This is a genomic window from uncultured Helicobacter sp., assembly GCF_937906905.1.
Lineage (GTDB): Bacteria > Campylobacterota > Campylobacteria > Campylobacterales > Helicobacteraceae > Helicobacter_B.
The window spans coordinates 1-56,798 of sequence record NZ_CALERY010000027.1 but is presented as its reverse complement, the minus strand read 5'-3'; the positions used below and the strand labels follow the sequence as shown (position 1 = coordinate 56,798).

Here is a 56,798-nt window from a genome sequence, read left to right as displayed (position 1 = left end):
GCTCCAGCCCACTCCTATCGATATGGTAGCGCCCATCAGCATGTGCGATAGGTAGCGAGATTATTTCATCTTTTTTATATGGCTGCAAAAAGATATTGTCAGTGTTTGCAATGTGAAGTGGGATTGTTTTAGAGATGAAATGCAGCCCTTGATTGCGCAGCAAGGCGCCAGGCAGGAGTTTAGCCTCGGTGAGAATCTGGAATCCATTGCAGATGCCTAGAATCCGACCGCCCCGCTCGCCAAATTCTTTAACTGCGCGCATGATAGGCGCAAAGCGCGCAATCGCTCCACTTCGCAGATAGTCCCCATAGCTAAACCCACCTGCTAGCACGACAAGCTTCGTCCCGCTTGGCAGGGCTTTGTCTTTATGCCAGATGATGGTGCTTGGGATATGCAGTAGCTTTTCATATACATACTGCATGTCAAACTCGCAATTTGTCCCTGCAAAGCGCACGATACTTACCATGGTTATGCCTTTATCTGCACTTCATAGTTTTCGATGACGGGGTTTGCAAGCAGATCGTGGGCAATTTGCTCTGCGATTTGCTGGGCGTGCTCTTGCGAGCTGGACTCAAGCTCAAGCGTGATTTGCTTTTGCATGACAACTTGGCTCACCTGCGAGAATCCTAGCGACTCTATGGCATGGTGTATAGCCTTTGCTTGTGGGTCTAGGACACCATTTCGTAGGCTGATTGTGATTTGTGCTTGCATTAGGCTTCCTTTGTCTTTAGTTATACTTGTTGGAATTATATGTTGTGTCTTCTTATCTGCTTGAGACTCTGGGCTTAGATTCTAGTGCAATTTAGGGTGTTTGTATGCGCTGGAGCACTTCGGCATACGCACTTTTGAGATCGCCTAGATCTTGGCGGAATCTATCTTTATCAAGCTTTTTATTTGTCTGCTTATCCCAGAATCTGCAGCTATCTGGCGAAATCTCATCAGCTAGGATAATTTCTCCCTGTGCATTCCTACCAAACTCTAGCTTGAAATCCACAAGCTTTAATCCCCGATCGTCGAAAAATGCGCGCAAGATATCGTTGATTTTCCTTGCTTCTTGGCGGAGATGTTCAAGATCTCGCTCATCATTGATGATCCCTAGAATCTTGCAATGTTCATCATTGATGATAGGATCGCCCAATGCATCATCTTTGTAGTAAAACTCTACGAGCGTAAATGGCAGCACAACGCCATCTTCAATCCCTAGTCGCTTGCTAAGCGAGCCTGTGGCGATGTTGCGCACGACAACCTCGATAGGGATAATCTGCACTTTCTGGCAGAGCATGTTGTTTTCATCAAGCATTTTTATATAGTGGCTTTTGATTCCGTGTTTGCCAAGTAGCTCAAAAAGCAGACTGCTAATCACGCAGTTTAGCGCGCCTTTACCCGATTCACTGCTGCGTTTTTGGGCGTTGAATGCGGTTAAGTCGTCTTTAAACTCGGCGATAACTTGACCTTCATCTGTGGTGGCAAAAAGCTTTTTCCCTTTGCCCTCATAGAGCAGAGATTGCTTTTGTGGTGATTGGTTCATTGGATCTCCTTAAAAGTGGTATGGCGAGATTCTACGCTTAGATTTATTGAAGCGTGATAATTCCCCTTATTTTTTGGGCTTGATGCTCTCTTGGGTGTTTCTAGCAGAATCTAAAATCTCCCAAGTCTTTAGTGAGTCAATGGCGAATTTCAGCTGGATATCGTTAGATACATCTGCATGTGTGATGCGCTTTTGCTCCTCGAGAGAATCTTTTTGCAAGGATTTGCTTTCATCTTTTTTCGCTTCTTGGTCATCAAGTTTATTAAGCTCGTTTTGCAAGTGATTGCGCAAATCTGCTTCTTTTATCTCAAACCCGCCGCTCTCCTGGGGGACTTTGCCAGGATGCACGACGACATCGGGTTTCACGCCCACAGCCTGTATGGTGCGTCCGCTTGGGAGATAGTATTTGGCTGTGGTGAGTTTGATTGCTTCGGTATTGTTGATGGGGATTACCACTTGCACGCTACCCTTGCCAAATGTGTCTTCGCCAACGACAATCGCACGATGGTGGTCCTGGAGTGCGCCAGAGACAATCTCGCTCGCACTCGCTGTCCCGCTATTGACAAGCACGACAATTGGGATTTTGCTATATGGGGCTTTACCATTGGCTTTGTAGGCGATGTTTTCCTCTTTTATCTTGCCTTTTTGTGAGACGATGATCCCGCTCTTTATGAAGAGATTTGAAAGCTCTACGGCTTGATCAAGCAGCCCGCCAGGGTTATTGCGCAAGTCAAGCACAATACCTTGGGCTTTGGCATGCTCTTTAAGCGCTTGTTTGACGCTTTGTGTAACATTCTCGTCAAAAGAATTGATGCGAATATATACATAAGGCGTGTCATCAATGCTTTTGGCATAGACGGATTTGATCTTAATAATATCGCGCGTCAAGGTAAAAACTAGCGGCTTGCTTTCGCCTTTTCGCACGATTGTGATTGTGATTTGGGTTTTGGGTTTGCCGCGCATGAGATTTACTGCATCATCGATGCTCATACCAATGGTGCTTTGATTCTCGATTTTTAAGATGACATCGCCACTTTGGAGACCAGCTTTTTGCGCTGGGGTGCCCTCAAGTGGCGCAATGATTGTGAGCGCTCCGTCCTTTAGCCCCACGGTGATCCCAAGCCCACCAAACTCGCCTTTGGTTTGTGTTTTTAGCTCTTTATATTTCTTCTCATCGAGAAACTCGGAGTGTGCGTCAAGATTAGAAATGAGACCATTGATGGCTTTATCAATAAGATCATCGATAGGGACTTCATCGACATAGTAGGACTCTATGGTCGCGATTGTCTGTGCAAGCCTGTCGTATGCCTGCGCACGCTGCTTTTTGGTGTCGGGTTTTTGTTCTTTTGCTTGCTCTTGTGGTGCAGCCTGCGTGAGTGTAGTGAGGTTTCCAAACGCGAGAAACACTCCAACAACTGCGACTGCCATGCCTATGAAAAAATTTCTGCTCATGCTATGCCTTTTGTGTATATTTGTCTATATTCCACTCGCTAGAATTAGCAAGAATTGATTGTAGATTCTGTCTATGCCGGATTGTAGTGTGGCTCCTGACCTGCTATTGTGCTCTTTAACTCTTGATAATACCTGCGTGGATTCTAGCATTTTACACTAAAAAGCCTAAAAAATTATGAAATCTTTCCCCTAAGCGCCTTGTAAAGAGCTATGAATTTTACCTGCCTTAAGCTCATAAAATTTAACTTGCCTGATCAAAGATTCTACGCGAAATTCCATTATCCAAAAAACACAGAATCTAAAAATAATTTAAGTTTTTTTCCCAAAAATATAGACTATAATTTGCCCATTGCCCCAGAATTTGGGCTAATCACATTAAGGAGATTCAATGCAAGAAGACAAGATCATTGAGAGTTACACAGGTGTAACAAAGGAGAGAAAAAAGAGCAAGATGCCTGCTCGGCTAGACTTCTGGCAGAGTGCTACGGGGCTTTTTCTAGCGTTGTTTATGCTCGCGCATTTGCTGTTTGTATCAAGCATTTTGATTAGCCAAGAAGCGATGTTTGCAGTAACGACATTTTTTGAAGGCAGCTTTATTTTCGGCGATGAGGGGCAGCCATTTTTGGTATCAATCGTAGCGGCAGTGGTGATTGTAGCTTTCGTGGCGCACGCATTTTTGGCATTGCGCAAGTTTCCGGTCAATTACCGCCAATTTATCGCGCTAAAAACGCATAAAAAGCTTATGCAGCACGGGGATACAAGCTTATGGGTGATCCAAGCTGCCACAGGCTTTGCGATGTTTTTCCTAGCGATGCCCCATCTTTTTACCAACCTTACTCAGCCTGAACACATAGGACCGCTTGCTTCATCATTCCGCTTTGTGCATCAAAACTATTGGCTTTTATACATATTCTTACTTTTTGCAGTAGAGCTGCACGGCTCCATTGGACTCTATCGACTCTGTATCAAATGGGGCTGGTTTGAGAAGCTTGGCATACAAAATCTCCGCCGCGTGAAATGGGCGTTATCGGTGTTTTGTATCGTGCTTGGGCTTTGCTCCTATGCTGCGTATATGAAAATCGGTCAAGGGCTGGATTCTAGCAAGGGCATAGAGCATTATCGTGCAGTTGATGTCGCTACAAAAGGAAAAGGAGAGTAAATGAAAGTAGTATATGCAGACGCGCTAATTATCGGTGGTGGTTTGGCGGGGCTTCGCGCCTCTATCGCAGCAAAGCAAAAGGGTTTAAGCACAATCGTGCTTTCACTCGTGCCTGTCAAGCGCAGCCACTCTGCCGCAGCACAAGGCGGTATGCAAGCAAGCCTTGGTAATTCAAAAATGAGCGATGGCGATAATGAAGACCTACACTTCGCCGACACGGTTAAGGGGAGCGATTGGGGCTGTGATCAAAAGGTGGCGAGAATGTTTGTTACCACTGCGCCTAAGGCGATTAGAGAACTTGCTGCTTGGGGTGTAGCTTGGACTAGAATCCAAAAGGGCGATCGCACCGCTGTCATCAACGCGCAGAAAACCACCATCACAGAAGAAGACTTCCGCCACGGCTATATCCACTCTCGCGACTTTGGTGGGACGAAAAAGTGGCGCACTTGCTACACTGCCGATGCGACAGGGCACTCTATGCTCTATGCAGTAGCAAATGAAGCCTACAAACACGGCGTAGATATACAAGACCGCAAAGAAGCCCTGCGCCTAATCCATAAAGATGGCATTTGCTATGGCGCAGTCGTGCGCGATCTCATCACAGGCGAGCTTATCGCCTATGTGGCTAAAGGCACGCTTATCGCCACAGGCGGCTATGGCAGAATCTACAAAAACACCACAAATGCTGTGATTTGCGAGGGTATTGGGCTAGCAATCGCAATGGAGACAGGAGTAGCAAAGCTTGGCAATATGGAGGCAGTGCAGTTCCACCCCACCCCACTCTTCCCTAGTGGGATCTTGCTCACAGAGGGCTGCCGTGGTGATGGCGGGATCTTGCGCGATGTCGATGGCTATCGCTTTATGCCAGACTATGAGCCGGAGAAAAAGGAGCTTGCAAGCCGCGATGTCGTCTCTCGCAGAATGATTCAAAGGATTCGAGAGGGCAAGGGCGTGAAGTCCGCGTATGGAGAGCATTTGTGGCTTGATATTTCAATCCTTGGGCGAGAGCATATCGAGCGAAACTTGCGCGATGTGCAAGAAATCTGCCAAGTGTTTGCAGGGATTGACCCAGCAGAGAAATGGGCACCGGTGAAGCCTATGCAGCACTACTCTATGGGCGGTATCCGCACAAACTATCAAGGACACACTGCACTTGCAGGGCTTTTTGCCGCGGGTGAAGCAGCGTGCTGGGATATGCACGGATTTAACCGCTTAGGTGGGAACTCTGTGAGCGAGGCGGCTGTTAGCGGAATGATTATTGGAGATTATTTCGCGCAGCATTGTGAGCAAGCAAAGATGGATATACAAACTTCCGTGATTGAAAGCTTTGTCGCCAAAGAGCAAGCCTACCTAGAATCGCTTGTCAATAATAGCGGACACGAAAATGTCTATGAGCTTAAAAACGCGATGAAAGACATTATGGAAGAAGATGTGGGGATTTTCCGCGATGGCAAGGGGCTAGAAGATGCCGTTGCTCGCTTGGAAGAAATCTACAAACGCAGCAAAAACATCGGTATCAAAAATAAAAAGCTCCACAACAACCCCGAGCTAGAAGATGCCTACCGCGTGCCTAAGATGATTAAGCTAGCACTTTGTGTGGCTCTTGGCGCGCTTAATCGCACAGAATCTAGGGGCGCGCATACGCGTGAAGACTACCCCAAACGCGATGATGAGAAGTGGCTTAAGCGCACGCTTGCTTCGTGGGAGAGCGACACACAAACACTGCCCACACTCTCTTATGAAGACCTAGATATTATGTCTATGGAAATTGCCCCCGGATTCCGCGGCTATGGGGCTAAGGGTATGATTATTGAAAATCCGCTCTCTGCTAAACGCCAAGTCGAGATTGACAAAATCACCCAAGAAGTGCAAGCGCGTGGCGGCGATCGCTACGAGTTGCAACAGGCTCTTATGGACTTTGACTTGCAGCCCAAGTATAAAGAGAAAAATCAACGACTAGGAGATAAATAATGCAAACACAACACACTCAACAAAAGGGTAGAACACTCACTATCCGCGCCTTGAAGTTTGACCCCCATAGCGCGGTATCTAAGCCACATTTCGCGGAATACAAGCTTGAAGAAACAGATTCTATGACAATTTTTATCGCGCTTAATCTTATCCGCGAGAAGCAAGACCCAGATCTAAGCTTTGACTTTGTCTGCCGCGCGGGGATTTGTGGCAGCTGCTCGATGATGATCAATGGTCGCCCGAGGCTTGCCTGCCGCACGCTGACTAAGGATTTCCCAGAGACTATCACACTTATGCCGCTACCAGCATTTAAGCTTATCAAAGATTTGAGTGTCAATACAGGCGAGTGGTTTGCCGGTATGACAAAGCGCGTGGAGAGCTGGGTGCATAGCAATGAAGAGACAGATATTTCCAAGCTTGAAAAGCCCATCGATCCGCAAGAAGCGCAAGATGTCTTTGAGCTAGATCGCTGCATTGAGTGTGGCTGCTGTATCGCAAGCTGTGCGACCAAGCTTATGCGTGAAGATTTTGTCGGCGCAGCTGGTATGAATCGCATTGTGCGCTTTATGATCGACTCTCACGACAAGCGCACAGATGAAGACTTCTACGAGCTAGTAGGCAATGATGATGGCGTGTTTGGCTGTATGAGTCTTATCGCCTGCCACGATACCTGCCCCAAAAATCTCCCCCTTCAAAGCAAAATCGCCTACCTACGCCGCAAAATGGTAGCAGTCGGCGCGAAATAGTAGGGCAAGCAAGGACAGAGAAAAAAGGTAAAGGACTGGCTATGGTTACTATTTATCTATGCGGAGGGCTTGGGAATCAAATGTTTCAATACGCCTTTGCCAAATTCCTAGAATCCAAAGGCTTTGAAGTAGCACTAGAAGCGACACATTTTCTCCCAGAATCCAAAAGGGCATTTACTCAAGCAAATGCTACTGCTGGAATCGGGGGGGGGGGGGGCAAGATACGCGTGATTTAGAAATAGCACATTTTGCTATTTCGCTGCCTATTTTGTCTAAGCCTGAGCTTTTTAGCCACTTTTATCAATGCGATAAGTGGTTTTGGTTTTTCCGCATATATCATAAGCTTTTACACATTGCGCCAAAGCCACTGCGCCAGATATTCCAAGCATTTCTGCCAAGCAATCGCAAAACCCACCCCTATAAATCCACAATCACAGAAGCCAAATTAGGTGAAGCTATACCGCTACATTCTATCACAAGCGATACGCGCGTGTTTGGCTACTATGGCAATCTTGTGTATATCGATGGGATTGCAGAGATTTTGCGCAGGGATTTTACCTGCACACTCAATAGCCAAAATAAACACCTACAAACACTCATACAAAATACCCCCAATGCGACTTTTCTCCACATTAGGAGAGGGGATTATCTGCGATTGTGGGAGTATATCGAGCTGGGTAAAGCCTACTATGAATGCGCCATAGCGCAAGTATGCAAGACACTTGGTAAGGTGCATTTTTTTGTCTTTAGCAATGATATTGCGTGGTGCAAGCAGGAGTTTTTAGGGCTATTGGATTCTAGGGTCTATGCTGGGAGTTCCTTTAGTTTTATTGACAGCAATGATGAGAGCAACCCCACGCAAGAGCTTATGCTTATGCGTAGCTGCAAGCACGCTATCACTGCTAATAGCACATTTAGCTGGTGGGCAGCATACTTAATAGGAAAATCCACATAAGATAGTCGTAATGCCTAGCATACATTTGCTTGATGAGCCAGAATGCTCAAACAATGTGATGCCTAGAGATTGGATTGTGCTTAATCCTACTTGGGGTAATCAAGTGTGCCAAAGAGCGCAGCTAAATAAAAGTGGATTCTAGATCAAGCGAAAATCGTGCAAGCTGCTTGCGCTAGAGAAGGCTGACTTGTAGATGAGGCTTGCGCGATCCAGTGTGGATTTGGGCTATTTGGCTAGCACGAAGTTGGAGCCTTGTGTCGTCCAGAGTCTGTTTTGATAGCGGATTTGCTGATCTTGCATACCCTCGCCAAATAGACTTCGCCCATCTTTTGTAATCATTTTTAGCCCAAATTCCACACCAATAGAAGTCGCATAGCTCACCCAGTCGTAGCGCAGGTCATTATTAAGCAAAAACGCATATTCCATAAGCGCGGTATCGATAGTCCCAATAGAGCTTACTACAAACAGATTCTCGCGGGATTTTGGTGAGGCAAGCTGGAGGATAATGGGATTGAAGTTGATTTGGGTAGAGAGATAGACTTTTGGGCTCTCTTCGCTAAGCTCAATTTGAGAGAGAATCAGCCCAGTTTTGGGTGCAGCAGTATTCAGTATAAGCGCAGCATCAGCGAAGTATGTTTCCTCGCTTGATAGGGTTTTGCTAAACTGCGAGGCTTCCTGGCTTGTGAGTGTGCGCTTTCGGCTTATGGGCTGGTTGAAGCTTGCAAAAAGCATAGAAAGATAGCTACCAATCTGGCTATCATCAGTATATTCGACGATTGGCTCACCTTTTATGAGGGGCAGCAGAGTCTCAAACTGCTCTTTATAGCTGATCCCGCCAAAATAGAGATTCCCGGGCAGTTTAGCAAGTAGCTCGGGAGAGAGACGCTCTTTGTTGATAGTGGGGATATAGGTAGGGTAGATGAGATTTTCATACGCGATCAAATGTTCTGTGCCCACTGGTCCTAGCATGGCGATGACAAAATCAGCATTGCTCTGGATAACGCGCATATAGCCAGACTCTATGTTTTCTCGACTTTCATCTACGCAGTCAAAGACTTGAAAGTCAAAGTCGATATTGCGCGTAATGAGATAGGCTAGAATCGTATTTGCCACGCTTACGGAGTAGCGCCCTACAAGCTGTTTGGGGATAAGCAGGGCAACTTTGAAGTGTGCTTTATCGCTTGAAATTTGCACTTCTGCACCATTAAGCTGCGCCATAGCTTCGGAGAAATATTGTAGTAGTTTTTTGTCTGCCGTGCCAGGTGTGAATTTAGCAAGAAATGAAAAAATATAGCCATTTATATAGAGTTTTTTTAAGCAGCCATCACCACATGCGTGCTCATCGATATCCAGAATCTTTTCCTGTGGGAGCGGAAGTGGAGAGATGATCGAGCTTTTGGCATGCAGACTTGTGCCAAGCATGAGCACACTTGCTAGAGTGGCGCCAAGAATAGTTTGTAGCAGTGATTTCACATATTGCCTTTTAGTGTGGATTTTGAAGCGCATTCTAGCATATTATCCTAAGAGATTTGCCGATAGCTAAGGGCTTGGAGGACATGCTCTTTTCTAATGCCGGGCGAGTTGTCTAGATCTGCTATCGTGCGCGCGAGCTTTTTAAGCTTCTGGATAGCGCGGTGGGAGAGACCAAATCGTGCGCTTGCTTGCTGCAAAATCCCTAAGCTTCCCTCATCAAGCACGCAAAACTCCTCCACCTCGCGCTCATTGAGCTTGCCATTTAGCACCCGCTGTCCGCGCTGTTTCTGCGCGCTAAAGGCTTGGAAAACCATCTTTTGCATCGTAGCAGAATCTAAGGAGGGCTTGGGGTCTTGCTCGTTTTCTTGCATTTGGACAAATAAATCAATCCTATCCAAAAATGGCTCACTAAGGCGCGCTTTATACGAGGTGATTTCCTTTTGTGTGCAGCGGCATTCTTTGGCTTGGCTTAGGAGGTTGCCACAGGGGCAGGGATTTTGCGCGCCGATAAATAAAAATGCCGTGGGATAGGTGATTTTACTATGCACGCGCGAGATAATAAGCTCATTATTCTCCAGCGGCTCGCGCATAGCCTCTAGCACTTCTTTGGCAAAATGCGGCAGCTCATCAAAAAACAGCACACCCTGATGCGCTAGGGCGATTTCACCGGGCTTGGCTTCATTGGCGGTGGCAGAGCCTAGGATAGAGGATTTTGAAGCACTTTGGTGTGGTGCGCGAAATGGGCGGATTGGCGAGTAGGCTGGATTTTGCGCGCTTAGGGACTGGAGCTTGACGCTTTCTATCATCTCTTCTAGGCTCATGGGTGGCAGGATATAGCGTATGCGCTTGGCAATCATGCTTTTTCCACAGCCCGGACTCCCCTCATAGAGGATATTGTGAAACCCGCTTGCAGCGATGAGTGCAGCGCGCTTGGCGACTTCTTGACCCTTGACCTCGGCAAAATCTAGTGCAAAATCGCGTGTATAGTAGTAATTCTCCCCACACACCTCTATCGTATCAAACTGCAGATTCTGGCATTGAGGCTCTGGGGTGGATTCCCCGCTCTCGATAATGGCTAGAGCTTCTTGGAGGTTTTGCGCGTAAAATATTTGCAAATGTGGCAGGTGGCAAAAAAGCTTGTGTCCAGATTTTGGCAAGATGACTTTGGCATTTTTGTGCTGGAGGGAGACTTCAAGCAGTAGTGGAAATATGTTGTCATTATAGGTAAGCACCCCATCAAGCCCAAGCTCGCCAAAGGCAAACCACTCTTGTGTGTCAAGCTGCTTTTTATGTAGGGCGATAAGAAGCGCGATAGGCAGGTCAAAATGGCTACCAGATTTGGCAAGATCTGCAGGGGCTAGGTTGATAGCGATTTTTAATGGTGGGAACTGGAATCCCATGTGATGTAATGCGCTCTGCACTCGCTGCTTGCTCTCTTGGATTGAGTTGTTTGCAAGACCTGTGATGACAAATGCTGGGAGGGCACGCACGAAATTTGCCTGCACCTGCACAATCGAGCCACCTATGCCATTCCGCGTAGCGCAGAGAATTTTATTTACCATTATTTATCTTTGTGTTGGGATTTAGAATCGATACATGATACTAGCTTTGTAGATTTGCTCATAGCCTAGCGTCGCACCAGATGTATTGGCGTATCCTGCGCTGCGCATAGCAATAGGTGCTGTGCCAATATCAATATCTAGCACAATGTTGCTATAACGCTTGGCAAAAAGATAGCTAACCCCATAGCCTAGCAACGCGCCTGTGATGACTTGCAGTGCGGTATGGCGCTCACTAGTGATACGCGAAATCCCAACCGATGTAGCAAGCAGTGTGGTGGGCAAGCCATATTTCCAGCCATAGCGCTTTTGCATAAAGCCTGCCGCACTAAAAGCAGAGGAAGTATGCCCACTTGGGAATCCATCAAAACTTCCATTATTTGGTCGCTGGCTAATTCCTGCTGCACGCTCATTGACCTGGGCAATACCTACGAAGGTGTATTTACTGATAAATGTGATTGCTAGTGTGCTGCCTGTGCCAAGCGCGAGTTGCGCGACACCCTCGTAGTCTTGCTTCGCTAATGAATATACACCTACCATAAGCGGGAGAAACTGAAATATATCTCCCCAAGTCTCAAACCAATCACCAGGCTTTGCGTTAAGCTGGGCTGGGGTTTGCGCGCACAAAAGTGTGCCAATAAGCGCTAGCTTGCAGAATCTGCTAGAGATGTTGAAGCGTAAGATTCTGGTGGTAGTAGTAGAGATACGGGAGATCGCAGGTGCTGTGGTGCAACCTTTTGTAGGATTCATATTATCTATCTTCATAAAATGCCTTGATAGATTCTAGGCGATTGGTCATGCGAAGTAGTGCCATGTCCGCTAGAATCAAAGCAAGCAAACTTTCGCACACCACACTTCCACGCACCGCGATACATGGATCATGCCTGCCTTTTAGTGTGAGCTCGCGCTCTGCACCGCTTGTGTTAATCGTGGCTTGGGGGAGAAATATGCTAGGAGTAGGCTTGAAATATACCTTTACCCTAATCTCCGCTCCTGTGGCAATCCCCCCTAGAATCCCACCGCAGTGATTGCTTTTAAAACCGCTAGAATCCATGCAGTCATTATTTTGGCTGCCGAGTCGTTTGCTGGATTCTATACCATCGCCAATCTCTACGGCTTTGACTCCATTTAGCCCCATCATCATACCGCCAATGCTCCCACTAAGCTTGTGGTATAGTGGCTCGCCAAGTCCAAGTAGCGCATTTTGTAATGTAGCATTTGTGCTATATGCGCGCACAAGCGCACAGCCCCCAATACTATCGTGATTTTTGCGCGCTTCAAGGATTGCTCGCTTTTGTGCCTCCTCTTGGTGTTTATCTAGCGCGAAAATTTCACTCCCCCTAGCATGCGCGAAGTCAATCTCGCTGCCCGCACAGCTGCCAATATGTAAAATCCCACTTTCACAAATAATGCCAATTTCTCGTAAAAGCATTTTGGCAAATGCTCCGCTCGCTACGCGCGCCACACTCTCGCGCGCCGAGCTTCTGCCCCCGCCTCGATAGTCGCGTATGCCGTATTTGGCATGGTAGGTGAAATCCGCATGACCTGGGCGGAAAAGGGACTGGATATCGGTATAGTCTTTGGATTTGGTGTTGGCATTTGCGATGAGAAGCGCGATGGGTGCGCCTGTGCTTTTGCCCTCAAACACGCCGCTTAGGATTTGGACGCTATCTTCTTCTCTGCGTGGCGTGGCATAGGGGGTTTGCCCACCTTTGCGGCGCTGCATTTCATTAGCAATAAATGCTTCATCAATCACTACACCGGCTGGGAATCCATCGATGAGACAACCTACTGCTTCGCCGTGGGACTCTCCAAATGTGCTTATGCGCAGTGCTTGACCAAAGGTATTCATGCTTTGCCTTTTTGAGAAGATTGCTTATTGGAAGTTTGCTTGCAAGCAGATTGCACGCGCGGTGGCTTTTTGGATTTGGCGGGTTGCTTGGCTGGTGCAAGAAGCTGCACAGAAGCAGAATCTGGTTTGCTAGATCCTAGCTGCTCGTAAGCGATTTTCGCGCAGGCTTGCTGGGCAAGCTTTTTTGATGTGCCAGAAGCAGTGCCATATATTTTGTCGTTGATAAGAATTTGCATGGTGAAGCGTTTTTTATGATCGGGACCCTCTTGGGTAAGGAGAGTATAGATAGGTAGCACACCAAAGCGCTCTTGTGTGATTTCTTGCAGGGTGGTTTTGTAATCGAGCTGGAGATCGTGGATTTGCATATTTGGGTAGTGCTTTTGCAAGATTGCATAGACAATCTCTCTGGCACGCTCTAGTCCTGCCTCACGATAAATCGCACCAATAATTGCTTCAAAAGCATTAGAGAGAAGGGAGTCTTTGTCCCTGCCGTGGTTTTGCTCCTCACTGCTAGAGAGTCGCAGTAGTGCGCCAATCCCATAATCACGCGCAAAAATCGCAAAGATTCTTTCATTGACAAGGCTTGAGCGCATTTTGGAGAGTTTTCCCTCGTTGTAGCTAGGGAAGCGATCAAAGAGGTATTCCCCCACGAGCAAATCCAGCACCGCATCGCCTAGGAATTCTAGTCGCTCATTATTGTGCAGCTTGGCAGCGCTTCTGTGTGTGAGTGCTTCAAGGAGCAGGGAGCGGTTTTTGAACTCATATCCTAGAAGCTTTTGGAGATGGTGGAGGGAATTCATCGCATGCCTTTAGATTCTGGGTTGCTCACATGTCGAGCAGGGTTTTTGGTGGTGTGATATGCTGGGCGAGATTTTGGACTTGCTGTGCTTGAGATCTGGCAATTCTATCACATTTTTCGTTCATCAAATCCCCGCTATGACCTTTGACCCAGTAGGGCTTTATGGTATGCGGTTCGCTTAGGCTGATGTATTGGCGCCAGAGATCTGGGTTTTTTACCTCGCGAAACCCCTTTTTAACCCAGCCAGAGAGCCACTCGCTAATACCTTGTGCGACATACTGGGAATCTGTGTAGAGCTTAATATTACAAGGCTCTTTTAGGGCTTTGAGAGCTTGGAGAAGAGCGGTTAGCTCCATGCGGTTGTTTGTCGTATCTGGCTCGCCACCTTGGACGATGAGCTCCACGCCTCTGTAAATCAAAATCGCGCAGTAGCCTCCAGGTCCAGGATTCCCAAGTGATGAGCCATCGGTATAGATTGTGATATCTTTCATATTGTGCCTTTATTGTGGATTATTGTGTGGATTCTTGGATTTTATAGACAAGATCCATTTCCCCGATTTTTGCGCACATTGGGCAGCGATAGGAGTCAAAGGGAAAAAGATTTTTGCAGTGATGACAGCGGTATTCAAAGCTTAGCGTGCCTCTGGCGCTAGAGTGGGCTTGAAGCACGCGCAATACCTCTAGGGCAAAGAGTCTGGGGCGATTTGTATTGGTATGTGTGTTTGGGGGCGTGGATTCTCCTACAATGGATTCTATTTTAGAGTCCAAAGGCGCTAGCACAAAGCCCTTGGCGATGAAAATATCCATAATATCAGCACGCGAGGCGATTTGTGCGATTGGCACTTCGTCTCTCTTGCAGCGCCATAAAATATCAAGGCAAAAGCTCACATCTTCAAAGAGTAGCAGCTCATGCCAGAATCTCTCGCGATCATAGGTGAAAAGATACTCGAGTGTTAGGCGGTTGATCCGTCCGCTACGGTGCATAAGCGCGATGATTTCTCTATGCTTTTTTTCCAATGGTAGCAGGGAATCTTGGCTTAAAAGCATAAAAATCAAGTAATGTTTCATTTCCAAAAGCTCTTGTGATAGCTCCTGACTGCCGTGTGTGCCTAGCTCATCAAGGCACTCTAACGCATCAAGCGCAGCTTTATACTCCCCCATGCTTTCGTGTGTGCGCATGAGATAGCCTAGAATTTGCGTATTTCTTGGGTGAGTTTTCAAAATCTCTAGGAAGATGTTTTTTGCCCGCTGTAAAAATCCTGCTTCAAAATACACAATTCCCAAAGACTCCAAAATGATGATCTTCTCCTGTGGGTCTTTGGTGCTATCAAGCAGGTTTAGGTAGATTTTTATCGCGGCAGCACTATCGCCAGCGTGTGCGTAGGTTTTAGCCAGCAGGAGAAGTGGGGGCAGGGGATTTTTTGCTAAGTGAAGAAACTCGACAAGCTCATCGCCAAGCGAGCTGCTGCTGTAGGATTTGGCGAAATTTTCTAGTGCGATTTGACGCTTTTTGGCTCGGTAGCGGTTACGCCCATAGTCTGCAAACACCAAAATCACCACAATGGCGACTAAAATCGCAATCCCAAACAGCGGATCTCGATAGAGAAATAGTAGGGAGTCAAGCATACGGACACTCAAGTGTGTGGCTGCTGTGGGGGCTTACACAGAAAATTGCAAGATGAGATTGAAGGTGGGATTTTGGATAAGATTGTGCGGATAGGATCATGGCTACTTGGCGTCGCGAATATGCTCTATGTGGGATTTTTGGCGGATTTTCTCAAAATACTCATCTAAAATCTGCTCTTGGTGCTCTTGGGCGAATTTCTGCGCGATGATGGATTTTGCTTCTTCGAAGCTCATTGTATTTTCTCCGATTTTCTCCTGCACGACAAATGCCACATAGCTACCATTCCCCGCATCAAGAATTGGGCTAAACTCACCTATCTGTAAAGAGGAGAACATCTGTGCGATTTGGGGGTTTAGCATGCTAAGTGTGAGTTTTTCTGGGGTTTTCTCCACGCCACTTAGGCTTACGCTGGGATTGGCAATCGCGCGTTCTAGGAGCTTTGGGTCTTTGGCGCTATACCGCATGGTCTGCACCTGCGTAGCGGAGATGAACTCATTTTTGTGCTTATTATAGTAGGCACGCATACTTGCTTCACTAGAAGTATCAGAAGAGAGCAGGATATTGCGCATGAGCTCGCGAGTTTGTATGCCTTCTTTTAACTTTTGTTTATAGGTATCTATATCCATTCCTTGTTGGTGGAGAGCTTGGATAAATTGCTGATAGTTTAGGTTATTGTGCGAGGCGATAGATTCTATCTCTTGCTCAAGGCGCACATCATCTATGTTGATATTAAGCCGCTTTATCTCTTGGGTCTTGAGACGCTGGGCGATAAGAATAGCTTGGGCTTTGTCTTTAGTGATGTGCTGCTTGGCGCTTAGGTCTAGAATCTCGTGGATTGTGATTGGATCGCCATTGACTTTTATCGCAATCCCGCCCACAATTTTGCCACGCATCTTGGGTTTTGGTGCGTTAGATTCTGGGCTAGAATTCAAAATGCTAGAATCTGCACTACTGGGCTGCGCGCTGGAATTTTGCGCAAACTCTAGCGCGCCAAGCGGCAAGCTAAGGCAGCTTAGGCATAGGAATAGTGGCAATGTTTGCAGTGCTTCTTTGAACACTCTTGCATGTGGGCGTGGCATTATTATCCTTCGTGTATCTGTTGCATTATTGTGCTGGATTTTGCTACTTTGGGTTGCATTGTATCTAAAAAACTCTTAAGTTAAAAAACCTTAGAATCCGCGCCTTTATTTGCCATGGATTTTTAGATTCTCTTTATTTGGAGCTCCTATGCCAACACAAAACCAGCCCCTAGAAACACCCGTATCTCCCACATCTATACATAAGCAAAAGCCCTCTCCCCAAGGCATTCTAGCCCTAGCTCTTAGTGCATTTTGCATGGGGGTGACGGAGTTTATCGTCGCAGGGATTTTGCCAGATGTGGCGGAGTATTTTATGGTTTCCCAGCCTGTGGCGGGCTGGCTTGTTACGATTTATGCTGTTGGTGTGGTTGTAGGCGCCCCGATTTTGACAATCCCTATCAGCAGACTTGATCGCAAGCATCAGCTTATGTTAAATCTTGGTATTTTTTTACTAGCAAATCTTATCGTCGCAGTGAGTGAGAGTTTCTATCTCACGCTTATTGCACGCTTCATAGCGGGGTGTATGCACGGGGTATTTTTCGTTATTGCCACAATAGCTGCGGTAAAAATCGCTAAAGCTGGCAAAGAAAACACCGCCCTAGCACTCATGGTTTCAGGGCTTACAATCGCACTTGTTACGGGGATTCCGTTGGGGACATTTGTCGGGCAGCAGTTTGGATTTCAGGCGATTTTTTGGCTTATTGTTGGACTAACAAGTATCGCGCTACTTAGTGTGCTGCTTATCATGCCGCGCGTGAGATCACAGCGCACGCATATCCAAGGACTTTTTCTCGCACTAAAAGCCTCAAAGCTCCTGCGCGCCTATATTATTACGGCTTGCACTTGCGGGGCGAGCTTTGTCATCTATACCTACATTGCAGAGCTGCTGCTAAGTCTTTCGAACTTCGATCGCGCTTCGATTGCCTCGATTCTCCTGCTTTATGGTGGTAGTGCGGTGGTGGGGAATCTGCTGGGTGGAAAGATTACCGATGCTAAGGGCTCGGTTCTATCGCTTAGGCTTATGCTTGGTGCGCAGGTGGTGATTTATGCGCTTATGGCGCTTAGTGCGTATTCACAGGTGCTTGTGCTTATCAATCTCTGTCTTATGGGCATGGTGGCATTTGCTTCAATTTCACCGCTAAAATCTCTGGCAATCCTCTCATCACACAAATATGCCAAGGGTTTTGAAGATAGCGCTATTAGCGTGAATGAGGGGGCGTTTAATGTGGGGATTGCGAGTGCGAGTGCGCTGGGCGGGGTGGTTTTCGCACATTTGGGAATCGGGTGGAATCCAATCTTTGCTGCACTTTTTGCGCTCCCAGCGCTTATTTTGGCACTCTATACGCCAAGGAGCTTGTAGGGGTGCATAGAGATATACTGGATCCAGACTAGAATCCAGCCACCTTAAAATCCAGCATGCTCCTACAAGAGATTGTGTCTAGACATGGATAAAGTTAGGCGGAAAACAGGGTGGGCTTGATTATTGACTTTTTTTCCTAAAGTTATATAATTTTTGAGAGTTTGCGCTTAAAAGGGGTTCCATAGACCAGTCCTAAATAGCAAAATCCAGTGTCAAAGGCTCACAAAGCGTAAGCAGTTAAGGAGAGATTATGCACAATTCCACACAGGCTAAGTCGGCTATTTTTCCCTATCGATACAGGCGTTATATTGTCTATGCGTGCATTGCGGTTATCGCGCTGTCCTTGCCGTTTATCCAAATAAATGGCAATCAAATCTTTTTGCTCTCATTTGATCATAAAGAGCTGCACCTCCTAGGCACGGTATTTAGTGTGCAAGAGCTTTATCTCATGCCATTTTTGCTTATCATGCTCTTTGTGGGGATATTTTTTATGACAACCCTTGGGGGGCGTGTGTGGTGTGGCTGGGGCTGTCCGCAGACGATGTTTCGTGTGATTTACCGCGATGGGATTGAGACCAAGCTTTTGGGCTTGCGCAAGCGAATCGACAATAAACAAAAGGCGCCAGATTTTAGTCTCATGAGCAATAAGCTTAAAAAGCTCCTTGCCATGGCGATTTTCTCACTTATAGCTTTTACTGCCGCGGCGAATTTTCTCTTTTTCTTTGTGCCACCGCATGACTTTTTTGCCTATATGAGTAACCCTCTTGAGCATACCATATTGCTAGGATTCTGGCTTGGGATTGGGCTGTTTTTGCTCTTTGATGCCACGCTGATTGGGGAGAATTTTTGTGTTTATGTCTGTCCTTATGCTCGCGTGCAGTCTGTGCTCTATGACAATGACACAATTATGGCGATTTATGATAGTGATCGAGGCGGGGCTGTCTATGCTCCAAATGGCGAGAAAAATCCGCTCGCTCCTAAAAAACAAAATGAAGCTAACGAATGCACAAACTGCGTGGCTTGCGTGAAAGTCTGTCCTACGCATATTGATATCCGTAAGGGCATGCAGCTAGAGTGTATTAACTGCCTTGAATGCGTTGATGCCTGCACTAGTGTCATGGCGCACTATAATCGCCCATCGCTTGTGCGCTGGAGCTCGCCAAATGCGGTAAGCTCAAAATCAAAAGTGCGCTATTTCCGCATGAAAACCATTGGCTATATCATTGTGCTGGCTGTGATTTTCTCGATTGTGCTTATTGTGGGAAGTAATAAAGAAACCATGCTGCTAAATATTGATAGAAATACGCAAGCCTACTCCATACGCAAAAGTGGTGCAGTGCATAATTACTATACATTTTTGGTCGAGAATACGGACTCTAAAGATCATAAATTTTATTTCGAGATTTTAGATAATGAAAAACTCGAAATCATCGCGCCAAGCGATCCTGTCTCTGTGCGTGCTGGCAGTAAGAGCAAGAGCGTGGTAACTATATCGGCAAGATCTCCGCTGGATTCTGCACTGGAGGACAAAGATTTGCTAGAGCATATAGTTATCAAAGCCTATGCAGTCGATGATGATAATATCCAAGTTGAGCGCAAGACATTTTTTGTTTATCCGCCAGCTAAGGATTTGCGCAAGTAGAAACCACAGAGTGGATTGTAGGGATTTGTGTCGATGGGGCTTTGAGATAAGATTTGCTTGCGATTGGCGAGTGGATTCTGGTGGCAGAATCTTGATGAATTCTCGCAGTGGGTTGCTTGGATTCTAGGAGCAATACCTGTCTTGATGCTCCTTAATGCTATCCATGGAAATTTTTAAGAAAAATTAGCTAAAATCCCGCTCATCAAAGCACAAACGGGGTTTAATGTCTTTTTCTACTGATCGTTTCTGTGAGTCTGTCTATAAGCCCACTCGTATGTGTGTGGCTTGTCGTGAGCGTTTCTTGCAAGCAGAGCTTGCGAGATTTAGCATGTGTGATGGGCAGGTAGTGGGATTTGTAGGCTTTGGAAGAAGCTTCTATCTGTGTGGAGAATGTAGTAATTGTGAAAGGAAAGTCGCAAAAGCCCTGGCGCGTTTTGGCGCTGTGAGAGATAAGCACAAGGGGCTTGTAGCGATTAGGGAGATTGTAAATCATGGGTAAAATGAAAATCGCAGATATTGCCGCAGAAATTGCAAAAAAGCCTAAGGAAGTCTTTGAAAAAGCCAAAGAGATTGGGCTTGATGTCAAGAATACGACAAGCTCTATTGATGAATCGCTTGCAGAAATTCTTGCCGAGTATGTCCTAACAGGCGTAAATAATATGCCAAACCCAGAACCAGCCAAAAAGAAAGCTGCCAAGGCTGCCAATAAAGATAAAGCTTCAACCAAGATTGCTGTCAAGAGCAGTGCCAAAGACAAAGCCCCTAAAGAATCTACAAAAGAGTCCAAAAGATCTGTAAAAAAATCAGCCCAGCCAAAAGAAGAAATTCTGCAAGAAGATGAGGAAAAATCTGTTCAAGCTAAAGAGAATTCAAAAAAAGAGTTAAGAGGCGCCAAAAAATCCACTAAAGAGTCCAGCCATGAGAGCGCAGAATCTAAGCAGGAAGTGGAGTTTAAGCGAGATTCCACTCTAGCTCAGCGTAATATTGGAATCCGTATCGTGCGTAAAACTACGGAATCTAGCACGCCAGAATCTCCTTCCTCCAGAAAGTCTCCCGCCTACATGCCTTCAATCCACGATCTTATGAGCCAAGAGCTTGCCCAAAATGAGCCTAGAACCAAAAAACCCAAAAAACCCAAAAAAGCCGCCATATCGCACAAGGGTAATGAGCAAAAAATCGAACTGCTTGATCGAAATTTCGACTCACATCGAAGCGATTATGATGAAGAGCAAGATGAAATTATGCTTTTTGACTTTAGTGATCGTGAGGTGGTCGATGAAGACAAAGAAAACGAAGTGCGCCAAGCTATCACGGATCGCGTAAAAATCCAGCGCAAAAATCCATGGCTAAGCGAGCATCGCTCCATTAGTCGTAGCCGTCGAAAAAAGCCCCAACGCCAATCAGTGGATATGAGCAAGGTTGCGAAAAATGCCATCACAATTCCAGAAGAAATACGCGTATATGAGTTTGCTGATGCAGCGGGCAGACCACTGACGGAGGTGATTAAGATTCTCTTTGGACTTGGGCTTATGGCGACGAAGAATGATTTTCTTGATCGCGATGCGATTGAGATTCTAGCTGAAGAGTTGCAAATCGAAGTCTCTATCCAAAGTCAAGAACCAGAATCCCAAGAAGTCATCATTGATGAAAAAGATCTTACCGAGCGCCCGCCTGTGGTTACAATCATGGGGCATGTTGATCATGGGAAAACTTCGCTGCTTGATTATATTCGTGAGTCGCGCATAGCTAGCGGTGAGGCAGGTGGGATTACGCAGCATATTGGGGCGTATATGGTGGAGAAAAATGGCAAACTCATTAGTTTTATCGATACTCCAGGTCATGAAGCATTTAGCGAAATGCGTAGCCGTGGGGCACAAATCACAGATATTGCTATCATTGTCATTGCAGCAGACGATGGTGTGAAGCAGCAGACGATTGAGGCACTAAATCATGCAAAAGCGGCAAATGTGCAAATCATTATCGCCATGAATAAAATGGACAAAGAAAGTGCCAATCCAGATAAGCTAAAATCCGAGTGTGCAGAGCTCGGGTTTGTCCCAAATGATTGGGGTGGGGAGTATGAGTTTATCCCTATCTCTGCCAGAACAGGTGAGGGTGTAGATGTGCTGCTTGAGACGATTTTGCTCCAAGCCGAAGTGCTCGAGCTCAAAGCCTCGCCAACTTCTGGCGTGCAGGGTGTGGTTCTTGAAGGCAGTGTGCAAAAGGGCAGGGGTCCAGTGGCGACAATTATTATCAAGCAGGGCACACTCAAGGTCGGCGACCCTATTTATGCTGGCACAGCGTATGGGCGCGTGCGCTCGATGAGCGACGATCTGGGGCGCAGTATTGATAGGCTCACACCCTCAAGCGTGGCTTCTATCGCTGGACTCTCTGAAGTCCCAAGTGCTGGGAGCATACTGCATGTCGTAGAGAGCGACACACAGGCGCGTGAAAATGCCCAAAAGCTTGCAAACTACTTGCGCCAAAAAGAGCTTAGCAAATCGACAAAAGTATCCTTTGATGAGCTTAGTGAAATGGTGGCAAAAGGACAGCTTAAAAATATCCCTCTCATTATCAAGGCTGATACGCAAGGGAGTCTCGAAGCGATTTCACAGAGCTTGCAGAAACTAAGCAATAATGAAGTGCAAGTTAATCTCATTGGCTCTGGAGTGGGAGGTATTAGTGAGAGTGATGTCGCACTTGCTGCAGCCAGTGAAAATAGCATGATTCTAGGGTTTGGACTGCGCCCCACTGGGATAGTAAAAATGAAAGCCAAAGAGCATGGCGTGGAGATCAAGACCTACTCGGTGATCTATGATGTCATCGATGATGTCAAAGCCCTTATCTCTGGTCTCATGTCTCCAGTGGTCGAAGAGGAAAATACTGGACAAGCTGAAGTGCGTGATACATTTAGTATCGCTAAAGTTGGCACAATCGCTGGGTGCATGGTAACTGATGGTAAGATTTTGCGCGGGGTCAAAATCCGCCTAATCCGCGATGGCGTGGTGATCCATACCGGTAGTGTGGCAAGTTTAAAGCGATTTAAAGATGATGCCAAAGAAGTTGCCAAAGGCTATGAATGTGGGATTATGCTAGAGAATTACAATGATATTAGAGTGGGCGATGTGTTTGAGTCTTTTATCGAAGTGCAAAAAGCGCAAAAGATCTAGGCTGGTATTTGTGGCACGGGCTAGGTTGGGGTTAGATTAAGGTGTATGAGGTCTGGGACGCATGTCAATACATTTAGAGCGCACACAATCATTGCTAAAAGAGCTTTTGATCGAAGCACTTAGTAGTCTTGAAGATAGTCGAATTAGCAGTGTGAGTATCACAGATGTGGTATGCTCGAGAGGTAAGTATCATGCACAGGTATTTATCCATACTGATATCGAGGATAAAGCCCAGATTCTCAAAATGCTGCGTCGTGCGCAGGGGATTTTGCGCGAGTATGTGCTAAGCAATAGTGGCTGGTATAAATGCCCTAGGCTGGAGTTTGTTATCGATGAGAGTATGGATAGAGTGCAGAATCTCGAACGACTTTTTGCTAGTATTGCAGAGCAAAGCGTTAAGCCAAACAAGCCAGGCGTGGATATAGATAACTAGCAAAAAGAGTAGATTAGGAGTAGAGATATGGAGCTTAGCGCAATAGAGAGAGATTTAGAAGAAGCGATTGTCTCTTGCGGTTGCAGGCTTTATGATATTGCTTTGCTTAAGGAAAACGAGAATCTAGTTTTGCGCATTAGCATTATGAAAGATGGCGGCGTGAGCCTCGATGACTGCGCACTTGTATCAGAATCTATATCTCCGCTACTTGATGTCAAAGATGTGATAAAAGACGCATATATGCTTGAAGTTAGCTCTCCTGGGATTGAGCGCGTGCTGAAAAATCCACGACATTTTATGCTCTCTTGTGGAGAGGTGGTGCAAATTAGACTGCTTGATAAGCAAGAGATTGTAGGCACACTGATGAAAGCCGATGAGCAGGGTGTTTGGCTAGCAAAAGAAGCAGTAAGTGAAGCTTTAGATTCTAGTGGCTTTATTCCCTATGCTGCAATCAAGCGCGCTAAAACAATATTTGAGTGGTGAGTGCTATGCAATCTATCTACACACAAATTAAGCAAGCGATAAAATCTAGCATTAAGCTCTGCTGCCCCCCCCCCTATAAGAAAATCTCTATCCGCATATCTGTATAAAAAGCGCAGAGATAGGGAGTTTAGCAGGCTCTATCTTGCGCGTAAAGTCGCCCCACCGCTTGCTTTCTTACCCCATTTATCCCGCTCGCCCAGCTCGCCCCACGCCACACAAGCACAAAAAATCCGTGTGCTTTTTTATAATGACTGGGGTGCGAGCTGGGAGGCACTTGAGCCTATAGCTAACGCACTTTTGACAAATCCGGTATTTGAGATCATCGTGCTTGCTATGCCCTCAAGGGTTACTGGCGCCAGATTCTATGATTTAGGAGCGAGCCAATCACTAAGGGAATTTGCTGCTAAAATGCAGTGTCAAGTTATCATGCAGCGAGATTTGGCGATACAGCATTTAGCAATGCCGTATTTGGATACTGCGTCTGCTAGCTCTAGTGCTCACCGGCAGAATCTGCTTTGTATTATTGGGTTTGATGAGCTGGGACTGGAGTCTATGGCGGATTTATCAGGGCATAGAGTCTTTGATGTGTGCCACCTCTCTCCTTGTGATTGCAGGGCGCACTACTGCTTTACCACGCGCCCGTATAATGAGTTGCGTCCCGAGCCTTGGCACAGCAAACACATTGCTCTTACTTCTAAGCTCTGTTATGTAGAGTATGGGATACATGCCTTTGGGCTACACGAGGATAATGGAAGTATTATTGCCTACCATAGCGATCATTTGCGATATTATGATTATCTATTCTCGCCCACAGCATTTCATGCCGCAGTCGCACAATCCCAGCAGCATGGCAATAGCCTCCTTAGAATCCAAGTTACTGGAAGCGCACGATTTGAAGAGCTAATCGCCTATGCTACGCGTGATTTAGATTCTAGTAGCCCTGCTGTATATACATCTTCTATCCCTAGCACCGATCAATCCTGCCAAGAATCTAGCCACACAAATCGTGCTCGCAAGCTCCGTGTGCTTTATCTGCCTAGATGGTCGCCTGAAGATTTGCATTCTACTTTTTTGCATTATATGAAGCCTCTGCTTGACTTGGCGAAATCTGGAAAAATTTCCCTGCATTTTCGTCCTCACCCAAACCTCTATGATCATCTAGTGCATGGAGGCAGGTTTATGACCCAAGCGCAGTGGAATGAATTGCAAAATGATATTAGGCAATATGGATACTGGGACGAGAGCCATAGTATCCTTGAAAGCTTTGCGCGCGCAGATGTATTGATATCAGATACTAGCTCCATGCTCATTTATGCCTTTTTAAGTGGAAAGCCCACGATTTACACGCAAGGGAGCTTTAAAGCAGAGCTCAATAGCTGGGCGCTGCGTGTGGTGCAGGGCTGTCTCATCGCTAGTAGCATAGATGATTTACTAGGGCTTTTGGCGCGATTTTGCGATGATTATGAAGCGACCGCGGCGCTTAGGGGGCGATTCTGGCAAGAGATTGTGTCGCAGAATTTTTATCTCCCAGAATCCACTAGTGCGGGAGAGATTCTTTGGCACATCACTAAGGATTACGCCTATACAATACGGCAATTTCACCCTTTAAGCGATAGCGCAGACAAAAATGTATGCGTGGAAACTACACGGATAATCGCGCCATGAGGAGCAAAAGAAATATCGCCATAATCCTTTCTGGTGGCGAGGGTTCTCGGCTTGGCTTTGAGAAGCCAAAACAATTTGTCAAATTTTCTGGTAAAACCTGCATAGAACATACGCTTGATATCTTTTGTGCGTGCAAAGCGATAGATTCTATAATCTTGGTGTCTAATCCGCAGTGGCTCGATGAGACAAAAAGCCTTACTAAAGCATATAGTGAGAAAAAGCATATTGAGATTGTCGCAGGTGGCGCAACGCGCAATCAATCGACGCATAATGCACTGATATTTTTGCGCGAAATTTTTATGAACGATTATTGCAGTGCGCTAGATTCTGTAAGGGTTTTGATTCATGATGTTGCTCGACCGCTGCTTTCACAGAGAATCATACAAGACTGCTTGAGTGCATTAGAGTCTTATAAGGCTGTTGATGTAGCGGTGCCTGCTATTGATACGATTGTGTGTGCCAAGGATTTGGTGATAGAGTCAATCCCAAAGCGAGAGAATCTGTTCTATGGACAAACGCCGCAGTGTTTTTGGTTTGACACATTATGGAGTGCTTATGCCAAAGCTTTGGAGGCAAACTCATCGCTGGATAGCTTCTCTGATGATTGTGGAGTAGTGAAGCAATACATGCCGCAGGTGCCAATCCATATCGTGCAAGGAGCATATAATAATCACAAATTGACTCGCATTGAAGATGTCCCATTGCTTGATAGACTATTTCAGCTAAAGACAACCCAGCTGCATGAGAATCTAGATTTTGAAGCGTTGCGTGCGCTTGTGGTTGTGGTGTTTGGCGGGAGCTCTGGGATAGGTGCGGAGATGACACATATCCTTAGGGAGTATGGTGCGATAGTGCATGTGCTATCAAAAAGCGCTGGCTGTGATATTGCAGATTCTAGTGCTGTGCAAAAAGCCTTGCACGATATCTATGAGAGAGAGCATAGAATCGATGTGATAATCAATATGGCAGGCATTCTATACAAGGCTTATTTGAAAGATATGGACGAGATGATGATACATGAGATGATAGCGACAAATTATATTGGCGCTGTCAATATCGCCAAACATGCATACGCCTATCTTGCAGAATCTAGCGGGACGCTGGTTTTTGCATCATCAAGCTCTTATAGTAGGGGTAGGGAAGAATATGCTATTTATTCTAGTTCAAAAGCCGCGATTGTCAATCTTATACAAGCTCTAAGTGATGAATATGCACGAGATGGTATCCGCGTGCATTGTGTCGTCCCAGAGCGCACATTAACTCCCATGCGAGTAAAAAACTTTGGACATGAAAATCCAGCTACTTTGCTTGATCCTAAAGAAGTGGCTAGAGAGTGTATCGGGCTGCTCATTACAAGGCAAACCGGCGTAATCTTACATATCAAAAGGAGATAAAATGGACACATTTAGGCAGCGCATACGCAAGTATGCTAGATTTATGAGGTTATTGCTGGCTAACAAAACATATATATATATATATATATATATATATCAAAAAGAGACGCGCATATAGTGTCGATGAATTTTTAAATTTGCTAGTTTATCTGCACCCTTTGTTTTGCAAGGGCTTTTGTCTAAAATGCTTTGAAAATGATGTGCTGTTGCTTGATAATGGGGCGACAAAGATTAAGGTTGATATGCGATATCCAGCTATTGCATGGGAGATTTTCGCAGAGCATATTTATGAGCTGCCAAAAGCGATTGTGGGGGATCGCACATATAGTGTGCTAGATATTGGCGCAAATCGTGGTTATAGTGCGTTGTATTTTGCAAGCTTGGAATATGTGGAGCGTGTGTTTTCTTTCGAGCTTTTCCCTGATATCGCCAAAAAAGCCGCAGAAAATCTCGCATTAAATCCACATCTTAATTCCAAAATCCACTTCCATAATTTTGGACTTGGCACAACGGAGCAAACTATCACGGCATATTATCTTCCGGAGCGCGATGGTATCTCTTCGGCACACTTGTCTTTCTTGGAGCAATATGCACCAGAAGAGCGTGAGCATATTCAGTCTCAGCAATGTGTAGTAAAGCCCGCTTCTTTGGTTTTGCAAGATTGCATAGAATCCAATAAGCTTAGACACATCATGCTAAAAATCGATGTCGAAGGTGCGGAATATGAGATTATGCGAGATCTCTCCAGTCATTATCCACAGATTTTTGAGTATGTGGGTATCATCATGGGCGATACGCATAGTGGGTTTATTGCGCTGCTGGATATTTTGCGTCCGTATAGCTATGATGTGTATATGGCACAGCCACACACAAATGGCACATGCCCTTTTATTCTTATCAAGCAAGGCTGGCTGAAAGGGTGATCGATAATGCGATATGCTTATAAGGACTGGCATTCTATTTCAGCCTTAAGTATAAAATTATCTCTTTCATGCTAGAATGCGCGCTTATTTTGTCGCAAGTCTCCATTATATACTAGATTCTATAAGCTTGTTTTTGTAGCATTTTGCTATTGTGGTCAAAGGTTTAGGAATCTAGGGAGCACTATCACAGAAAGGATATCACATGGCAAGAAAATGTTTTTTCACAGGTAAGGGTCCAATGGTCGGCTACAATGTCAGCCACGCAAATAATAAAACCAAAAAGCGATCTCTCCCCAATCTCCGCAGTATCCGCATTAAGCTAAGTGATGGCACATCTATGCGTGTAAAAGTTGCTGCTTCTACGCTAAGGACGATGAAAAAGCACGCATAAGGTTCATCTACAAATGGCATTGTGATGGCGTTTTTCAAAAAGCTCAAGAGCGCATTGCACTGGGGGAATTCCTCCAAGCCAGACATTGATCTCTCCCCGCAGCTCTATGAGCAGTTTAAGACTTTTCGACTCCCGCTAGTTCTTATCCAAGTTTTTATCCTAGTTGGCACGCTTGGGTATTTCCTGCTTGAAGATTACGACATTGTGCAGGCATTTTTCCAGTCCTCCTATACATTTACAAATACCGGCTTTGGTGCGCTCAATGAAAAGACCTTTAATGCTATCACTGTGCTTTTCACTGCGTTTCTTATGCTTAGTGGTGCAGCGATCATCACATTTAGCATGGCTTTTATCGTAAGTGTGGTAAATACTGGGGTGCTCACAGGTCTTTTGAAGGAGAAAAAAATGATACATAATATCGCGCGCTTGCGCAATCACTATGTCATCTGCTACCACAACGAATACACAATCGAGCTTAGTAAGCAGTTTCGCGAGGCACAGATTCCGTTTGTTGTGGTGGATTCTAGTCCGGATTTTGAAAAGCAAGCCATCGAGCATAAATATCCCTACTATATCCTAGGCGATCCGCACACAAATGTCGCTATGCTCAAAGCCCGTCTATCTGCTGCACGCGGAGTGGTAACATTTTCCAAAAATCTTTCGGATAATATCGCACTCATTGTGTCTGCTAAGCTCTTTGCCCAGGAGCTTAATCGCAAGCCTCTCTACATTATCTCAAGCGCAGATTCCGAAGAAGATGAGCAAAAGCTCCAGAAGCTTGGTTCAGATACGGTGATTTCTGCGCCAAAGCTTATGGCGCAGCGCATTAGCGCCATGGCACTTCGCCCAGATATGCAAAATCTCCTTGAGCGTTTCGCGTATAAAAACAACAGCGGTTTAGATTTAGAGGAGGTGCTTGTGCCTAAATATAGCTGGCTAGTGCTCAAAAAACTTAAAGAGGGGCATTTCGGGGAGATTGCGAAAGTTTTTATCGTGGGGATCACGCAAAAAGATGGCAAATATTTTGCCATGCCAGATGCGGATATGGTTATCACTAGCGAGTGCAAGCTACTTATGATAGGCACTTCCAAGGGGATCACTGATGTGCGCCGTCTTATCATGAAGTCCAAAAAGCCAAAAGAAATCGACTATATCTAGCCAGAATCTAGCTAGATTCTGGAAGCTATTTGCCAAAGTGTGCAAATGACCAAAATAGCCCAAGCATATTTATCTTAATCCAAGCAAGGAGCAAGCATGCAGCTAGATACACAAACAATCGAGCGAGAAAATCGTATCTATACAAGCATCAACGACTTTAACGAAGCCAAGCAAGTTATCGCAGGTGGGGTAAATTCCCCGGTGCGTGCGTTTAAAAGCGTGGGCGGGACACCGCTTTTTATCCAGAGGGGTGAGGGCTGCTATCTTATCGACAACGATGGCAATGCCTACATTGATTTTGTGCAAAGTTGGGGTCCGCTACTTTTTGGTCATAGCGATGAGCAGATTCTAAGTGCGGTGCAAGGGGCGATTAAAAGCGGTCTAAGCTTTGGTGCGCCCACTCGTGCAGAGACCCAGCTAGCAAAAGCTATTATTGCTAACTATAATGGTATAGATAAGTTGCGGTTTGTAAGCTCTGGGACGGAAGCGACGATGAGCGCAATCCGCCTAGCGCGCGCTTTTAGTGGGCGTGATGATATTATCAAATTTGATGGCTGCTATCACGGGCATAGCGATAGCCTGCTGGTGAGTGCTGGTAGTGGATGCGCGACATTTGGCACCCCTAGCTCTCCTGGTGTGCCAGCAGATCTAAGTGTGCATACACTGGTGGCGCGCTACAACGATATAGAATCTGTGCGTGGTTGTATAGAAGCTAGTGGCAAAGTGGGCGCAATCATCATCGAGCCAATCGCCGGCAACATGGGGCTAGTCCCTGCCACACCAGAATTTCTGCTGGCTTTGCGCGCCCTATGTGATGAGCATGGGATTGTGCTTATTGTCGATGAAGTGATGAGTGGCTTTCGCGCTGCACGCAATGGAATCCAGCATTATGTCAATCTCGAGCCAGATTTGGTGTGCTTTGGCAAGGTGATTGGCGGTGGTATGCCGCTGGCTGCCTTTGGCGGGCGTGCGGAGATTATGGATATGCTCTCTCCCGCAGGCGCAGTCTATCAGGCAGGCACGCTAAGTGGCAACCCTATCGCTACTGCCGCAGGGCTAGCCATGCTACAAAAGCTCACGCGTGAAAAAGACCTCTATGAGCGTCTTGAGTCGCTTGCGCGCCGTTTTACTACCGGGCTAGAATCTAGTGCGCGGGAGTTTGGATTCTCCATAAGCACGGCGGTGCGCGGGAGTATGTTTGGGTTTTTCTTCCTTGATGGAGTTGTGCGGGATTTTGATGACGCTAAGCGTGCAGACACCAAGCTTTTTGCCAAATTTCATCAAGAAATGCTCCAGCGCGGCGTGTATCTGGCTTGCTCGCAGTTTGAGACAGGATTTATTTGCGCGCCTATGAATGAAAGCGTGATTGATGAAAGCATTAGCGCAGCTAGGGAGAGTTTCGCAGCAATCGCTGCAGAATCCGCAAATCAAGGGTAAGCACATGGAGAAAAATGAGAAGCTAGATTCTAGCATGCCAAAGCCAGAATCTAGGGAAGCCAGGGCGGGGCTTGCCACAGACTCTGCTGCCCTAGACTCTGGAGAATCTAAGGCAGCAGACTCGAGCGCATCAGTCTCCAGCCCCAAGTCTCCGCGCGCGCAGAATATTATTAACAGCGCGTATGATTTAAGCCTTGGGATTTCGATTGTAGTAGCGATTTTGCTTGGGCTTGGGCTTGGGATTTTGCTCCAGAGATTCACAGGTAGTGCCTGGGGGCTTGGTGTTGGTGCATTTTGGGGGGTGGGTGCTGCGATTTTAAATATTTATAAAGCCTACAAGCGCACACAAAAATCCCTCGATGATCTAGCCAATGATCCAAAATATAGCTACAAAAAAGAACAGCAAAATCCCTAGAGTTTGCCACTGCCCTACTTTTTAGAATTTGCCAGAATCCTGCATGCTTTGAAGATGATTCTAGGCGCGCTCCTATCTCTTTAGCGCGGGTATTATGCGGGTTTTAGTGGATTTTTGCTAAAATCACCGACTTCTGGCGTAGCTAGAATCTAAACTTTGATTTAAGGAAATGGTATGGAACTCACTCAAGTGTATGACAGGAAATTCTACGGCGATCAGGTGATGGCACGCACATCGGCTAAGCAGATTATATCGCTGCTGCGTGGCTGGTATAAGCCAAGTAGCGTGGTAGATGTGGGCTGCGGGCTAGGAACTTGGCTTAGCGTATGGAGAGAGCTTGATCCTGGTGTGGTAGTCGCTGGGCTTGATGGCAATGATGTGGGCGCGAACGAGCGCTATATCAGTGTAAGTGAGTATGGGCAAGTGGATTTGACGCAGGATTTTAACAAAAGCTTGCAGGTCGCGCACGAGATTCTCGCACATAGTGTAGAAACGGGGGGGGGGGACTCTCTAGCTCCAAAAAATCTGCCTAAATCTAAGGATCTAGCTACGCTTTCTAAGCCTTTTGAGCTCGCACAGAGCTTGGAAGTCGCCGAACATTTATATCCAGAATTTGCTCCAAACTTCGTAAAACTCCTTACTTCGCTTTCAAATGTCGTGCTTTTCTCTGCGGCGATCCCCTATCAGGGCGGGGTGCATCATGTCAATGAGCAGTCTCCTGGATATTGGGCGGATTTGTTTGCTAAGGAGGGCTATGTTTGTATTGATTGCCTGCGAGAGAAGATTTGGGAAGATGAGTCAATCTTATGGTGGTATCGGCAAAATATTATGATTTTTGTCCATGAGAGCAAGGCGGATCTTTTTGGGTTTGCTCCTGTGGTGTCCCCGATGTATGCTGCGCATTTCTACATCTGGGAAGAAAAAAGCAAATGGATAGAAGCTTTTTTGCACGCCCATGAGGATAAGCCTATACGAACCGCGATGAAGCTTCTGCTAAAGGGCATGCTCATGCAGCTTCATCTCTGGGGCTTGGCACAAAGACTCCGCCAAAATCTACGCAAACGCTAAGCTCTAGAATCTACTGCCTAATCATCGCCAAGCCCAGCAAGGCTTGGCTGCTCTATCTTATGCTCGCATTTGACGCATTACGACTGCCTGCCAAATCCCCCTGCTGCATTGTATATCAAGCTATTTGCCCATTTTGTTTTGTCTTATATTTTGGCTTATTTCCTAAGCGCTTTTACTTTATTTTTATCAAAAACCCCTTACCATTGCGGCATATTTTGCGGATTTCCATGGTGATTAGGACAACTTTAGAGCAATCAAAATAGCCCCAAATAGCTCCCAAAGGCAAAGGATAGTAGAAGATGAGCGCAAGACATATCCCTGTGCTGCTTGATCATGTGCTTGCGACATTTGCTCCTGTGCTTGCATTAAGTGCGCATGTGCCAGAATCTAGTCCAGCGATATTTATCGACTGCACGCTGGGGCTTGGCGGACATAGTAGTAAAATCCTAGAGTCTTGCCCACACCTGCAGCTAATTGGGATTGATCAGGACGCCCAGGCGATTGCAATCGCTCGGGAGAATCTCGCCAAACTCGCGCCAAAATTCCCTCCTATACTCTTTCATGATAATTTTGCCCAGGGTATTGAGAGTGCTTTTAAGCATGCTCGGTCATGTGGTGGGCGTGTGGTGGGGATTCTGGCAGATATTGGGGTGAGTTCGCTACAGCTTGATGATTTATCGCGTGGATTTGGATTCCAAAGTGATAGACTAGATATGCGTATGGATTCTAGGCTTTCAAGCACTGCGAGTGATATTATCGCCTCGTATGGGGAGTTTGCGCTTGGCGAGATTTTGCGTAAGTTTGGCGAAGTGGCGGAGTCTGCAAAAATGGCGCGCTTGATTAAGGAGTTTGCCATGAAAGCCAAGCGTGATGTAAATGGATTCTATAGTGCTAGAGAGCTTAGTGATTTTCTAGCAAAGCATTTTCGCTCTAGCCGAGGTAGAATCCACCCAGCTACTCTGGCATTTCAAGCACTGCGAATCGAAGTTAATAGTGAGCTAAGCGTGCTAAAAAGCCTGCTAGAATCTATCGCACGCGAGGTGGATTCTAGCGACTCGGTGTTGTGTGGGATAGATTATGGGCAAGATATGCCACAAGCCTTGCGAAGTATCATTGGGATTATTAGCTTTCACTCGCTTGAAGATCGCATTGTCAAAGATACATTCAAATCCTGGGCGAGATCATGTGTCTGTGAAGAGCATGTGCTGCGCTGTGAGTGCGGCAATAATCATGCCAAAGGTGCAGTCCTAACCAAAAAGCCCATAATTGCCAGTGAGCAAGAGCTGCGAGCCAATCCGCGCGCTAGAAGTGCGAAATTTCGGGCATTTGGCTTACATGCACCAGAATCTAAAACCAAAGCCACTACACCAAAGGCAAAGGAGAGCAATGCAAGAGCATAGTGAATTTAATGAATACCAAGAAATACGAGTGGATTCTAGTGAGAAATCTTTGCTCCATGATGAGGAAACACAAAGTGGGCTTAGCGTGCGTTATCTTGTTGTCGCGTATGCGGGGTTTTTCTTGGCGTTGCTTGCATTTGTGCCTAAAATCTGGCTTAGTAGCTCGATTTACTATGTCAGTCGCGATATCAACAAGCTCCAGACGCAAAGCGACTTGCTCAAAGAAGAAAATCGCCGCTTGCAAAATGAGCGCGAAAATTTGCGCTATCAATATCTCAAAGCCCAAATTACTTCACAAGGCGTGTAAAAGCGTGTAATTATTTGATTTTAAGATAATTTTGGTTAGAAAAACGCTTTTGTTTTGCCTAAATTTTGCACTAAGGAAGAAGCATGAGTTTGATGATCAATGATGAATGTATCGCATGTGATGCGTGCTTGGAGGAATGTCCAAATGATGCGATAGAGGAGGGCGACCCTATCTATCAAATCGATCCAGATTACTGCACAGAGTGTGTGGGCTACTATGATGAGCCAAGCTGTGTGAGTGTCTGTCCTAAGGACGCGATCGTCCCAGATCCGGATAATAGCGAGAGCCTAGAAGAGCTGAAGTTTAAATTTGAGCAATTAAGCAAAGGCGAGTAATGGCAAAAATCACTGCAGTGATTGACATTGGCTCAAACTCTGCAAGAATGGCGATTTTTGAAAAAACTAGTCGCTATGGATTCCGTCTCGTCTATGAAAACAAATCGCGCGTGCGTATTTCTGAGGGTTGCTACGAAAACGATGGCTATCTCCAAGAGATCCCAATCAGGCGCGCAATTAGTGCGCTAAGAGAATTTAGCGCCATAGCTAAGCGACACAATGCCAGGAAGCTCCTGTGTGTGGCGACTTCTGCTGTGCGTGATGCACCTAATCGTGCGGAGTTTCTCCAAAGAGCGCGCAAAGAGAGTGGCGTGCAGATTAAGATTATTGATGGTGAGAGAGAGGCGTGGTATGGCGGGATTGCCTGTGCAAATCTCTCGCATAAAAAAAGCGGGATTACCATTGATATCGGTGGTGGTAGCACGGAGTGCGCGATTATCGAGAATGGCGATGTAAGAGAAGTCATCTCGCTTCGCCTTGGCACAATCCGCCTAAAAGAGCTGTTTTTCGATCATAAAAATCTCGATGCGGCAAAAGACTTTATCAAGCAGGAGCTACGCAAGATTCCGGTGCATTTCTCGCATGATAATGTTTTTGGTATTGGCGGGACGATCCGCGCACTAGCCAAAATGCACTCTAAGCAGCACAAATATCCTATAAAAACTATCCATGGCTACGAAATGCCTAGCAAAAGTATCAAATCATTTATCCAGACAATCTATAAGACAAAAGAAGAAAGCTTGGCAAGTCTGGGCGTCCCGCAAGATAGGCGTGATACTATCCGTTCTGGTGCGCTGATTTTCTCTATGCTGCTGGAGCATTTTGGTGCGCATACGATTACTACAAGTGGTGTGGGTGTGCGGGAGGGGGTGTTTCTGGCGGATATGCTACGCACGCAGAAATATCGCTTCCCCACTGGAATCTATCCGTCATTTGTTGCGCTTAAAGACCGCTTTGGTGTGGTGGATAAATGGGGCAAACTCATCGCCAAAGAGGCGCGTGCGATTTTTGATGTGCTCTCTAGTGTGCATGCTCTCCCAGAATCTAGCAAACATTACCTTACAATCGCTGCGCAGCTGTGCGAGGTGGGTGGGTTTTTGAATTTCTATGGGCGTATGGACCATGGCGCGTATGTCTTGCTGCATGGATTGGATTATGGATTTTCGCACACAGATCGGGCGATTCTCTGTTTGCTGCTTGAATATCTCAATAAGCGTATCCCACAAGATGACGCAATCGCGCATATCACGGATATCATGCCGCCAATCCAATATCTCCAGTGGCTAAGCTTCATTCTCTCGCTGGCTTACTCGCTGTGTCTCACCGGGGGATCTAAGCTTGAATATAGCTATGAGAATGGCACACTTTTTATCACTGCAAATACTGCGCTCACGCTTGCGCGAGAATCTGTCGAAAAATTTATTGCGCCTACGCATGTTTTGATTACTTTCCTCGAGAGTAGGGGGTAGAGGCAGTGGCAATAGTGAGCATAATCGCATGAATATTATAGGTGTGCTACTGGGCTGGTTTGTGAGTGGGTTTGGCGCATTCCTAGCAGTGATTCCACATGCTGGATTTTTGGTGTTTGTCAAGGGGCTTGGGTTTCTTATGTGTCTTTTAGACAATAAGCGCCGCTATAATGACGCGCTGACAAATTTGCATTTCATCTATGGAGATTCCCTTACTCTCGCGCAGAAAAAATCCATTATCAAGCGCTGTTACCAGAATTTTGCATTTGTGATTTTAGAGAGTATTAGAATCCCTAAAATCCCATACTATATCCACAAGCAGCGATTTGATATCATTGATGAGTATTACATTCAGCAAAGCCTTGAAAAGTATGGTAGTGCAGTGTTGATTTCTGGGCATTTTGGCTACTGGGAAGCGCTAGCGACTTTTCTCCCACCGCGCCTTGAGCCACATAAAATGGCAAGTCTTGGACGGCTTACTGGGATTGCTAGTATCGATAGGCTCATCATTTCTCGGCGTGAGCTTCAGGGTGTAAAATTTATCGATAAGTCTGGGGCGTTTCGTAATCTACTTCGATTCTATGGGCAAGGTAATGCAGTGGCAGGGATTTTGGTGGATCAAAGCATCTCATCAAACGAAGGTGTTTGTGTGGAGTTTATGGGCAAGAAAGCGAGCCATACGCCCATAGCTTCCGTGCTCTCGCGTCGATTTAAAATCCCCATCGTGCCGGTGTTTATCGATATGAATAAAGATTATTCACGCTTTGTGATTCGGTTTTTTCCGCCGATTTTCACCCCATGCACAGATGATCCCGCCAGCGATTTACAAAAAGCCACGCAAGATCAAGCTGATATTACAACAAAAGTCGTGCAAAGCAATCCTGCAGGCTGGTTTTGGTTTCACAGGCGATTCAAAGACTACTACCCCAATCTCTATGCTAAGAAGCCTGGAAGGTAGGTAATACCCGGGAGTTTTCTATTTACATACATCCGGTGCTTAACATTTTGGAATCGATCATTGTTTTAGGTGTAAAGCGACGAGAAACGAGTGCAAAGAGTCCATGGTGTGCAAGTCTAACAATCCATTTAAAATGCAAAGGCGAGATGTGTTTTTGACTAAATAAATGCAATCCCCCATAGGAGCAAAAATGCAGATTGTGTGCTTTAGCGATGAGTTCTAGGGATTTGTAAGTGTAAAAGCTAATATGCTGTCCGTGAGAAAAGCCATAATACCACCACGCATTTGCCCCATTAGATTCTGGAATAGGGCAGGGGAGAAGCTCGGTAGAGAAAAGTAGGTTGGGACAGATTTTTAACATAGAATCTATTTGCTCTCTAGGATTTGGTAAATGTTCAAAAACTTCAAAGCAGGTTGCCAAAGTTGGCTTTATATTCTCCTGCCATTCAAATCCCCTAGCAAAAAGATTTTCACAATATTCATCACTCCAATAGCTCTCTATCCCCACATCACGGAGCAATCGCACGAGTAAGCCACTCCCACCACCAAAATCAAGCAAACTCTTTTCACTTATCCCCCCCCCCCCCCTTAAAATCTCTCTTTTAGCCATAGCAAAAAATATTGTTGCTACGCAGGATACGATTTTATACAAGTAAAGATTCCTAGCTACTATGCCTGTGTCTGAAATGTTGATTGCATTTTTGTAGGCTTGTGGTAGCCAGTGGGCGTCATCGCAGCTTAAAAATCCGCAGTTTTGACATTTGTAAAAAGGCTCATTGAATTGATGCAAAATCTGTGCGAAAAAAGCAAACTGGCTTTGTGTGCCGCAGATTTTACAAGGGATATGGTGTTTGTTGTGTTGTGTTCTCATCTTATCTCCTTTTTGTTTATTAAAATGTTAGTTAAAATCTTTGCAAGTATGCAAGGGCAGGTGTTTAATACTATCAAATCTCTCATCACCTTGCAAAAATGAGAGATTGCCAAATGTGTCGCGACTTTGCCTTGCGTGGTGTGTGGAGCAATACTCCTGCAAAGGAGCGGTAGCAAAGCAGAGCTTGGATTCTAAGCTTGTATGGATAAAAAACAGATTTGTCCCGCTAGAATCTGCCCCGATAAACACATACCCCTTAGCTTTGCCAAGTGAGATTAAAGCTTTTATACTTGCACCAAAATATAGCCCACTAAAATACGATGAAAATCGCTCAAAGTCTGCCCGATAAGGCACACTGACACTAAGATTTTCTCCAAATATCGCATTATACTCAATCACCACAATAGCAGGATTCACACATTCTATTGCCTCCCATACAAAATAATCCACCCCGTCAATATCAATGCTTAAAAGAGCGATATTATCTAGCTTTCTAGAATCTAGCCATTGCTTGATTAACGCATTGATATTTTCTCTTGTGATAAAGGCACATCGTGCCTCTAAATCGTGCTTCCAATATATTTCATCTTTTTTGATAGATTCAATATGTGCTGCACTGCCATCCATAACAAGCCCTATAAAATTACGTTTTTTCAAAAGATAACGCGTATTAGATTCTGTATAATCTTGCACACCAAATTCCACAAAAGCACGAGAATATAAAGAGTGTGGAGAATCTAGCTCTAAAATTTCAATAAGCAAGTCTAAGATTCCATCTTCGCCATTTTGTGAATACGCACTAAACTCAAAATCCCTAATATCCACGCCCATAGCATTTGTATTCTCCAAATGGTTTAAATTATCTACTGCCCCCCCCCCCCATTACTTGCTCTCTATAAAGCTTTGTATGTTGCTTTGCTAGAAGATTAGCGTGTAGCATAGTAAGTTTATCAAGCTTAGAATCTAGCCTGTGGGTGAAGTAGAATCTAAGTCTTGCTAAGAATTTTTTAAGAATTTTTTTCATTTTTGCTCCTTTTTTTGGTTAGTAGGCTAGGGCTTTTATCTCGTAGCTGAAAATTTGCGGACTTGGCGCGTGAAAAGCACTATTTGTGATGCGATTCCAAAAGGCGAAGTTTAGTTTGTAGAGTTTCAAAAAGATTTTGCGGATTATTCTTTTTACCCCCGTTACCCCTGCAAGCGCGTCTTTATCTATAATGTCTGTATGGGCAAATCCTGCCATTTTTAGCACATATAGTAAGCTTCCGGCTGTAAAAAGGGTGTTGTGAGTGAAGTCTTCATACGCCCAGTAGCAGCCTGTGTGGCTCTGTGCATTTGGCACTGCTATAAACATTTTTCCACCTTCTTTCAAAATATCACTCTTAAAATGAGAGAGAATTTTTATCAACCGCTCCTTTGGCAAATGCTCTAAAATATGCGTAGCAATCACTAGGTCAAACTTCTGCTGCGGTCTAAAATCAAAGATATTTTCACATACCATAGCTTCTATGCCTACACTTTGCACATAGGCGATGGCTTTGGGATTTATATCAATGCCAAGCAGTTGATATTTCCCCCCCCCCCCCGTTAGAATCTGTAAAGTTAAAATTACGCTCTTTAATCGCTAAAAGGTTTTGCCCAAAGCCACAGCCGAAATCTAGGATTCTAGCGTTTTTAGGCAGCTGGCACATTACTTCCTTAAAATATGCTGGCAGACTCGCTCTCTTGTAGGTCTCTGGGCTCACACCCCTTGCTTCAAAATATTCACTCATTGTCGCTCCTTTATTTTGGTTGTGTGTAAATGTGATCTATGACATCAATAACCTGCTTAGGCTGTATGTCATCAATATTTAGCGTGCTTTTGTAGGCAAAGGCATTGCTTAGCTCCTTGTATCTGGCGTAATTTGCCGTGATAAAAGGGTGAAACACAGGGTAGTATTTATCCCTTATCTCTTTGGGATAAGGGATAAATCTCCCTAAATGGTTGCCGTTAGACACGGCGATAATTATCGCCGTGTCTAACAAGGCAGCCAAGTGTACCGCGCTTGTTTCATTCGAAACAAGCAGGTTGCCGTTATACACGAGACTCACTAGCTCCACGAGAGTGGTTTTGCCTGTGAGATTGTAGATAGATTGTTTGCAGTCCTTAACCTTTGCTTGCAGTAGTTGCTCTAGGTAGAATCCAGATTCTATATCCGCATTGCCTCCGCAAATAAGGACATTATGCTTATAAACTCGCATTAAATGCTCCCCCACTTCTGCGAAATACTCCACACTCCACTGCCGATACTTCGCACTAGCCCCTACAAAAAGAATGCTATAAGGCTGCTTGTAGTGTGGTGGCGTGGGGGAGGGCAGATGGAGCTTTGGCGAAGTGTTAAGGGGCTTTTGTAATAGCTGCTCAAAAAACTCCTTATTGCGATAAAACTCAAAGAGAATTTCTGGGCTACTTGGGGTGAGAGTAGAGTAGATTCTATCGTGCCTTGCCTTTTTGCGTGGAGAGAGATTGACATCATCGCCTTGTGGGGCGATTTTGCTTAGGGCATTGATATGTGAAGCGATGGTAGCATTGAGCTTATCTCGAGAGTGCTGGGGGTTAATGAGTAGCTCATAGCGTATTTGCTTGATGTGGCGTAGGACTTTAATCTTATAAAAAATATGCCTTGCTTGAAAATCTGCTGTGCTAATCCATACGCATTCATCGCAATATGCACTATCAAAGCACTCATACAAATCTCTCCAAGCACTATTGCCAATAAGCGTGATATGGTAGCTTGGGTAGGCTTCCCTCACTTCGCGTAAAAATGCACGAAAAAGCAGATAATCGCCTATGGCATCGGTGCGGAGGATAGCAATGCTTTTTTGCCTATGAATCTTTGGTTTTGTGTAGGCAAGGATACTGATACAAGGCTCTAGTAGCTCTAGTATAGGTAGCAGTATCGGTCGTAAAATGGACTTTAGCATTATGCTGCAAGTCCTGTGCTAGAGATGTTGCTAGAGATATTGGATAAGAAGTTGTGGCAAGAATTGCGGTGTGCTTGAGAGAGTGGGAGAACTTTTAGGAATCTATGATTGCTCCCCCCCCCCCCCGCTAGAAATTTATACATATCAATGTATGTATCTGCAACCTTTGTAGATTCAAATCTAAAGGCGGATTCTCTGGCATTGTGGGCAAGGGTGGCATAGGCTGTTGCATCTTGGGCTAGAATCCACTTTATTCCCCGTGCCAAATCGCTTGGGCTTGTAGCGAGATAGCCATTGTGCTTGTGGGTGATCATATCGCCATTGCCGCCGATGTCAAAGGCTACTACCGGTGTGCCACAGGCTAAGGATTCCATAATGACATTGCTTAGATTTTCTGCCAAGCTTGGAGCGACAAATACATCACAAGCGTTAAAGGCAAAACTTAGGGCGTAGTCATCGTGGAGAAAGCCTAGTGTGCGAGCTTTAATCCCTTGAATCTGTGGAGCATTCCCACCAAAGACGAGCAGCTCACACTGACTTTTAAGATGTTGCGGGAGATTTTCTAGCGCGGCTTTTAGCTCATTAAAGCCCTTTCTTTCAACACTAGCCCCACCAATCGCACCAAAGCCGATATAAAAGGTAGATGATTTGGTGAGCGATAAGGCGTGTAATATATGCTTGGCTAATGCTTTTGGTGCTGCCCCCCCCCTAGCAAGCTTTTGATAAGTTGTGATATAAGCGTGGGCGATTTTTGACGATTCAAAAGCTTTTATCGCAGAAGATCGGGCGTTTTTTGAAAGGTTTTCATATATTGCACTTTCGCCGCTTAAAATCCACTCTATACCCCCTGCTAAATCGCTTGTGTCATAGCATTTGGCAAGATAGCCATTGTGTTTATGCGTGATAATATCTTTTAGCCCACTTGTATCAAATGCTACCACCGGTGTGCCACAGCTCAAAGCTTCAAGGGCAGTTTGCCCAAAAGATTCTACATAGCTTGGCATAATAAACACATCACTTGCACTATAAAGCAGAGCTAGGGCAATATCATCGTGCAACGCACCTAAAAAATGCGTAGGCATATCGTGTGAAACTTCGCCTCCACTAGAGCCAAAGACAAGCAGCTCGCATTGATTTTTAAGATGTTGCGGGAGGCTTTGCAATGCGGCTTTTAGCTCATTAAAGCCTTTGCGTGGCGTTGAAGTAGCTCCAATGGCACCAAAGCTAATCATCTTTTTTGGTGTGTGGATACGCAGCATTTCTCGTGCTAGGGATTTTTGTATTGGGCGATAAATGCGTGTGTCAATGGGATTTGGGAGATTGATGATGGGCTTAGAGCCTAAGAGGGCAGAATCTTTCGCACTTTGTGCTATCCAGCGAGATAAGCCGTTGATAGTGAGATTATTGAGTTTAGCATAAGTTTTTGCCTTACGCCTAAATGTCCAAAAGGCAATATCAAAGGGGAATTTTGAGCCTAGTAAGGGACATTTCTTGCAACCGACGCTAACCCCTATACAGGCGGGTGCCACGTAGTGGCACCCGCCTGTATAGGGGTTAGCGTCGTGCAAGCTCCATAATAAAGGAGCGTCGATTTTTTGTAAATCATTGATATTTAAAAAGCCATTTTCCACCCAATGCAAATGCACGATATCTGGCTTTAATTCTTCAAGGCGTTTAATGAGCGTAGTATTCTTGAATGGAGAGAATGGCAAATTGGGGGAGAATATATCTTTCATACGCTTAGGATAGAAAGCTACAGGGATCTGGCTCAAGATAGGACGAAGCTTTTCCATGGCTTTTTGAGATTTGCTTTTTGCTAAACGCTCGACTCCTGGCAAGCTCGAGGTTTTGCTTTGTGTCAGGACGATAGAATCCACTCCGGAATCCAAAAGTGCTTTATGCAAACGCAAACATGCCCGTCCTGCACCGCCATTATCTAAGCTTGTAACATGAACCACCCTCATTGTATTCCTTACATCTGCCAAAATAAAGGGCGTATTCTAATCAAAAGCAGCTTAATCTTACCCCTTTTGCTGATCTTTTAACCAGTCAAAGAGCATTTGGCTGTAGCCAAAGCCACCGGAGAGGTGATTTGCAAGTGTATCTTTATACATGCTCTGGTAGATGTCTGCACCAGGTTGTTTTGGGTAGAGCGGGCTATCGAGATTTAACGAAGTATCGAGCATAAACTTCAGTAAAATTGCCTCAAATGCATCGGTCTGCTCCCTTAGCTTTTCGTCGCTAGAGTTTTTGTCAATCATTGGTGTTTTGCTGGCTTGGTAGGCACCAAGGCTTGCGCTTGGGTCGAGCTTCATATATTCTCCTTACAAACTTTAGTGTAGAATCTAAAACCACAAAATCCGCCCATCATAGAATCTATCCCGCCAGATTCTACAAAATCTCAATGGGCGTAGAAATCGCCCCACTCTGGCGCATGGCTTCCAGAATCGAGATCATATTTTTGGGGCTTGCGCCCATTTTTTGCAGAGCTTTGACGACATTGGAGATTGTTGTATTTGGTTCGCTCGCGCTGATTGTGGTTGTGTTCGGATCAAAGCTTGTGCTTGCATCAAGTTTTTGCGCATTTTTTTCATCAAGCAGAGGTTCGTTAGTGATTTTAAGCGTAATATCCCCGCTTGTTACCACTACTGGGCGCACCGGGACATCGACGCCAGCCACGATTGTGCCAGATTTTTCATCAATGATGATTTTGCTGCTTGTGGAGTAGTCAAATTGCACCTCTTGCACTAGTGCGACAAATTCCACAGGGGTTAGATTCTCTGGCAGGCGGAGCTTTATTGTGCGAGAATCTATCGCCACTGCGCTTTCTTGACCAAATGTCTCATTGAGCACATGCTGGATTTTGATAGCATTTTGGAAGTTCGCGCTTTTCAGGCTTAGCGTGAGATCTTGCTGCTGGGAGAGATTGTATGCCACTTCGCGCTCGACAACAGCACCTTGAGCGATGTTGGCACTTAAGAGATTGCTTGAGCTTCCCGTGGTTACCGCACCTTGTGCGATTGCATAGATATTGCCATCTACGGCAGTGAGTGGTGTCATCACTAGAATCCCAGATTCTAGGGATTTGGCATCGCCTATGGAGGAGATTTTGATATCGAGTTTATCGCCTTGTCTAGCAAATGGCGGCAGATCGGCAGTTACTACAACAGCAGCGACATTTTTGGATTTGATGCTATCAGGGCTGACCTTGACATTTACTCCTTCAAGCATATTGGCGATGGATTGCATGGTAAATTTTGAGCTTGTCTTATCGCCTGTGCCATTAAGCCCGATAACTAGCCCATAGCCGATGAGCTGGTTGCTTCGCACGCCTACGATACTGGCTATATCGCCGATTTTTTCGGCATGGACAGCTTGGGCTAGTAGGGCTGCCCACATCACGCATATTGCGCAGAGCTTTTGTATTGTTGTAATCATGATTTCTCCTTAAATCTCACCAGCCTTGGCGCTTCAACCGGTATCCTTTGAAAACTAAAACGGATTAAAGCAAAAGTAATTCCCAAATTTGATCAATAGCAAATACCTGCCAGAATAAATAATAGATGAAGCATTTATTTATTTTTTCGTTGTAGAATGCGCTTTCACAACACCATTTAAGGAGAGACCATGAAAAAAACACTACTTGCTTCACTAGCTCTAGCTAGCTGTGCGATCGCGCTTAATGCTGCTGAACCAGCGGATATCATCAAAACAAAGTGCCAAGCGTGCCATGGTGCCAACATGGAAAAACAAGCGCTTGGTAAAAGTAAGATTACAAACACAATGACAGCAGAAGAGATTAAAAGCGATCTTCTAGGCTATAAAGCCAAGACGCTTAATCACTTCGGGCTTGGCGCGACAATGTGGGGACAGGCTGCTGCTCTTACTGATGAGGAAATCGACGCGCTTGCAAAATATATCCCTACATTGAAAAAATAAAGGAGAGGAGATTAGGGAGGCGGAATAGGGGGCGCACTTTAGGTCTTGGGTTGCAGGATCTAAAGACCAGCTTCACCTATTAGTCAAGCCCTAACTCTTAGTTGAGACTTCATAGGATCCCCATATCCCGTAATCGAGCATAGATTTGAAATCCAATTTTCACAGCTTGCATGATTCGCAAGATTTGCTTATTCAAAGTGCCAAGCAAAATCCGCAAAAAACAAAACAGCCCCAGGGATTTCCAAACACGAAAAATACAAACAATACACACAGCCCAAATCAAACTGGCACATCACCCATAACGCCGTCTCCACCACCTTCATTCACAGAAGAGCATGGCGAGCATGATGAAAAAAGCGGGCAAGACTTCTTGCGAGAAATCCAAGAAAACCCAGAGAATATCAAGCAGCTTCTAGAAGAGTTTATTACAATCATCTCGCGCTATGAAAAAGATGTCAAAGATGCTAAAGCGCTTTATGAGTGGCTTATCGAGACATTGCCCCAAGCGATTTGGGTTTATAACCATGATGGGAGCTTTTTCTATCGAAACTCCCATGCTATTGAGATTTCTCCCATACTAGAATCTATTCCAAACCTTAAAACCCAGCAATCCACGCCCACAATTCAACTTCAAACCGAAGTTGAATATGCTAAAAAAATCTTCCTTATCCAGACAAATTCTTTCCAAAATCGCTTACTTATCACCGCTACGGATATTACTACGCAAAAGCGCCAAGCCCGCCTTGCCTCCATGGGGCAGATTTCTGCGCATTTGGCACACGAGATACGGAATCCAATTGGCTCTATTTCGATTCTAGCAGGTCTCCTGCAAAAATCCGCACAAGACTCCCAGCTCCCCATCATTGATGAATTGCAAAAATCTATTTTCCGTGTGGAGCGTATTATTAAAGCTACGCTGCTCTTCTCCAAAGGCATTAGCGCGCACAAATCCCATGTGCGGATTTTCGAGCTACAAGATGAGCTACATGCTTTTGTGCGAAGCTATAGTTTTAGTAAGCATATTGATTTTTCATTTGAGTTTGTCGATAAGATTGCCTATCTCGATAGGGATCTAATCCTTATCGCCCTGCAAAACTTCCTTTTCAACGCGATTGACGCGATAGAGGAGGGCGAAAATGAAAGCGGGCAGGTTATCATACGAGCTCAAATTGTTGCGAGAGATCAAAGTGAAGCGAGACAAGAAAAACCAAAGCAAAGTGAGGTGGAGTTTTTCATCAAAGATACTGGTAAGCCCTTTGATGATCCAAATATTCTTTTTGAGCCTTTTGCTACGACAAAGCTTAAGGGTAATGGACTGGGGCTCGCACTCTCTAGCCAGATTATCTATGCGCATTCTGGGCGCATAGAGCTTGATGCACCAAGCAAGGAGTTTAGAATCTTTTTGCCTAAGCTTTAAAAGTTTGGGCTAGCTTGCCTCTATCGACTCTCATGCTCTCTAAAAACTACCGACTAGAATCTGTAAATTGGATTTTGTGCTAATGCAGATTCTGGCAAGGTAGATTCTAGTGGATTTAAAATTGCTTATGCTATTGCAAAGATTTTACACAATACCCAGCGCGCCCTTGATAGCAGCAGATAGATTAAAGGATTTATATGCAAAATAGCCATCAAAATCTTTCCCAAGCCCAGCACCAAGCGCCCATAGAGGATAATTTTCAAAGAAATCTCAAAGCCCTAGCTAGCGTTGATCCTATGCTCACTCTTGCGCTAAAATCTTTTGCCCCAAATCAGCGGTATGAAGTTTTCATGGATACTGACCCTGCTAATTACAATATTATTGATACGCAAAGTAATCGGGCTCTCTATCTCACAAAACCAATTGATGAAATCATAGAGAAAAACTCCCAGCTTCTCTCCTATTCGTATTATCCATTTCTCTATCTCTATGGGCTAGGAAGCGGTGTGTTAGTGCGCTTGCTTTTTAATCCCCAGCGCCAGAGAATCGTTGTTTTTGAGCCAGAGCTAGAGATTATTTTTATCGTATTAAATCTCCTGGACTTTTCGCAAGAAATCCAAGAGCGCAAACTCACTCTCATTTATACCAAACAGATAGGCTACATGGGCGTGGATTCTCTCTTTGATAGCAATAAATACTCGCGTGTCTTTGTGAAAACCTACGATTTGCTTGTTACTTGCCATTACTATGAGCATTATCAGGAAGATATCTTGCGTATCAATGGTTACTTTATTAAGGCTATTGAGCAAGCTGTTGTAAGTGTGGGTAATGATGCCAAAGACTCGGTCATTGGGATTTATCATCATATTAAGAATCTCCCAGATGCTTTGCGCACGCCAAGCTTGCGGGATTTTGTCGCTACACTTAGCAATCGCGAAAACGCTATTATCATCTCCACAGGTCCCAGCCTGCATAAGCAGCTTCCCTTGCTCAAAAAAGTCGCTCCTTATGCTACGCTGCTTTGTGTCGATGCGAGCTTCCCTATTTTGCATAAACATGGCATAAAGCCTGATATCGTGCTAAGTTTGGAGCGTGTGGAGGAGAGTGCGAAATTCTACACAGATACGCCAAAAGACGCGCAAAATGGCGTGATATTTGCCCTTACTTCAATCGTGCATGAAGCTACCAAACGCGCTGTGGCGGGTAGCCAGATCCAGTTTAGCTTCCGTCCATTTGGTTATACGAGTTTGTTTGGATTTGATGAGTATGGGTATCTTGGCGTAGGTATGAGTGCAGCGAATATGGCGTATGAGCTTGCGATGATTTCTCGCTTTAAACGCTGTATTTTTATCGGTCAGGATTTGGCATTTGGCGAGGACGGGACATCGCATTCTAAAGATGCAATTTATGGCACGCAAGAAAAGCAGTATAAGAAAGAGGGTATTTTTATCCCGCGCTATGGAGGTATGGGCGAGGTGGAGACGAGCAAAATCTGGAAATTGTTTTTGCATTTTTTTGAGAAAGATATTGCGCGCACACCAGCTGGTATGGAGGTTATCAACTCCACAGAGGGTGGAGCGAGAATCGCAGGGACAACCGAGCTACCATTTGCGCAGATTGTGGAAACTATCTGTCAAGAAAATAGACCAAAATCCCCCATCACCCTCACTGCACCAAGTCACAAACAAAGCGCAAAACTCATTAAGCAGGCTTATAAAAAGGCACAGGATATCATCTCCTATGGCAGTATGCAAAAGCGCAAAATCGAGCGCGTATTCTTGCAATTGGCAAAAGAGCTCGAACATATTGAGAAGCTTAATGCCCAAAACAAGCTTGATCGCATAAATTTCACTAAGCTAAACGCCCTAAGCGATAAGATTGATAATATCAAGCTGCTATTTAATGAGCGTAAATTTACAAGCTACTTCATGGACGCCATTCAGTCCTACATCTTCCACCAGGAGCTTGATATTGCCAAGATTCTGGTGCTCTATACTGCCAATGAAGAAGATATGCGTGCCAAGCAGCTTCAATGGCTCTACTATCATAAATATTGGCTTTTTTCGCTTGCTGGAGGGATTGATTGCGTTATCCACACTACACAAAAAGCTCTTGATGAATGGAGCCAGGACGACTTGGCTATCGCTCAAAGCTCAAGCAATAAGAAAAGCAAACGCTAATGTCGCAAAAGTGCGAATTTCTCGAGAATCTAGCTGGATTTTGGGGAGAATCTAGCGAGAGATTATTGGGAGTAAATTGAGGATAGATCTAAGCCACACTTGTGCTCTCAAAGCTTATCAAACATTCTGCAGCCGCCAAATTGTCGCACTTTATGCAGCATTACATATAGAAAAATGTAGAAAGTCATTAACTTTCCCATTTAAACTCCTTGATTTTTTGTCGATATACTTTCCACGAGCAAAGCTCAACTTCACAACAAAGGACACAAGATGAAAAGCAAACTTTTAGTAAGTGCTGTTCTTGCTTCAGCAGTTGCCACAGGTGCGAGTGCGAATGTAGAGCTATTTGGGCATTTAGGTGCAGTGTATAATCAAGAATTTGGCGATTATATGCACCTTAATAAAGATGGTATCAATTATGGTGGCTTCACTGGACATCTGGGTATTGATATTGGATCTAACAGCGTTGGATTTGGTGTTGGCGGCTGGGGCGGCTCACAAATTTGGGCGACAAACGACTATGCCAAACACAGCGTTTATGGCGATAAATACATTGATTTGTCTGATTTGTATTTCCGCTACAATGGCACATTTGACTTCTATGTTGGGCGATTTGATGGCAACTTTATGAAAGCAGATTGGCTCAAAAGCTATATGCAGGGTGTGGGCTTTAGCTACAATATGGGCAAGTCGAACATTTGGGCTACTTGGGCGAATGACTACACGACATTTGGTGTGCTGCCAGGGCGTATCGCAAGTGAGCTAACAGCCTATCATCGCTTCCCATCAAGCTTCAATAACTTTGGCTTTGGTCAGCGCGATGTGATAGCTGGTGGTGCGAATCTTGACTTTGGTGTTTTCCAAGTCGATCCATTTGTGCATTACTTCCTAGATTCTTACTCACAAAGCAATGTGCTTCAAGCGGGGACTAGAGCAGCACTTGTGCTAGGTGGCGGCGGAGTGAAATCTATCACTTCTGGTAAGTTTATGTGGCAAAATGGCTGGAATGGCAACACAATGTTCGTGCAGCTTGAAGAAGAACTCCGCTTCCAAGAGATGTTCAAGCTTGGTGGTGGTTGGTATATGGTCGGCGATAGTGCTGGGATTAAAACAATCAGCGATAACACTCGCTTCTATGGTCGCTATATGATGCCTTCACATACTGGGTATTTTGGTGCAGGGACAAGCACTTGGTATGCCTTTGGTGGGGTAGAACACGAGCGAGTCAAACTTGATGTGCTCTATGCTGGTGGCGATTATAGTGAGTTTTCAGCAGTAGCTTCTGTGCGTGTGTTTGATTTAGGACTAAGCTTTATGCGAGAAGGCTTGGCTCTTGATGTAGGCGGTGGCTATGTAGGCAATGGATTTGGCAATAATGTCCAATTCCACAATGCTCTAGCATTTGCAAAGCTTGTATTCTAAGCCATTTGCACTTCTGCAAGCTGCTGTCCATGGGCAGTAGCTTGCTTGCTTCAAACTCTCATCGCTCTTTCTACTCTTAGTTTTTGTATTTTTTAAGTTTTGTTAGATTTCTTGCTGATTTTGGCTGTGGATTGATTGATAGCTAGATTTTGGCGTGTGGATTCTGGAGAGATCCTAATAAATCTGTGGCTATGTGCGCACATCTAGCAGCGAAGTCCCACCAAGGGCAAAAAGCTCCTTTGGTGCGCGATCGCTAAAGATTTGTAGATCAAACTCCAGCTCATTGATATGAGTAAGCAGTAGCTCTTTGACCCTATCGTTCATCACATGAAGGTGCGCACATATGCGCTTTTGTGTATCTCGTGGCTGTTTCATCAATCCAGCCTTTTGGCTTGAGTCTTTTGGGGTGATTTCTTGCCAGATTTGTCCGCTGATTGGACCAAGCCGTGGAAAAATCGCATAGAAGTCAAGCGTATTGGATTTTGCTGTTGCGATTTGGACTAGATGATCGTGCCCATCTTCATGCACTACAAGTGATAAAACCTCTTGTGTGAGCGAGAGTGCGAGAAGTGATAGCTCTTTAAAATCATGCTGGCTCATCGTGGTGCTAAGCTGGGAGAGCAGAAACTCCTTTAGCTCTTGTATAAACGCCTTTGGCTCGCTGGCTAAATGTCGCAAATCCTCCATGCTAAGTTTGAGGGGCATGTGCTTTAGCGCAGAATCTATGGCGGGTTTTTGCACGAGATTATTGATGATGATTTGCCCTGCAGCATTTTTTTGCATGTTTGCCCAGTAGCTTTTGCCTACTTGTAGCGGAGCGTGGGCTTGAGTTTGGATAGTTGTGTTGCCAAGCTTTAGGAGATAGCTATTGCCCTGTGCTTTGGCTAGGACATTGAGTAGGACAGGGAGATTGGCGTTAAAGTGCTTGGGAGTATGTCCGCTGGCTTTGCTGGGATTGCTTGCGGATTTTGTGGCAGCGAGTTTGTCGATTTGGCTAAGTTTATGGAGCATGGCATTAGGATTTTGCGCACTCTGGGGCAGTGGATTCTAGTGTGGTTTGCACGAAATGCGCGATTTTATACGCGAGCGCGAGCTTGGAGTCGCTCTCGCACTGCACAATTGTATGCTTATCGTGCAGGCTTTGGCGATTAAGCAGGGTGAAGCGATTGTTTATTGAGCCAAAGGGATTAGATTCTAGTGTGTTTAGGCAGACAATCTCGCAGCCCTTACCAAGCCGCCCTGTATTAGACTCATCTGGCACGCCACTTGGGTATAGCATAGAGAGTGCGTTTGGCAGGGCGGATTCTAGGTTATCTTCGGCTTTGAAGCCAATTTTCACAAAGTCGCTCTCACTAAGGCTAGAGAGCACATCGCTTTTTTGCATGAGCGTTAGTTGAAGCGTGCTATTTGTGTCATGTTTTTTGATTTTGTGCTCTTTGGCAGATTCTGGGGCAAAATCCACTAACGCTGCTGCCATAAAAAGCACCACTCGTGGGTCTCCAGAATCTAAAGATTGTTTAGATTCTGGCTGCTTGCGCTCTTGTGCGACTTGTGCCAAAGCATGTGTGAAGTCTTCATTGCTTGTAGCATGAATCTTGCGGATAGCTTCTGGGAGAGGCAGGGGGAAAGCGCTTGCGATAAGTGTAACTTTCGCCCCTAGACTATGGAGGGCGATAGCTAGCGCGCTTGCTTGCAGACCGCTTGAGTGATTGGTGATTGCGCGCACAGAATCTATCATTGCGCTGGCTCCTCCGCCTGTTATGCACACTTCTTTGGCGCACCAGAATCTAGCAGCATTTCTACTTGCATTAGATTCTAGGCTAGAATCCACCGCGCCATTCATGCCAGCAGTAAGCAAGGCAAATAGAATCTCCTCTATGTTTGCTAGTGCGCCAGATCCAGTGGTGTTGCATGCTAGCAATCCCACGCGCGGCGCGATGATTTGTATGCCCATGTTTGAGAGTGTGGCGAGATTTGCTTGTGTTTGCGCACAGAGAAGCATTTGTGTATTCATTGCTGGCGCACAGAGGATAGGCGCATTTGTAGCAAGTAGCGTCTGGATAGGCAGCGTATCAGCAATTCCATGCGCGAGCTTGGCAAGAGAATTTGCACTCGCAGGGGCTAGGATACATAGCTGTGCCCAGCGCGCATAGGCGATATGGTTGCAGGATTCTGGCGCACCAGAATCTAGTGATTTAGATTCTGGCAATATGTCTGCTGCAAGGGCTTGTTTGCCATTTTCCCAGCTCTCTGTATCTGCATGTAGGACTTTGATATGTGTAATCGCTTCAAAGCTTAGGGGGGCGATAAATTTTTTCGCACTCTCACTCATGACAACTGCGACATTGATATGGAGCTTTTTTAGCGTGCTGGCAAGCTCGAGCGCTTTGTATGCGGCGATTGAGCCACTCACACATAGCAAGATATTCCTGGGAAGCGCGATGGATTCTAGTAGGGCAAGTAATGTCGATAGTGGTGTGGATTCTGGGCTTGGGGTGCTCATGACATTCCTCTCTATGATATTCCTCATGGTGGATTTGGCAGAGATTTGCAAAATTGCTTCATAATGCTTGCTTATGAATGTGGATTTTAGCATTGTTTGGTGCAGTTTGGAGTATGATTTGATATTTTGGATTCTGTCTTGCAGTATTGATTCAAGGAGTGATTATGGTCTATACCTACCCGCAAAAAGTGCGTAAAATCCTGCGCATCGCCATTCCTTCTGCGGCAAACTCACTGCTTGATATTATTGTGCTAGCCCTTGGCATGGCGTTTATGGGGCGATTTGGGCAAGAGTATCTCGTCGCTCTCTCGGTTAGCACGCAGTTTATCATGCTGTTTTTCGCGCTTAATGCGGTGTTTTATGTCGGCACAAATGCCCAAATCTCCAGACTCTATGGCGCGCGCGATAGTCAAAGCGCTAGGCTTGCATTCTCCACGCTTATCACGCTCTGCTTGCTTTGCTCTGCGCCCATTATCGCATTGGCGTTTTTGCTCATCAGCCCATTTATTGTGTGGATGGAGGTCAGCCCGGATTCTAGTGCGCTTATTGAGATATTTTTGCTTATTACCATTTGGTCAATCCCTGCTATGCTTTTGCGTAATATTATCGTCTCTGCATTTGCTGCCATAGGCGATACGCTAAGCGTATTTATCGTGCGGATTTTTTCTACTGGGTTTTGCATAGGGGCAAATATCGTGCTGATTTTTGGGCTTGAGCTTGATATCGTGGGGGCAGCACTCTCTGGGGTGCTGACCTATGTGCTTGAGCTTGGGGTTTTTGCGTGGCTTGTGTGGAAAAAGGGGCGGTTTTTCTTTGAGTCTTGGAGACTTGTGCTAGAGTGGCGGTATGTCAAGGCAGCGCTGCGTATAGGGATACCAGCTGGGTTTGAGCGGTTTTTGACACTTGGCTCGCTGGTGCTTACTACAAAATTCATCGCTAGCTTTGGGGATTTGGCGGTGGCTGGCTCACAGATTGGCATGCGGATTGAGGCGTTTGTGCTTATGCCTGGATTTGGCTTCATGGTCGCAGCGATGGCGCTCACCGGACAGAATCTCGGCACTGGCAGAATCCAAGCCGCTATGGATTTGCATAAAACGATTTTGCAAATTGCAAGTATCATCATGGGGGTTTTGGGCGTGTTGATTGCAGTGTTTGCAATTCCGCTTAGTGAGATATTCTATCGCGATGAGCAGGTCGCACAAATCGCGCTCTGGTATCTTATCGCCGTGGGATTCTCACAAGTCCCGCTTGTGGTGGTGTTCGTGCTTGATGGAGTGTTGCGTGGAGCTGGGATTACGAAGCTTAGCTTGGCGCTAAATGCGTGCAGCGTATGGGGATTTCGCATATTGCCTATTTGGCTTGGGATTTGGTGTGGGCTTGGCGTGTGGTGGGTGTTTGTGATGATTTTTATTGAGACTTATATCCGCGCATTTGTTTTCTATCTGGCGTATAAAAAAGGCGTATGGAAAAAGCAAGGGAGATTTTAAAGGCTATGAAAGATTTTAAGGGTTAATGACAAAATTTTAGTAGAGTAGCTTGGGGAGATAAACCCCTTTCCAGATCCCTACGGCACAAGCCAAATCCAAGTGCTCTGCTGTGTTCCCACCCTGAAGCGTTGCTTGAAAATAGCCTTGCATAGGTCTAGAAAGGAGCGCACGCATTATACCATCTAGCACTTAAAGCCCGCTAAATTTAGCCATAAATGCTAGAATCTGCAAGGAAAATGCTCTGCGCATTGCGAGCTTTTGTTATGGACTTTTGAGCGTGCTTTTTCTATAATCGCACCTTAGCCATTGAGCTGCCAATTTGGCTAGACTCGTCAAGCAAATCTGCTACCACCTATCAAAGGAGCTTGTGTGAAAATCGCTGTGATATGCGAATCTGAATTGCTACAAAAAAGCCTTGAAATGTATCTTAAAGACTTTCTTGCTCCACTAGAGGAGTGCGAGTTTGTTGTTTCGGATTATCAAAGCTGTGATATGAAGCCTGTGTGCCTTGTGGGCAGTGGAAGTGGCACACATGTCAAAACGCCTTTCACGCAAGAGAGCTTGCTGGCAAATTGCAAGGTGTTCTACGCTACTTACTGCCAGCCCGAGCTCAAAGCACTAAGCCCAAAAGACTCAAAAATATTCATACAAATCGACTTACTCATCGAAGAGACACTGCGCGAATTTCGCCATAGGCTCTATGAGATTTTAAGTGCAGGTGGAAATGCGCGCTAGAGCCCACTCTACTAGAGTCAAATCCACCAGGGGTAAATATTCTGCCCACACTACTCAAGCCCCAGCACTTCGGGTCATCGGTGGAAAATGGCGCGGGCTAAAGCTCCACATGCCAGAATCTAAAGAGCCCCAAGAATCCAAAAACACCACAGAGTCTAGAGCTTCTCATAGCCAAGTTAATTTGGCTAATGCTAGCGCCAAGCGAGATTCTGCCACCACCCGCCCGACAAAATCCATTGTGCGCGAGTCGTTTTTCAATACCTTGGCGCATGAGGTATATGGCGCATGCTTCATAGAGGGATTTGCTGGGAGCGGAAGCATGGGGATAGAGGCGCTTAGCCGAGGGGCTAGGGTAGGGGTGTTTTGCGAGCAGGATTTGCGCGCGCTTCATGCCCTAGAGCGCAATCTCTCTCTGCTCCCCATAGCTACACACCGCGCGCTAGATTTTGTAGAATCTAAAGGGCAGGATTTTAGCAGATTAGATTCTGGCGCTTTAGATCTCATAGATTGCGTGAGTTTATGCCCACAAGCGGAGGCGTCCCAGCGAGCCTATATGCTGCGTGGCGATAGCTTCATAATCTTGCCCAGCGTGCTTGCATGGTTAGAATCCTGCGCACTTAAGGGGATTTTGTATCTGGATCCGCCATTTTGTATCCGCGAAAATTATGCTGATATTTATGAAAAATGTGCTAACCTTGCCGCTTCTATCAGTAGCCTAAATCTGCGCCACATCATCATTGAGCACAGCAGCGAATATATGTTTGCGCAGCAGATTGGTAGGTTTGTCCAGCACAAAACGAGGCGGTTTGGTAAAAGCACGCTGACTTATTTCACACAAGGAGCATAAATGGCAGAAGAGCAAGAAGCGCAGGAGCAGCAAAAGGGTGGCAACAAGATGATGCTATTTGTCATCATCGGGGCAGTGCTTGTGCTTATCATCGTAGGCGTGGTGGTAATCATGCTAATGAGTGGTGGAGATGAGGAGGAGCAGTCAAAAGAATCTGCTCCAGTCAAGCAAGAGCAGGTTAAAACCAAAAAGACCGGATCTGTAGGCTCTGATCCTACGCTTATGAATGTTGGACCGATTTTGGTGGTAACGGGGAAAGAGGGTCCGCTTATTGTCAATCTCTCTACCCAAGGACGCGATGCGTATTTGTCAATTTATCTCTCCATTGCGCTTAGTAACGAAAAAGTCCATGTCGAAGCCGAGCGTAAAATGGATATCATCAAGCACACATTTATCGATGTGCTATCAACCAAAACGCCAGAAGAGATGAAAACGGTCAAAGGCAGGCAACGCGCTCTTGAAGAAGCAAGAAATAGAATCAATGAGTTTATGCTTGATGGCGAGGTAACACATGTGTTTCACTCCAATGTCTTTGTCCAGCAAGGCTAGTGGAGTGTGATTAGAGCAGTCCTAGAATCTAGGGCAAACCTATGATTGGCGTAGATATCATTGTGATTGCTAGGATTGAGAAATCACTTGGGCGTTTTGGCGCGCGCTTTTTGGCGCGCTTTTTGTGTGAAGATGAGATAGCAGCACTCTCTAAGCGAGATTTCTCACCCAGAAGTGTGGCGGGATTTTGGGCGGCGAAAGAAGCGTGCGCCAAAGCCCTTGGTGTAGGGATAGGCGATAGGCTTAGATTCCACGATATGTGCGTGTCTTATGCGCCAGCGGGTGCGCCGAATATGCGACTGGATTCTAGGAAGTGCGAGGAGTTTGGTGCCGGAGAAATCGCACTTAGCATAAGCCATGATGGTGGGTTTGCTATCGCGGTGGTGGCGATTGAAAAGTCTCACAGAGCCAGTGGCGCTACGCATTGCATTGGCAAGCGCTCTATATCGTCTAGCTAAATCACCACAGGAGAATCCATGTCGATTAACACCAGCACGCTAGCGGGTATCTATGAAATGCAAGGACATACCGAAGAAGCGATCATTATCTATGAGGAGCTGCTCAAGCAAAATCCCCACGATGAGCGATTCAAACGCGCACTCGTGCGTCTAAAGACCAAAAAACATAATTTTCATGGAGTCAATCGCGACAAGCTCGAGCTATTTGTCAATGCGAGCACACAGCGCGACTACCAGAAGCTCGAGCAGTGGCTTTTATCAAGCAATAGGGGGCAGCATGGATCTTAAAGATTTGGTATTGCAAACGCTTGATGAAGTAGCACAAGACTCTGGTGCTGGGGATTCTGGCGAGCAGGTGTTTGGCGTAGAGCCTGGTAGTGTAGGGGTGCGCGACCAGATACGAGAATCTGGGCAAATGCACGAGCCAAGTCAAGCTCATGCAGATTCGCAAGCGGGCTTGCGCTCAAGCGCGCTATCAAACCAGAGCCTAGATTCTAGCGGAGATGATTTTGGGCGGTCTGGGCTAGATTCTGGCAGGGGGTCTGTGCCCAAATCCAGCGCGCCACACACCAGCACCTCCAAGCCCAAGCTTCCCAAAACTAGCATAGAATCTAGCCCTACCAAAGCTGGCAAAATCATCTCTCCCGCTCAAGCGGAAGCTGGCTTAAGCCGTGATCACAAGATGCTGCTAGAGGATTTGCGCGAGAAACTGCTCGTGCTGTTTGAAGGGCTAAAAATGCCAGAGCTCCAAGACACACCAAATAAGCTTGACTTGGTTGTCCGCTTTTTGCAATACCAGCTCTGTGTCATCGATGAGCTTTTGGACAAGCCAGATTCTATGTGAGACTTTGCTTGCAATCTCTTTTTTTTATTGTGCTTCCTGGCACTTATAACGACGAGGGAAAAATCGCTTTGTTTTTATGGATTAGTCGCAGTTGCTTCGCTCCCTCGTAATGACGAATAATGGGGTTATTGCTAGAATCTAGCCTTTTATAACTTACTACTTTTTAAACAATTTGCTATGACTCCCCACACGCAAGGCATTAAGCTGCAAAATATCATCGCATAGCTCATAAATGAGCAGCAAATCTGGCTTGATGTGGCACTCTCTAAAGCCCTGTAAATTCCCACTTAATGCGTGGTCTTTGTGCTTTGGCTCTAGGGGCTGTCCTGTGGCTAGCTTGTCTATAAGCGCGTCAGTCAAATCTTTGTCTTTTGTTT

The 56,798-nt window shown here is 45.6% G+C and carries 59 protein-coding genes, 1 other RNA gene and 1 pseudogene (1 of these 61 running past the window's edge); 34 read left to right on the top strand and 27 right to left on the bottom strand.

Features of this window, described 5'->3' with window-relative positions:
* From purQ to Q0171_RS06960, 4 genes are all read right to left on the bottom strand, one after another.
* Nucleotides 1-466, bottom strand: partial view of a phosphoribosylformylglycinamidine synthase subunit PurQ gene (gene purQ / locus Q0171_RS06975; protein WP_299328202.1) — the 5' portion only. It extends 281 nt beyond the left edge of the window; 466 of the gene's 747 nt are visible here — the first part of the coding sequence; the start codon lies at nt 464-466; the stop codon falls past the left edge of the window.
* 2 nt (nt 467-468) lie between these two features.
* Nucleotides 469-711, bottom strand: a complete 243-nt coding sequence (purS, locus tag Q0171_RS06970) for a phosphoribosylformylglycinamidine synthase subunit PurS (protein ID WP_299328199.1) — start codon at nt 709-711, stop codon at nt 469-471.
* A gap of 91 nt (nt 712-802) precedes the next feature.
* Nucleotides 803-1,528: a phosphoribosylaminoimidazolesuccinocarboxamide synthase gene (gene purC / locus Q0171_RS06965; protein ID WP_299328197.1), complete on the bottom strand. Its 726-nt coding sequence runs from the start codon at nt 1,526-1,528 to the stop codon at nt 803-805.
* Nucleotides 1,529-1,594: 66 nt separating this feature from the next.
* Nucleotides 1,595-2,980 carry a S41 family peptidase gene (locus tag Q0171_RS06960; protein ID WP_317279172.1) on the bottom strand — a complete coding sequence of 462 codons (1,386 nt, stop codon included), beginning with the start codon at nt 2,978-2,980 and terminating at the stop codon, nt 1,595-1,597.
* Between the two features lie 388 nt (nt 2,981-3,368).
* Here Q0171_RS06960 and Q0171_RS06955 point away from each other — a divergent pair, with 388 nt between their 5' ends.
* The 5 genes from Q0171_RS06955 to Q0171_RS06935 are packed head-to-tail and all read left to right on the top strand — an operon-like array spanning nt 3,369 to nt 7,811.
* Nucleotides 3,369-4,139 carry a fumarate reductase cytochrome b subunit gene (locus tag Q0171_RS06955; protein WP_299328194.1) on the top strand — a complete coding sequence of 257 codons (771 nt, stop codon included), beginning with the start codon at nt 3,369-3,371 and terminating at the stop codon, nt 4,137-4,139.
* Nucleotides 4,140-6,110 (top strand): fumarate reductase flavoprotein subunit, encoded by a 1,971-nt coding sequence (locus Q0171_RS06950; RefSeq protein WP_299328191.1) that lies wholly within the window; start codon nt 4,140-4,142, stop codon nt 6,108-6,110. It abuts the gene before it with no gap.
* On the top strand, nt 6,110-6,856 hold the full coding sequence (locus tag Q0171_RS06945; RefSeq protein WP_299328189.1) for a fumarate reductase iron-sulfur subunit: 747 nt from the start codon (nt 6,110-6,112) through the stop codon (nt 6,854-6,856). The genes Q0171_RS06950 and Q0171_RS06945 overlap by 1 nt, the downstream gene beginning before the upstream one ends.
* A gap of 41 nt (nt 6,857-6,897) precedes the next feature.
* Entirely contained in the window at nt 6,898-7,092 is a 195-nt protein-coding gene (locus Q0171_RS06940) for a hypothetical protein (RefSeq protein WP_299328186.1), read from the top strand.
* Nucleotides 7,093-7,124: 32 nt separating this feature from the next.
* Nucleotides 7,125-7,811 carry an alpha-1,2-fucosyltransferase gene (locus Q0171_RS06935; protein ID WP_299328184.1) on the top strand — a complete coding sequence of 229 codons (687 nt, stop codon included), beginning with the start codon at nt 7,125-7,127 and terminating at the stop codon, nt 7,809-7,811.
* Nucleotides 7,812-8,036: 225 nt separating this feature from the next.
* Here Q0171_RS06935 and Q0171_RS06930 read toward each other — a convergent pair whose 3' ends face one another.
* From Q0171_RS06930 to Q0171_RS06895, 8 genes and pseudogenes are all read right to left on the bottom strand, one after another.
* Entirely contained in the window at nt 8,037-9,284 is a 1,248-nt protein-coding gene (locus Q0171_RS06930) for a hypothetical protein (protein WP_299328181.1), read from the bottom strand.
* Between the two features lie 47 nt (nt 9,285-9,331).
* Nucleotides 9,332-10,846: a YifB family Mg chelatase-like AAA ATPase gene (locus Q0171_RS06925; RefSeq protein ID WP_299328178.1), complete on the bottom strand. Its 1,515-nt coding sequence runs from the start codon at nt 10,844-10,846 to the stop codon at nt 9,332-9,334.
* A gap of 21 nt (nt 10,847-10,867) precedes the next feature.
* Nucleotides 10,868-11,608, bottom strand: a complete 741-nt coding sequence (locus Q0171_RS06920; RefSeq protein ID WP_299328176.1) for a phosphatase PAP2 family protein — start codon at nt 11,606-11,608, stop codon at nt 10,868-10,870.
* Nucleotides 11,595-12,695 carry a chorismate synthase gene (gene aroC / locus Q0171_RS06915; protein ID WP_299328173.1) on the bottom strand — a complete coding sequence of 367 codons (1,101 nt, stop codon included), beginning with the start codon at nt 12,693-12,695 and terminating at the stop codon, nt 11,595-11,597. Before aroC ends, Q0171_RS06920 begins: the two co-directional genes overlap by 14 nt.
* A gap of 137 nt (nt 12,696-12,832) precedes the next feature.
* Nucleotides 12,833-13,495, bottom strand: a pseudogene (gene rnc, locus Q0171_RS06910) (ribonuclease III); the annotation flags it as partial.
* 25 nt (nt 13,496-13,520) lie between these two features.
* Nucleotides 13,521-13,985 (bottom strand): ribonuclease HI, encoded by a 465-nt coding sequence (gene rnhA / locus Q0171_RS06905; protein WP_299328170.1) that lies wholly within the window; start codon nt 13,983-13,985, stop codon nt 13,521-13,523.
* 19 nt (nt 13,986-14,004) lie between these two features.
* Nucleotides 14,005-15,132, bottom strand: a complete 1,128-nt coding sequence (locus Q0171_RS06900) for a hypothetical protein (protein ID WP_299328167.1) — start codon at nt 15,130-15,132, stop codon at nt 14,005-14,007.
* Nucleotides 15,133-15,222: 90 nt separating this feature from the next.
* The gene (locus Q0171_RS06895; protein ID WP_299328165.1) at nt 15,223-16,200 is read right to left on the bottom strand and encodes a peptidylprolyl isomerase; all 978 of its coding nucleotides are present in this window, start codon (nt 16,198-16,200) and stop codon (nt 15,223-15,225) included.
* A gap of 148 nt (nt 16,201-16,348) precedes the next feature.
* Between Q0171_RS06895 and Q0171_RS06890 the strand changes: the two genes are divergently transcribed.
* Nucleotides 16,349-17,560, top strand: a complete 1,212-nt coding sequence (locus Q0171_RS06890; RefSeq protein WP_299328162.1) for an MFS transporter — start codon at nt 16,349-16,351, stop codon at nt 17,558-17,560.
* Nucleotides 17,561-17,810: 250 nt separating this feature from the next.
* Entirely contained in the window at nt 17,811-19,202 is a 1,392-nt protein-coding gene (gene ccoG, locus Q0171_RS06885; RefSeq protein WP_299328158.1) for a cytochrome c oxidase accessory protein CcoG, read from the top strand.
* Here ccoG and Q0171_RS06880 read toward each other — a convergent pair.
* On the bottom strand, nt 19,183-19,335 hold the full coding sequence (locus Q0171_RS06880; RefSeq protein WP_299328155.1) for a hypothetical protein: 153 nt from the start codon (nt 19,333-19,335) through the stop codon (nt 19,183-19,185). The genes ccoG and Q0171_RS06880 overlap by 20 nt on opposite strands.
* Nucleotides 19,336-19,422: 87 nt before the next feature.
* Complete coding sequence (locus tag Q0171_RS06875; RefSeq protein ID WP_299328152.1) at nt 19,423-19,695, bottom strand: hypothetical protein; 273 nt, start codon at nt 19,693-19,695, stop codon at nt 19,423-19,425.
* Between Q0171_RS06875 and infB the strand changes: the two genes are divergently transcribed.
* The 16 genes from infB to Q0171_RS06795 all read left to right on the top strand — a co-directional run bounded on the left by infB (nt 19,694) and on the right by Q0171_RS06795 (nt 36,208).
* A complete protein-coding gene (gene infB / locus Q0171_RS06870; RefSeq protein ID WP_299328149.1) occupies nt 19,694-22,372 on the top strand; it encodes a translation initiation factor IF-2 in 2,679 nt (892 codons plus the stop codon). The genes Q0171_RS06875 and infB overlap by 2 nt on opposite strands.
* 61 nt (nt 22,373-22,433) lie before the next feature.
* The gene (rbfA, locus tag Q0171_RS06865; RefSeq protein WP_299328146.1) at nt 22,434-22,805 is read left to right on the top strand and encodes a 30S ribosome-binding factor RbfA; all 372 of its coding nucleotides are present in this window, start codon (nt 22,434-22,436) and stop codon (nt 22,803-22,805) included.
* A gap of 27 nt (nt 22,806-22,832) precedes the next feature.
* The gene (rimP, locus tag Q0171_RS06860; RefSeq protein ID WP_299328144.1) at nt 22,833-23,288 is read left to right on the top strand and encodes a ribosome maturation factor RimP; all 456 of its coding nucleotides are present in this window, start codon (nt 22,833-22,835) and stop codon (nt 23,286-23,288) included.
* Nucleotides 23,289-23,522: 234 nt separating this feature from the next.
* A complete protein-coding gene (locus Q0171_RS06855; protein WP_299328142.1) occupies nt 23,523-24,953 on the top strand; it encodes a hypothetical protein in 1,431 nt (476 codons plus the stop codon).
* Nucleotides 24,950-26,347, top strand: coding sequence for a bifunctional cytidylyltransferase/SDR family oxidoreductase (locus Q0171_RS06850; protein ID WP_299328140.1), 1,398 nt, complete (start codon nt 24,950-24,952; stop codon nt 26,345-26,347). The genes Q0171_RS06855 and Q0171_RS06850 overlap by 4 nt, the downstream gene beginning before the upstream one ends.
* Before the next feature lie 242 nt (nt 26,348-26,589).
* Nucleotides 26,590-27,270 (top strand): FkbM family methyltransferase, encoded by a 681-nt coding sequence (locus Q0171_RS06845; RefSeq protein WP_299328138.1) that lies wholly within the window; start codon nt 26,590-26,592, stop codon nt 27,268-27,270.
* 202 nt (nt 27,271-27,472) lie between these two features.
* On the top strand, nt 27,473-27,661 hold the full coding sequence (gene rpmB / locus Q0171_RS06840; RefSeq protein WP_023930576.1) for a 50S ribosomal protein L28: 189 nt from the start codon (nt 27,473-27,475) through the stop codon (nt 27,659-27,661).
* 24 nt (nt 27,662-27,685) lie between these two features.
* Nucleotides 27,686-28,819 carry a potassium channel protein gene (locus Q0171_RS06835; RefSeq protein WP_299328133.1) on the top strand — a complete coding sequence of 378 codons (1,134 nt, stop codon included), beginning with the start codon at nt 27,686-27,688 and terminating at the stop codon, nt 28,817-28,819.
* Between the two features lie 96 nt (nt 28,820-28,915).
* On the top strand, nt 28,916-30,256 hold the full coding sequence (hemL, locus tag Q0171_RS06830; protein ID WP_299328131.1) for a glutamate-1-semialdehyde 2,1-aminomutase: 1,341 nt from the start codon (nt 28,916-28,918) through the stop codon (nt 30,254-30,256).
* Nucleotides 30,189-30,671, top strand: coding sequence for an AtpZ/AtpI family protein (locus tag Q0171_RS06825; RefSeq protein ID WP_299328129.1), 483 nt, complete (start codon nt 30,189-30,191; stop codon nt 30,669-30,671). Before hemL ends, Q0171_RS06825 begins: the two co-directional genes overlap by 68 nt.
* A 174-nt stretch (nt 30,672-30,845) precedes the next feature.
* The gene (locus tag Q0171_RS06820) at nt 30,846-31,739 is read left to right on the top strand and encodes a hypothetical protein (protein WP_299328127.1); all 894 of its coding nucleotides are present in this window, start codon (nt 30,846-30,848) and stop codon (nt 31,737-31,739) included.
* 299 nt (nt 31,740-32,038) lie between these two features.
* Nucleotides 32,039-33,139: a 16S rRNA (cytosine(1402)-N(4))-methyltransferase RsmH gene (rsmH, locus tag Q0171_RS06815; protein ID WP_299328125.1), complete on the top strand. Its 1,101-nt coding sequence runs from the start codon at nt 32,039-32,041 to the stop codon at nt 33,137-33,139.
* Nucleotides 33,126-33,446, top strand: coding sequence for a hypothetical protein (locus Q0171_RS06810; RefSeq protein ID WP_299328123.1), 321 nt, complete (start codon nt 33,126-33,128; stop codon nt 33,444-33,446). Before rsmH ends, Q0171_RS06810 begins: the two co-directional genes overlap by 14 nt.
* Before the next feature lie 83 nt (nt 33,447-33,529).
* On the top strand, nt 33,530-33,781 hold the full coding sequence (locus Q0171_RS06805) for a YfhL family 4Fe-4S dicluster ferredoxin (protein WP_299328121.1): 252 nt from the start codon (nt 33,530-33,532) through the stop codon (nt 33,779-33,781).
* Nucleotides 33,781-35,250, top strand: coding sequence for a Ppx/GppA phosphatase family protein (locus Q0171_RS06800; RefSeq protein WP_299328119.1), 1,470 nt, complete (start codon nt 33,781-33,783; stop codon nt 35,248-35,250). Before Q0171_RS06805 ends, Q0171_RS06800 begins: the two co-directional genes overlap by 1 nt.
* A gap of 28 nt (nt 35,251-35,278) precedes the next feature.
* Entirely contained in the window at nt 35,279-36,208 is a 930-nt protein-coding gene (locus Q0171_RS06795) for a lipid A biosynthesis lauroyl acyltransferase (protein ID WP_299328117.1), read from the top strand.
* A gap of 22 nt (nt 36,209-36,230) precedes the next feature.
* Here Q0171_RS06795 and Q0171_RS06790 read toward each other — a convergent pair whose 3' ends face one another.
* The 9 genes from Q0171_RS06790 to Q0171_RS06750 form a co-directional block, all read right to left on the bottom strand.
* Nucleotides 36,231-37,079, bottom strand: a complete 849-nt coding sequence (locus tag Q0171_RS06790) for a class I SAM-dependent methyltransferase (RefSeq protein WP_299328114.1) — start codon at nt 37,077-37,079, stop codon at nt 36,231-36,233.
* Between the two features lie 27 nt (nt 37,080-37,106).
* Nucleotides 37,107-37,910: a hypothetical protein gene (locus tag Q0171_RS06785; protein ID WP_299328112.1), complete on the bottom strand. Its 804-nt coding sequence runs from the start codon at nt 37,908-37,910 to the stop codon at nt 37,107-37,109.
* 28 nt (nt 37,911-37,938) lie between these two features.
* On the bottom strand, nt 37,939-38,103 hold the full coding sequence (locus tag Q0171_RS06780; RefSeq protein ID WP_299328110.1) for a hypothetical protein: 165 nt from the start codon (nt 38,101-38,103) through the stop codon (nt 37,939-37,941).
* An 18-nt stretch (nt 38,104-38,121) separates the two neighbouring features.
* The gene (locus Q0171_RS06775; RefSeq protein ID WP_299328108.1) at nt 38,122-38,601 is read right to left on the bottom strand and encodes a methyltransferase domain-containing protein; all 480 of its coding nucleotides are present in this window, start codon (nt 38,599-38,601) and stop codon (nt 38,122-38,124) included.
* A gap of 25 nt (nt 38,602-38,626) precedes the next feature.
* A complete protein-coding gene (locus Q0171_RS06770) occupies nt 38,627-38,848 on the bottom strand; it encodes a hypothetical protein (protein WP_299328106.1) in 222 nt (73 codons plus the stop codon).
* Between the two features lie 10 nt (nt 38,849-38,858).
* Nucleotides 38,859-40,040, bottom strand: a complete 1,182-nt coding sequence (locus Q0171_RS06765) for a glycosyltransferase family 9 protein (protein WP_299328104.1) — start codon at nt 40,038-40,040, stop codon at nt 38,859-38,861.
* Nucleotides 40,040-42,004 carry a glycosyltransferase gene (locus Q0171_RS06760; RefSeq protein ID WP_299328102.1) on the bottom strand — a complete coding sequence of 655 codons (1,965 nt, stop codon included), beginning with the start codon at nt 42,002-42,004 and terminating at the stop codon, nt 40,040-40,042. The genes Q0171_RS06765 and Q0171_RS06760 overlap by 1 nt, the downstream gene beginning before the upstream one ends.
* A 57-nt stretch (nt 42,005-42,061) precedes the next feature.
* Nucleotides 42,062-42,301: a rod-binding protein gene (locus Q0171_RS06755; protein WP_317279180.1), complete on the bottom strand. Its 240-nt coding sequence runs from the start codon at nt 42,299-42,301 to the stop codon at nt 42,062-42,064.
* A gap of 130 nt (nt 42,302-42,431) precedes the next feature.
* Nucleotides 42,432-43,439 carry a flagellar basal body P-ring protein FlgI gene (locus Q0171_RS06750; RefSeq protein WP_299328336.1) on the bottom strand — a complete coding sequence of 336 codons (1,008 nt, stop codon included), beginning with the start codon at nt 43,437-43,439 and terminating at the stop codon, nt 42,432-42,434.
* A 228-nt stretch (nt 43,440-43,667) separates the two neighbouring features.
* On the opposite strand from Q0171_RS06750, the gene Q0171_RS06745 reads away from it, so the two are divergent.
* The 4 genes from Q0171_RS06745 (at nt 43,668) to Q0171_RS06730 (ending at nt 48,998) form a co-directional block, all read left to right on the top strand.
* Complete coding sequence (locus Q0171_RS06745; protein WP_299328100.1) at nt 43,668-43,979, top strand: c-type cytochrome; 312 nt, start codon at nt 43,668-43,670, stop codon at nt 43,977-43,979.
* Nucleotides 43,980-44,124: 145 nt separating this feature from the next.
* Nucleotides 44,125-45,396 carry an ATP-binding protein gene (locus Q0171_RS06740; protein WP_299328098.1) on the top strand — a complete coding sequence of 424 codons (1,272 nt, stop codon included), beginning with the start codon at nt 44,125-44,127 and terminating at the stop codon, nt 45,394-45,396.
* A 197-nt stretch (nt 45,397-45,593) separates the two neighbouring features.
* A complete protein-coding gene (locus Q0171_RS06735; protein WP_299328096.1) occupies nt 45,594-47,576 on the top strand; it encodes a motility associated factor glycosyltransferase family protein in 1,983 nt (660 codons plus the stop codon).
* Nucleotides 47,577-47,846: 270 nt separating this feature from the next.
* Nucleotides 47,847-48,998, top strand: coding sequence for a hypothetical protein (locus Q0171_RS06730; RefSeq protein ID WP_299328094.1), 1,152 nt, complete (start codon nt 47,847-47,849; stop codon nt 48,996-48,998).
* 189 nt (nt 48,999-49,187) lie between these two features.
* Here Q0171_RS06730 and Q0171_RS06725 read toward each other — a convergent pair whose 3' ends face one another.
* Together Q0171_RS06725 and coaBC are read right to left on the bottom strand one after the other, a co-directional pair.
* Complete coding sequence (locus Q0171_RS06725; RefSeq protein WP_299328092.1) at nt 49,188-50,009, bottom strand: hypothetical protein; 822 nt, start codon at nt 50,007-50,009, stop codon at nt 49,188-49,190.
* A gap of 4 nt (nt 50,010-50,013) precedes the next feature.
* On the bottom strand, nt 50,014-51,594 hold the full coding sequence (gene coaBC / locus Q0171_RS06720; protein ID WP_299328090.1) for a bifunctional phosphopantothenoylcysteine decarboxylase/phosphopantothenate--cysteine ligase CoaBC: 1,581 nt from the start codon (nt 51,592-51,594) through the stop codon (nt 50,014-50,016).
* Between the two features lie 71 nt (nt 51,595-51,665).
* Between coaBC and Q0171_RS06715 the strand changes: the two genes are divergently transcribed.
* Nucleotides 51,666-52,988 carry an MATE family efflux transporter gene (locus Q0171_RS06715; protein WP_299328088.1) on the top strand — a complete coding sequence of 441 codons (1,323 nt, stop codon included), beginning with the start codon at nt 51,666-51,668 and terminating at the stop codon, nt 52,986-52,988.
* Between the two features lie 63 nt (nt 52,989-53,051).
* On the opposite strand, the gene ffs is transcribed toward Q0171_RS06715, so the two are convergent.
* Nucleotides 53,052-53,149: signal recognition particle sRNA small type (gene ffs / locus Q0171_RS06710), an RNA gene on the bottom strand.
* Nucleotides 53,150-53,357: 208 nt separating this feature from the next.
* On the opposite strand from ffs, the gene Q0171_RS06705 reads away from it, so the two are divergent.
* Genes Q0171_RS06705 through Q0171_RS06680 form a run of 6 tightly spaced genes read left to right on the top strand, consistent with a single transcriptional unit; the run spans nt 53,358 to nt 56,421 of the window.
* A complete protein-coding gene (locus tag Q0171_RS06705) occupies nt 53,358-53,723 on the top strand; it encodes a hypothetical protein (protein WP_299328086.1) in 366 nt (121 codons plus the stop codon).
* A complete protein-coding gene (locus tag Q0171_RS06700) occupies nt 53,713-54,570 on the top strand; it encodes an RsmD family RNA methyltransferase (protein WP_299328084.1) in 858 nt (285 codons plus the stop codon). Before Q0171_RS06705 ends, Q0171_RS06700 begins: the two co-directional genes overlap by 11 nt.
* Nucleotides 54,571-55,119 (top strand): flagellar basal body-associated FliL family protein, encoded by a 549-nt coding sequence (locus Q0171_RS06695; RefSeq protein ID WP_299328082.1) that lies wholly within the window; start codon nt 54,571-54,573, stop codon nt 55,117-55,119. It abuts the gene before it with no gap.
* 41 nt (nt 55,120-55,160) lie between these two features.
* Nucleotides 55,161-55,577, top strand: a complete 417-nt coding sequence (gene acpS / locus Q0171_RS06690) for a holo-ACP synthase (protein WP_299328080.1) — start codon at nt 55,161-55,163, stop codon at nt 55,575-55,577.
* 18 nt (nt 55,578-55,595) lie between these two features.
* Entirely contained in the window at nt 55,596-55,865 is a 270-nt protein-coding gene (locus Q0171_RS06685) for a tetratricopeptide repeat protein (protein ID WP_299328078.1), read from the top strand.
* On the top strand, nt 55,855-56,421 hold the full coding sequence (locus Q0171_RS06680; protein WP_299328076.1) for a hypothetical protein: 567 nt from the start codon (nt 55,855-55,857) through the stop codon (nt 56,419-56,421). The genes Q0171_RS06685 and Q0171_RS06680 overlap by 11 nt, the downstream gene beginning before the upstream one ends.
* A 156-nt stretch (nt 56,422-56,577) precedes the next feature.
* Here Q0171_RS06680 and Q0171_RS06675 read toward each other — a convergent pair.
* Nucleotides 56,578-56,798 (bottom strand): type II toxin-antitoxin system YafQ family toxin (locus tag Q0171_RS06675; protein WP_299328074.1); only part of this gene is annotated, 221 nt, incomplete at its 5' end.

What these genes read in the sequence shown, in the direction of transcription:
- Q0171_RS06685 (WP_299328078.1), top strand. Translation starts at nt 55,596, where the DNA reads ATGTCGATTAACACCAGCACGCTAGCGGGTATCTATGAAATGCAAGGA.
- Q0171_RS06890 (WP_299328162.1), top strand. Translation starts at nt 16,349, where the DNA reads ATGCCAACACAAAACCAGCCCCTAGAAACACCCGTATCTCCCACATCT.
- Q0171_RS06960 (WP_317279172.1), bottom strand. Translation starts at nt 2,980, where the DNA reads ATGAGCAGAAATTTTTTCATAGGCATGGCAGTCGCAGTTGTTGGAGTG.
- Q0171_RS06765 (WP_299328104.1), bottom strand. Translation starts at nt 40,040, where the DNA reads ATGCTAAAGTCCATTTTACGACCGATACTGCTACCTATACTAGAGCTA.
- coaBC (WP_299328090.1), bottom strand. Translation starts at nt 51,594, where the DNA reads ATGCTAAAATCCACATTCATAAGCAAGCATTATGAAGCAATTTTGCAA.
- Q0171_RS06950 (WP_299328191.1), top strand. Translation starts at nt 4,140, where the DNA reads ATGAAAGTAGTATATGCAGACGCGCTAATTATCGGTGGTGGTTTGGCG.
- Q0171_RS06755 (WP_317279180.1), bottom strand. Translation starts at nt 42,301, where the DNA reads ATGATTGACAAAAACTCTAGCGACGAAAAGCTAAGGGAGCAGACCGAT.
- purS (WP_299328199.1), bottom strand. Translation starts at nt 711, where the DNA reads ATGCAAGCACAAATCACAATCAGCCTACGAAATGGTGTCCTAGACCCA.
- Q0171_RS06810 (WP_299328123.1), top strand. Translation starts at nt 33,126, where the DNA reads ATGCAAGAGCATAGTGAATTTAATGAATACCAAGAAATACGAGTGGAT.
- Q0171_RS06875 (WP_299328152.1), bottom strand. Translation starts at nt 19,695, where the DNA reads ATGATTTACAATCTCCCTAATCGCTACAAGCCCCTTGTGCTTATCTCT.
- Q0171_RS06800 (WP_299328119.1), top strand. Translation starts at nt 33,781, where the DNA reads ATGGCAAAAATCACTGCAGTGATTGACATTGGCTCAAACTCTGCAAGA.
- Q0171_RS06845 (WP_299328138.1), top strand. Translation starts at nt 26,590, where the DNA reads ATGCGATATCCAGCTATTGCATGGGAGATTTTCGCAGAGCATATTTAT.
- Q0171_RS06680 (WP_299328076.1), top strand. Translation starts at nt 55,855, where the DNA reads ATGGATCTTAAAGATTTGGTATTGCAAACGCTTGATGAAGTAGCACAA.
- rbfA (WP_299328146.1), top strand. Translation starts at nt 22,434, where the DNA reads ATGTCAATACATTTAGAGCGCACACAATCATTGCTAAAAGAGCTTTTG.
- Q0171_RS06920 (WP_299328176.1), bottom strand. Translation starts at nt 11,608, where the DNA reads ATGAAGATAGATAATATGAATCCTACAAAAGGTTGCACCACAGCACCT.
- Q0171_RS06895 (WP_299328165.1), bottom strand. Translation starts at nt 16,200, where the DNA reads ATGCCACGCCCACATGCAAGAGTGTTCAAAGAAGCACTGCAAACATTG.
- rimP (WP_299328144.1), top strand. Translation starts at nt 22,833, where the DNA reads ATGGAGCTTAGCGCAATAGAGAGAGATTTAGAAGAAGCGATTGTCTCT.
- Q0171_RS06785 (WP_299328112.1), bottom strand. Translation starts at nt 37,910, where the DNA reads ATGGGCGTGGATATTAGGGATTTTGAGTTTAGTGCGTATTCACAAAAT.
- Q0171_RS06825 (WP_299328129.1), top strand. Translation starts at nt 30,189, where the DNA reads ATGAAAGCATTAGCGCAGCTAGGGAGAGTTTCGCAGCAATCGCTGCAG.
- Q0171_RS06750 (WP_299328336.1), bottom strand. Translation starts at nt 43,439, where the DNA reads ATGTGGGCAGCCCTACTAGCCCAAGCTGTCCATGCCGAAAAAATCGGC.
- infB (WP_299328149.1), top strand. Translation starts at nt 19,694, where the DNA reads ATGGGTAAAATGAAAATCGCAGATATTGCCGCAGAAATTGCAAAAAAG.
- aroC (WP_299328173.1), bottom strand. Translation starts at nt 12,695, where the DNA reads ATGAATACCTTTGGTCAAGCACTGCGCATAAGCACATTTGGAGAGTCC.
- Q0171_RS06805 (WP_299328121.1), top strand. Translation starts at nt 33,530, where the DNA reads ATGAGTTTGATGATCAATGATGAATGTATCGCATGTGATGCGTGCTTG.
- Q0171_RS06725 (WP_299328092.1), bottom strand. Translation starts at nt 50,009, where the DNA reads ATGCTCCATAAACTTAGCCAAATCGACAAACTCGCTGCCACAAAATCC.
- purC (WP_299328197.1), bottom strand. Translation starts at nt 1,528, where the DNA reads ATGAACCAATCACCACAAAAGCAATCTCTGCTCTATGAGGGCAAAGGG.
- rnhA (WP_299328170.1), bottom strand. Translation starts at nt 13,985, where the DNA reads ATGAAAGATATCACAATCTATACCGATGGCTCATCACTTGGGAATCCT.
- Q0171_RS06770 (WP_299328106.1), bottom strand. Translation starts at nt 38,848, where the DNA reads ATGAGTGAATATTTTGAAGCAAGGGGTGTGAGCCCAGAGACCTACAAG.
- acpS (WP_299328080.1), top strand. Translation starts at nt 55,161, where the DNA reads ATGATTGGCGTAGATATCATTGTGATTGCTAGGATTGAGAAATCACTT.
- Q0171_RS06715 (WP_299328088.1), top strand. Translation starts at nt 51,666, where the DNA reads ATGGTCTATACCTACCCGCAAAAAGTGCGTAAAATCCTGCGCATCGCC.
- Q0171_RS06695 (WP_299328082.1), top strand. Translation starts at nt 54,571, where the DNA reads ATGGCAGAAGAGCAAGAAGCGCAGGAGCAGCAAAAGGGTGGCAACAAG.
- Q0171_RS06945 (WP_299328189.1), top strand. Translation starts at nt 6,110, where the DNA reads ATGCAAACACAACACACTCAACAAAAGGGTAGAACACTCACTATCCGC.
- Q0171_RS06940 (WP_299328186.1), top strand. Translation starts at nt 6,898, where the DNA reads ATGGTTACTATTTATCTATGCGGAGGGCTTGGGAATCAAATGTTTCAA.
- Q0171_RS06850 (WP_299328140.1), top strand. Translation starts at nt 24,950, where the DNA reads ATGAGGAGCAAAAGAAATATCGCCATAATCCTTTCTGGTGGCGAGGGT.
- Q0171_RS06820 (WP_299328127.1), top strand. Translation starts at nt 30,846, where the DNA reads ATGGAACTCACTCAAGTGTATGACAGGAAATTCTACGGCGATCAGGTG.
- ccoG (WP_299328158.1), top strand. Translation starts at nt 17,811, where the DNA reads ATGCACAATTCCACACAGGCTAAGTCGGCTATTTTTCCCTATCGATAC.
- Q0171_RS06735 (WP_299328096.1), top strand. Translation starts at nt 45,594, where the DNA reads ATGCAAAATAGCCATCAAAATCTTTCCCAAGCCCAGCACCAAGCGCCC.
- Q0171_RS06700 (WP_299328084.1), top strand. Translation starts at nt 53,713, where the DNA reads ATGCGCGCTAGAGCCCACTCTACTAGAGTCAAATCCACCAGGGGTAAA.
- Q0171_RS06730 (WP_299328094.1), top strand. Translation starts at nt 47,847, where the DNA reads ATGAAAAGCAAACTTTTAGTAAGTGCTGTTCTTGCTTCAGCAGTTGCC.
- Q0171_RS06955 (WP_299328194.1), top strand. Translation starts at nt 3,369, where the DNA reads ATGCAAGAAGACAAGATCATTGAGAGTTACACAGGTGTAACAAAGGAG.
- Q0171_RS06780 (WP_299328110.1), bottom strand. Translation starts at nt 38,103, where the DNA reads ATGAAAAAAATTCTTAAAAAATTCTTAGCAAGACTTAGATTCTACTTC.
- rsmH (WP_299328125.1), top strand. Translation starts at nt 32,039, where the DNA reads ATGAGCGCAAGACATATCCCTGTGCTGCTTGATCATGTGCTTGCGACA.
- Q0171_RS06795 (WP_299328117.1), top strand. Translation starts at nt 35,279, where the DNA reads ATGAATATTATAGGTGTGCTACTGGGCTGGTTTGTGAGTGGGTTTGGC.
- Q0171_RS06835 (WP_299328133.1), top strand. Translation starts at nt 27,686, where the DNA reads ATGGCGTTTTTCAAAAAGCTCAAGAGCGCATTGCACTGGGGGAATTCC.
- Q0171_RS06760 (WP_299328102.1), bottom strand. Translation starts at nt 42,004, where the DNA reads ATGAGGGTGGTTCATGTTACAAGCTTAGATAATGGCGGTGCAGGACGG.
- hemL (WP_299328131.1), top strand. Translation starts at nt 28,916, where the DNA reads ATGCAGCTAGATACACAAACAATCGAGCGAGAAAATCGTATCTATACA.
- Q0171_RS06925 (WP_299328178.1), bottom strand. Translation starts at nt 10,846, where the DNA reads ATGGTAAATAAAATTCTCTGCGCTACGCGGAATGGCATAGGTGGCTCG.
- Q0171_RS06745 (WP_299328100.1), top strand. Translation starts at nt 43,668, where the DNA reads ATGAAAAAAACACTACTTGCTTCACTAGCTCTAGCTAGCTGTGCGATC.
- Q0171_RS06790 (WP_299328114.1), bottom strand. Translation starts at nt 37,079, where the DNA reads ATGAGAACACAACACAACAAACACCATATCCCTTGTAAAATCTGCGGC.
- rpmB (WP_023930576.1), top strand. Translation starts at nt 27,473, where the DNA reads ATGGCAAGAAAATGTTTTTTCACAGGTAAGGGTCCAATGGTCGGCTAC.